Below are 41,522 nucleotides of genomic sequence, written 5' to 3'. Positions count from 1 at the left end.
CCAATTTAAAATTAACGGTAGATAGAAATTTTTGAAAGCGCTTAACAATTTTTAGAATATTCATTATGTTTTCATCGAATCTATTACAAGTAAGCTTGATGGCATTCGGTAAAACGCTCATATGTCGTTTTTTTTTGTGGATTTTTATTTTTTAGATTTTGTAGGTTTTTGTATGATTATGTAGTTCCCAATTTAAAATTAACGGTAGATAGAAATTTTTGAAAGCGCTTAACAATTTTTAGAATATTCATTATGTTTTCATCGGATCTATTACAAGTAAGCTTGATGGCATTCGGTAAAACGCTCATATAGAAAATATAATGATACAACAACTGAAGAGGTGGAAGAATGTGATTGAAGAATTGTCGAAAGAGTATGACATTCACGTTAATAGTCAAAGAAAATCGGACTTAGATGAATGGGTGGCACATTACAGATCCTTTGCTATTGAAGGACAAACCGCTAATTATATACCGGCATTGAGAAATGCACATTTATCGCAATTGGGCATTACTATACTGGAGCCGGGTGGAACAATGATCAAGTCAGGGGATTGGGACGTTCCTTTCACGCTGCAAAGTATTTCAAAAGTGCTTAGCTTTATAGCCGCATGTTTGGGTCGCGGCATTTCTTATGTGTTAGATAGGGTCGATGTGGAACCGACTGGGGATGCTTTCAATTCAATTATTCGTTTAGAAATGCATAAGCCGGGAAAGCCGTTTAATCCTATGATAAATGCTGGGGCGATTACCGTAGCTTCGCTTCTCCCAGGGGATTCTTCACAAAAGAAATTGGAATTTCTCTATGCATTATTTGAAAATTTGTTAGGGAAGCGCCCGACAATCAATGAGGAAGTGTATCAATCCGAGTGGCAAACCTCTCATAGAAATAGAGCTTTAGCTCACTATTTAAAAGAGACGAATTATTTGGAATCGGAAGTAGAGGAAGCTTTAGAGGTTTACCTCATGCAATGTTCCATAGAAGTAACCACAGAAGACATAGCCCTGCTTGGACTGATTCTTGCTCAAGATGGTTACCATCCCGTTCGTAAAGAACAAGTAATCCCTAAAAAAGTGGCTAAGCTGGCCAAAGCACTAATGCTTACTTGTGGTATGTACAATGCTTCGGGGAAATTTGCGGCTTTTATTGGGGTGCCGGCCAAAAGTGGCGTATCTGGCGGGATTATGGCACTAGTTCCTCCAAGTGCCAGAAGCGGAATGCCTTTTCAAGATGGATGTGGCATTGGTATTTATGGACCAGCCATCGATGAATATGGGAATAGCGTAGCAGGTAGTTTGTTATTGAAACAGATGGCACAAGAATGGGATTTAAGCATTTTCTGAAATGCAGAAAAATTTGGTTCCGGTGTAATTAATAGAAGCAATAAGGGGACATCCTTAAGATTCCCTCATCAATTTCCAAACTTTTACAAGAGGTGATGTAAATGCAGCAATTACTTTAAGATGTAATTGGACACACTAGCACAAATCATTAATCCAGTTACTTTTAAACGTAAGGAATAATTTTTGGAAAGCATGGTGAAAAATATATGAATAATATGCAGCGAAAGATGGGAACATTTTCGTTAATGATGGTAGGACTCGGGTCAATTATTGGCTCAGGTTGGTTATTCGGAGCTTGGAGAGCGGCACAGATTGCTGGACCCGCCGCCATTATCTCTTGGATTATCGGGATGGTTGTTATTTTATTTATCGCACTATCTTACAGTGAATTAGGGTCTATGTTTCCTGAAGCTGGGGGAATGGTAAAATACACACAGTACTCTCATGGTTCTTTTTTAGGGTTTATTGCAGGCTGGGCAAACTGGATTGCAATCGTTTCCGTAATTCCAGTTGAAGCGATTGCTTCTGTTCAATATATGAGCTCATGGCCATGGGAATGGGCACAGTGGACACATGGTTTAGTAGAAAATGGAAGTCTTACTGGGGGAGGCTTGGCAATTGCCTCTGCCTTACTGATCGTCTACTTTTTATTGAATTACTGGACAGTCAGTTTGTTTTCGAAAGCTAACTCATTTATTACAGTCTTTAAGGTCATTATTCCTGGACTTACGATTGGGTCAATTTTATTTGCCGGGTTTCATGGATCCAATTTTACCTCTGCAGGAAGTATTGCCCCCAATGGTTGGGCAAGTGTACTTACAGCTGTAGCAACTTCTGGTATCATCTTTGCATTTAACGGTTTTCAAAGTCCGATTAATATGGCAGGTGAGGCAAAGAATCCTGGACGTTCGATTCCAATTGCAGTAATTGGCTCCATTTTAATTGCAACGGTCATCTACGTTTTATTACAGGTTGCGTTTATTGGAGCTGTTGATCCGTCCATGATTGTGAATGGATGGCAACATTTGAATTTCAATTCACCGTTTGCTGACTTAGCAATTGTTTTAGGCATAAACTGGTTGGTTATTTTACTATACGTAGATGCTTTTATTTCTCCTTCCGGGACAGGAATAACATACACGGCGACAACGTCACGAATGCTTTATGGAATGGAAAAGAATAAATATTTACCAAGCGTGTTTGGAAAACTGCATCCTCTTTATGGTATCCCGCGTCAAGCCATGTTTTTTAATCTAGGCGTATCTTTCTTATTTTTATTCATGTTTAGAGGCTGGGGCGTATTGGCAGAGGTTATTTCAGTTGCGACTTTAGTCTCTTATATTACAGGTCCAGTTACTGTTATGACATTAAGACGCACAGGTCAGAACTTGTACAGACCATTACGTTTAAAAGGATTAAGCATCATTGCACCACTGGGCTTTGTTTTTGCTTCTTTGGTTCTATACTGGGCAAGATGGCCGCTGACAGGTCAAGTATTATTTATCATTATGGCTGGTCTTCCCGTTTATTTCTATTATCAATCAAAAATAAAATGGAAGGGATTCCGTCAAAACTTTTCAGCAGGGCTTTGGATGGTTGTTTACTTACTCTGTATGATGACCATTTCATACTTAGGCAGTGAAAAGTTTGGTGGACTAAACATAATCCCATTTGGTTTGGATATGGTCATCATTACATGTTTATCACTAATGTTTTATAGTTGGGCAATAAAGAGTGGTTTCCAAACGGAATATTTGGAACAAGGACAAAAAGTAAATGAAGACTTGAGATCGATGGAGAATAACATTGCATCTCAAACGGATAAAAAGAACGCTGTATAAATGATGAAGCCACTTCATTGATTGGCATGCTCCAATAAGCTATTACATTCATTGAATGACTTCGAAAGTGCTTCTTTCTATTTATATTGATGAGGACACAAAAAAGGGGACGGCAAATTTAATTTGCTGTCCCCCTTTTTGGAATTTAAGAAAAGGCTGTTATTTTTATTTCACACCTGGTTTATCTTCATATCCGGCAGTGAAGATAGCGGCTAAAAATGTAATAGCAACTCCAACGATAATAACTGTGCCCATGTTGTGACCTCCCTTTACCCATATTGTCCCACTTAAGTATAGGCTTAGTATACCCTAATTTTTAGCAGGAGTGCACACAAATTTTATTGTCAGCATATTTATCATCAATTCTCAATGATTAAGCCTTTTTCGATGCATGGAGAGTCAAGGGAGATTCGAAACAATGCCCGGCCACTTTTTAAAGTCTGACATGTTTGTCAGACTTGGAGCATAGATTTAAGTATTCTCTGAAAGTGACAGGGGGAGGTTCCTTAATGGATATTTTAAAGAAAATCGAAAAATTTAGAGAAGATGAACAGAAGCTGAAGTGGGAAGGCACCTTCGCAGAGTACTTAGAAATATTGAAAGAAACGCCTTTAGTTGCTCAATCTGCTCATTCACGTGTATACAACATGATCAGAGATGCAGGGATAGAGGAAGTAAATGGGACAAAGAAATACAATTTTTTCAGCGGTCAATTGTTTGGCCTAGAGGATTCACTGGAAAGGCTCATCGAGGAATATTTCCATCCGGCGGCAAAGCGGCTCGATGTCCGTAAGCGGATATTGCTTCTCATGGGTCCGGTGTCAGGTGGGAAGTCCACACTCGTTTCTTTACTGAAGCGTGGTCTTGAAAATTATTCATTAAAAGACTCTGGTGCGATTTATGCAATAAAAGGATGCCCGATGCATGAAGATCCACTGCATCTCATTCCGCAGTATTTACGGAATGATTTTTTTGAAGAATATGGCATCCGGATTGAAGGAAACCTATCGCCGCTGAATGTAATGAGGTTAGAACAGGAGTATGGAAGCAGGATTGAAGATGTGATGGTCGAGCGTATTTTCCTTTCAGAGGATAAGCGTGTTGGAATTGGAACATTCAGTCCTTCAGACCCTAAGTCACAGGACATTGCTGATTTGACGGGCAGCATCGATTTTTCGACCATTGCCGAATACGGATCGGAATCAGATCCGCGTGCCTATCGCTTTGATGGCGAGCTGAACAAGGCGAACCGCGGGATGATGGAGTTCCAGGAGATGCTGAAATGTGATGAGAAGTTCTTATGGCATTTGCTATCATTGACACAAGAGGGGAATTTTAAAGCAGGCCGTTTTGCATTGATCAGTGCAGATGAACTCATTGTGGCTCATACGAATGAAACGGAGTATAAGGCGTTCATTTCCAACAAGAAAAATGAAGCATTGCATTCCCGTATCATTGTCATGCCTATTCCATATAATCTTAAGGTTACCGAGGAAGAAAAGATTTATGAAAAAATGATCCGTGAAAGTGATGTCTCGGATGTTCATATAGCCCCGCATACATTAAGGGTGGCGGCAATCTTCAGCATCATGACCCGCCTGAAGGATCCCAAAAAGGGCGATATCGATTTAGTGAAAAAGATGAGGCTTTATGATGGGGAAAATGTCGAAGGATTTAATTCCGCAGACATCAATGAATTGAAAAAAGAATACCAGGACGAAGGCATGAGCGGAATCGATCCGCGTTACGTGATTAACCGAATTTCCTCTACGATCATTCGTAAGGAAAATCCGTCCATTAATGCATTGGATGTACTTATGTCATTAAAGGCAGGTCTTGACCAGCATCCGTCCATTACGAACGAACTTCGGGAGAGGTATTTGAATTTCATTTCACTGGCACGTAAAGAATACGATGCCATTGCAAAAAATGAAGTGCAAAAGGCATTTGTTTATTCATATGAAGAGTCGGCGAAGATACTCATGGATAACTATCTTGATAATGTCGAAGCATACTGCAATAAATCAAGGCTGCGCGATCCATTGACTGGGGAGGAAATCAACCCTGATGAAAAATTGATGCGCTCGATAGAAGAGCAAATTGGAATATCCGAGAATGCAAAAAAAGCATTCCGCGAAGAAATATTGATTCGCATTTCTGCATATGCGCGTAAAGGGAAGCGATTCGATTATAATTCCCATGATCGTTTACGGGAAGCGATCCAGAAAAAGCTATTCGCGGATTTGAAGGATGTCGTTAAGATCACTACTTCAACGAAGACACCAGACGAAAGGCAACTGAAGAAAGTGAACGAGGTAATCACGAGACTTATCGACGAGCACGGGTATAATTCGACTTCAGCCAATGATTTGCTGCGCTATGTGGGCAGCTTGTTAAATCGGTAATTCATAATTTTTTGCCCCTGCCCCATATGGGGCAGGGGTTTACCTCCTTTTGCGGAAGGCGGTATGCTTGAAAAGTGGATTAGAGGAAATCCAATCAATTCCTTTCAAATTCTGAATTCCCATTGAAATCATGCACCTTTTGAAGGTGTTAAAGGGTGCTTTGACAAGGAATGAGAAATAATGAACCAAACAAAGCACCGGGCCCTAAGGAATGGAGGGGAGCCCGGTGCTTTTGATTTATTTCTATTTAGTTACATTCAAGCCATACTGCTCAATAAGTGTAATAAGTTGATTCGGTGATAGTTTGTCTTCGCTATGATCGATTTTAATTTCCCCATCATCAACATCGATGATCGCACGTTCCACACCCTCCGTTTTCAAAAGTATGGACTCCAGATTTAAAATCGGGCCTTCTGACGTTGCTTCCTTTACATAAAGGGTAGTTGTTTGCATACTTCTTGCACCTCCTTACATTTGCTCATAATGTTTTATCTATACCCCATATTTCCATTAGATATGTTACGTTTTGGATTTGGAAATATTGGGTATCAATAAGTAGAGGTGATGGCAAATGAGTAAAGAGGAATTGAAAAAAGAACATGTTCCGGAAAATAGTTCAATGGCTAAGGACTATGAAGAGATGAAAGAACTTGGAAAGCAGATGGAAAATCAAAGGACGAATGAAGAATTGAAAGAGTGGGATAAACGCCCAGGTACAGTTCAACATGAAATAGAGGAAGATAAAGATTGACGAAAATCACAACCAGAATCATTCTATCTGTGTAAAAGGGGTGTCCAGAAAAACTACTGGGACACCCTTTTTGTTATATTTCATTGCTTTTTAATGATATCCTTGGAAGTCTCTGTTTTGCAAATCAATTACGTGGCTAAGTTCAAAAAGGTATTATAAATTATCCTATAAACCGACAAATAAAACCTGCTTTAAAAAAGAACAGACCTGATAAACATCAAGTTTGTTCTTTTTCTTGAAATACTTATTTTGCAGTAACAATTAGAATAAAAACCTTAAAGGGCCCATAACGCCCTTGTCAGGACTTGTCTAGTTCGTAGGCAAACATCCATTATTGAATTTTGTTGTAAATTATCCTGCAACGCTGCATAAGATAGAGTAATACTTTTCTTTTAATCCGTTTTTTCGCACTGTATTTTTCATTGGAAAACCGGAATGATGTGGGCATTCCCACACTAACTTATTATATGAAGGAATGATGAAAAGCGTGCAAACATTTTTAAGGGGGGAAGAGAATGTCGGAAGAGAGTAATCAACAGTATGTTATCTCACAGGAAAATTGGTCCCTCCATCGGAAAGGTTATGATGATCAACAACGTCATCAAGAAAAGGTGCAGGAAGCGATCAAGAATAATTTGCCTGATCTAATTTCAGAAGAAAGCATAGTAATGTCCAATGGCCGGGATGTTATCAAGATTCCCATTCGCTCCTTGGACGAATACAAAATTCGTTATAACTATGATAAAAACAAACATGTAGGGCAAGGCGATGGAGACAGTAAAGTGGGGGATGTGGTCGCAAGGGATGGCTCACCGTCCGATGCCGGGGCCGGTAAGGGCCAAGGTGCAGGTGACAAGGCCGGTGAGGATTATTATGAAGCCGAAGTGTCAATGATGGAATTGGAGGAAGCCCTGTTCAGTCAATTGGAACTCCCTAATCTTCAGAAGAAAGAACATGCGGAGCACACGCTTGAACACATCGAATTCAACGATATCCGCAAGACAGGCCTAATGGGAAATATCGATAAAAAGAAAACGATGATATCGGCTTTCAAACGGAACGCCTTAACGGGGAACCCAGGTTTTCATCCTATCTATAAGGAAGACTTTAAATTCAAAACCTGGAATGAGATTCAGAAACCTGATTCCAAAGCAGTTGTACTGGCAATGATGGATACTTCCGGAAGTATGGGGTTATGGGAAAAATATATGGCTCGAAGCTTTTTCTTTTGGATGAACCGTTTCTTGCGGACAAAATATGAAACGGTGGAAATCGAGTTCATTGCCCATCATACAGAAGCGAAAGTTGTTCCGGAAGAGGATTTCTTTTCAAAAGGGGAAAGCGGCGGCACGATTTGTTCGTCCGTATACCGAAAAGCATTAGAACTTATTGATCATAAATATGACCCCGCGAAGTTTAATATCTATCCGTTTCACTTTTCCGATGGTGATAACCTAACATCAGATAACGTCCGATGCGTTAAGCTTGTTGAAGAACTCATGAAGGTTTCCAATATGTTCGGGTATGGGGAAGTCAATCAATACAATCGTCATTCGACATTGATGACAGCTTATAAGAATATCGATAATGAAAAATTCAGGTACTATATTCTTAAGCAAAAGGCTGATGTTTTCCACGCAATGAAGAGCTTTTTTAAAGATGAGGAAAGTAAGAAGTATGCATAAAAAGGGAAATGTAATCTTCAAATAAAATAATTGTAGGTTAAAAAGGCGTGCGTTCACATTGTACGTCTTTTTTTCAAATCTTCTTTTTTGCAGTGTCAGGGTAACGGATAAGATATCGGAATTACCAAAGACCGTTGCTCAACAGAAGCAACGGCCTTTTCATATATTTATATCATACGTTTGAAGTTTTAAATTCACAATATTTATAAAGTTGAACAGAATCAAAGAAAGACAAAAAAACAACCATACCCTTATATAAGTATGGTTGCTTTACAAAATTTCATGACTGGTTTTATTGAGTAGTTACATATTCATTATTTCCTGCACGCATTCCAACAATGAAAATAAGTGCCGATATTGCGGCCAACATCAATAAGGGAACTGTCCAGCTGTGTGTAATGTCATGAAGCAATCCGAATAATACTGGTCCAATGGCAGCTAAGAGGTACCCGAATGATTGAGCCATTCCTGATAATTCCGTCGCCTCATGGGTGCTTTGTGTTCGAAGACTAAAGAACATCATGGATAAACTGAATATGGTTCCGACTCCAATTCCGATTAATATCATGCATACTGGTATGAACAGAGTGCTTCCATATAATATGCCGAATATCCCTGCGATAAGGAAGACGACAGGCGGGACCACTAACAGACGCTGACTTTGTAGGCGTCCAGCTAAAATTGGCACAAGGAATGTTATGGGAATGACGGCAAGCTGCATGATGGATAGCATCCAGCCAGCCTCATCAGCGTTCAGGCCTTTTTGCTCCAGGATTTCCGGCATCCAGGTAATTACTGTATAGAAAATAAACGATTGCAATCCCATGAAGAATGTTATCTGCCAAGCTAAACCAGAACGCCATAAGTTAATCTTTTTATCCTTTTGTCCCGTTTGTACATCCTTACCTGACTTGGATGGCCGTCTTAATTGCGGCATCCATAAGAAAACTGTAATAAGTGATAAGATTCCCCAACATCCTAGGGCACCAGCCCATCCCAATCCCGATGAAGAAGCAAGGGGAATGCTGATCCCGGAACCTATTGCGCCACACAAATTCATGGAAACAGCATAGGTTCCTGTCATCAAACCGATATTCCTGGCAAAGTTATGCTTAATTAGACTGGGTAACAATACATTGCCGATTGCAATGGCTAACCCGATTAAAATGGTCCCTATGAACAATGTTGGCACTCCGCCAACTGAGCGTACCCCAATCCCGATTGTTAATAATATCAAGGATAGGAAAAGTGTAAGCTCCATTCCAAAACGCCGTGCTATCCTAGGTGCAAATGGTGATAATAAAGCGAAAGAAAGCAAAGGCAATGTCGTTAATGAACCTGATAATGTATTGGATATCCCCAAGTTATCACGGATCGAAGTGACAAGGGGGCCAACAGATGTTAAGGGAGCCCTCAGGTTTGCCCCAAGAAGAATGATTCCGATGATGAGTAGTCCAACCTTGGGTTTAATATCAATTTTCGTTTGTTCTAGTTGATTTGCCGCTTGATTAATGCCCATAATCTCCTCCTTACTTACTCTAAAGCTTTTTTGAATTGTGCAATGTATTCATTCACTGTTTCGATTGCCCGGTTCGCATCTTGTTCGATGATGGCATCTACAAGATTACAATGAATGTTCAAATGAAAGTTCACATCAGAACTAATCTCCACTATCTGATGGATGGATTCATGCAGGGAGTGTTCCATATGTTCGTACAAATCAATCAATAAATCATTATGTGATGAAGCCATAATCGATTTATGTAACTGTATATCGGCTTCTTCGTAAGCCTTGATATCCTTTGTCCCGGCAGCTTTACTGCATGCTGATATATGAAACCGCAATCGATCTATATCTTCTTGATTACGTCTTAATGCCGCTAACTGAGCTCCCTCTCTTTCAAGGGCATGACGGACCTCTAACGTTTCTAATATACTTGACTGCTGGATCCTTCTTTCAATTGCAGCCCCCAAAGCACTTGATGACCTTACGAATGTTCCTTTTCCTTGTTTCGTTACTAAAAGCCCTGCATAAACAAGTGATCGTACAGCTTCTCTTAATGTATTTCTGCTTACATCGAACTGTTGGATCAAATCCATTTCAGGGGGGATTTGATTTCCAATTTTCCAGTCACCTGATTCGATTAACGATTCGATTTGGGAAACGACTTGCTCTACAAGTGATAAGCGATTTGTTTTAGATATGGTCAATATACACACCTCGAATTTGTAGGATGATTGGTTCATTGGTTATTTTAACATATGTATATTGAAAATGGAGCAAACGGGGTATTTTTATAACCAAATTTTTTTCCGTTCATTCTTCACGGAAAAAAATCCCTGAAATCAAAATTCAGGGATTTTTATATAATATTTCTATTTTTTTTGTTTGACAATAAAAGAGAGAAGGATAAATATTGCTAACGTGACAAGACACACTGTGGTCCCAATGATGTTTTGCTTATTAAAGATAAATGCCAAAAAGATAATGCTTAAAGCAGTGATGGCTAATATAGTTGTATATGGGTACCATTTTACCCGGAAACCTGGTTTAGCAGTGTATTGATTACGCAGCTTCAATTGCGCGGAACAAATGCTGATCCATAATAATAAAACTGTGAATCCAGGAATGGCCATAAGGTAGCTTAAAATCAGGTCGGGAGTCAAATAGGATAAAAACACACCAGCCAATATACATAATGTAGTTAAAAATATACCATTAAGCGGGATACCCTTTTTGGTTGTTTTTAAAAATGCCTTAGGTGCTTCCCCATTCTGGGAAAGAGTGAACAATGTCCTTGAGGTAGCGTATATACCTGAATTTGCAGCTGATATGACAGCGGTTAAAAGAACGAAATTCATAATATCGGCTGCTCCGGGAAGACCCGATAAGCTGAAAACCTGTACGAAAGGACTTACTTCAGTGCTTACTTGGTTCCAAGGTATTACCCCACAAATAATAAGTATCGGCAAGACATAGAAAAGGATGACCCGCCATACTGTTCCTTTAATTATTTTTGGTATGACCCGCTGACTATCTTTTGTTTCCGTAACGGCTACACCAATTAATTCTGCGCCCCCATATGAAAACATTACCACTAAAAGTGCACCTAACATTCCGTCAATTCCTTGGGGGAAAAAACCACCATGTTCCGTGTAATTAGAAAATGAAGCAGAACTAGGAAAAAGTCCTAGCAGGATCAAAGCTCCTAAAATAATAAAGACAATTAAGGTTATTATTTTAATTCCCGCGAACCAAAATTCGAGTTCTCCATAGTATTTTACTTGAAACAAATTAATTCCTATAATTACTGAAGCGCAAAGTATGCTTAACAGCCATAATGGCACTGTAGGAAACCAATATTGTAGAAAACTGCCGGCTGCGACTATTTCTACAATGATTACGATAATCCAATTAAACCAATAGAGCCATCCGACTATGAAGGAAAGTTGAAACCCGAAAGCTTTATTAATGAGATGTTGTACGTTCAAATTAGGAAAAGCGGTTGCCATCTCTCCTAATGCGGCCATTACAATAAATAACATTAGCCCCCCTATTAAATAGGCTATTACAACACTTGGACCTGCCATATTTAATGTATCGGAGCTCCCCTTAAAAATCCCTGTTCCTATCATTCCTGCTAAAGCAATGAACTGGACATGCCGCGGCAATAGGCCCTTTTTTAAATCTTGATGAGTCTTCTCCATTATATTCATGCCCTTCATTCATTATTTTAATAAAATAGTCTATAAGTAAAACTGAAAAGCTCTTCTATTATTGAACGCTTTTACGTACTAAAGTAATTATATTAATATATCATGAATCGGAAAAATGTCAATTTAGGCAGGTGACTTGGAATAGATTCCTACTCAGAAAAGAAGGAGTAGTCTTTATTATCTAAAAATATTTGGATTTTATGAAATGAATCAAACGAAAAGCAAACTGATAGGTGATTTTTTTGGTATGTAGATGGGTCACACGTTAACCATACTTATTCTACGATGGCACAGTTGTTTATAATTAAGCAGATGATAATAACGGACAAATGGCGTATTGTCAGCGATGATGATATGGTTTTGAAAGCAGCAATTAAGAAGGCTTTTTCAAATGAATTTCAAGAAGAAAAAATACATTACTTCGTAAATGATTTTGACAAAACGGTTAGAGAAGATGCTTATAATTGAATCAAATAAATACTTAAAGGAATGGAAGGAAGATAAGGGGTTAGAGGTACTCACGGTGTACAGAAAGCAAAGAATATCAAAAAGTGGTGACACGGCATATATGGCAAACATATGTGGAAGAAGCAGATCATCTGCTTCATCATCAAGATGTAAAACCTAATATGCGAAACGTATAGAAACGATTGAGCATGTATTTTTAGATGCAAAAGAAAAGCATGGTATGCGTTGGATTACTTTAAGGGGACTTAAAAAATTGTCGATGCAGGCGATGCTTACTTTCGCTGCCATTAATTTAAAGACGATGGCCAATTGGACATGGCAAGGTCCAAAAATGGCCTAACATAGTGGGCTCGTAGAGCATCAATCTCTTAACTTTAGGCGAAAATTCAAAGAGAATTTCAAAAGGGGTTCGGAATTAAAAAATTCCGAACCCCTTTTGTCTACAAACTGGAGCACAGTTTAAATAACTGTGCCTTTTTTATTGAAATATACTAAAATCACCGCAAAACTCGGTGCAAATAGTTGTACATGATAACATACATTTTTTAGAACAAATAAATAGTTTGAGAAAGGTTTCAGAACCGGTCACTTTCAAGGTCGGTTTTCTTCAATATAGGATAATCTAACGAGACTATCCGTTTTCATATAAAAAGAGGAGAGGGGCCAGCTGTAGGTTTTCCGTTTCTTGTATCGGTTCAATTTCGCTTATAAATTCCAAATAACCGGTATATACCTGCGAGGCCATCCCTAAATAGTGCAATTCAGTGTGGATGATTCCCTGCCGTGGTGAATGGAGCATATACATATTTTCATCCCTCCTTTCTAAAAGGATAGGCCAGTCTGAGGTTAATCGAACCAATATGAATGTTATTTTTATAGGAGATCATTCTTAATGCATCAAAAATTGGATGCTCCAGGTTTGAAGGCTTCTGGATTCCTTTCTTCTATCACCATGCGCAGTCCATTCTTTGGTCTGAGTGTAAGGGCCGGAAGGGGGGTTACTTCATGATGGTCAGGTGCAAGCTTTATCCTATATCGTTGGGCAATGCAGGCAAGGACAAGCACAGCTTCCATCATGGCAAAATGATTGCCAATACATACCCGCGGCCCTCCGCCAAATGGAAAGTAAGCGAACGCAGGCAGGCCTTTCAAAAAGTTATTCTCAAATCGCTCTGGAATAAATGATTCAGGTTGATCAAAATAGTCTGGATTATGCTGCATCACATAAGAACTTATTAGAATCATATCGCCTTTTTTGAAGCGATATCCTCCTATTACGATATCCTCCGCAACATCACGGGATAAAATATACAGTGGCGGGTAAACGCGAAGTGTTTCATGAATGATATTTTGAGTGTATGGTAATTTCATGAAATCTTCAGGCTTGGGTGCCCGGTGACCGATTATGCTATTCACTTCACTGAAAAGCTTGGCTTGAATTTCTGGATGTTTCGAAATTTCATACAGTGCCCAGGAAAGAGCAGTTGCTGTCGTTTCATGACCGGCAAGAAAAATAGTCATTAATTCATCACGGACCTGATGGCTTGTCATACCCAATCCGTCTTCGGCATCACGGGCGTCCATCAGGATCCCAAGCATGTCTTCATGTTTTACTGTGTCGTTCTTCCGTTTTTCAATTATGCCGTAAATCACTTTATCAAGCCTTTGTATCGCCTTTTTATATTCACGGTTGATTTTAGTCGGTACCCATACTGGCATACGGAAAATCTTTCTCATCCTTTTGACTGTTATTCTTAATGCAGTGTCCAGCGGTTTCCCAACAATTTCATACCCATCCTTGAATTCCATGCTGAACATGGTCTTGCTGATTATCCCGAGAGTGATGTTCATCATATCCTTCGTTATAATCCGTTCATCATCATGTCGCCAAGTTGATATATAATCCATTGTGGTATCAATCATATCCTTGGCGTATTGGCTAATATGAGTCTTTTTGAAAGAGGGTTGGATAAGCCTTCTCTGTCGCATATGAAAGTCTTTTTCGCTTGTAAGTAGACCTTCACCGACAAGCGGTTTTAAAACATTGAAGTCCTTGGATTTGACGAAGGATTTTTGTTTTGTTACGAGTATTTGTTTAATTAAATCAGGATTTAAAATGTGATAAACATTTTGGAATGGTCCTAAACGGAATTTAGCGACTTCCCCATATTCCTTGGCCAATCGGGTCAGAAAGCCAATGGGATCAGTTTGAAACTCCTTTGTATGTCCGGAAATCAGCCTTCCTTTCGGAACCTTTGGAGAAGTGCGGAAGACATCATCAGCGTGGCTCAATGTAGTTTTTCCCCTTTCTTTAAAATAATTACATGTAATCATTCTATGAGGATAAGCTAAAACGGTTTGGACAAGTCGTTAAAGAAAGGGCAAATAATTCTATGGGGAAAATAAAGTTTCATAAGTTAGCAAAAAAAAACTCTGGATGAATAGAGCCAGAGTCTTTCATGAAAGCTTTGGATTAATGATGTGGGATTCAAGTTCTTTCTTCATCGTCCCCATGCAGGAAACGATCATTTTTTTCATTAATGGGCCCGCCAAATTGTGTATTGATTTCCTTTACCACTTGATCTAAAAAATCATCGGAAATTATTGGATTATTAGTTTTTTTGTGCATGTGTTTTTCAACAACCCTTTCTGGAAATCGTCGTTAGGATCAATAATGAAGGATACGTTATCAACATAACCTCACTGATAATAAATTATTCTTCTATGTCGAACATTTTCACTTGCTTTTACATTTTACGGAAGCGTTTATAATAAACAGTTATATTTTGCTTAGAGATTATGGTAAGGGGATATGTTCAGTGGATCATTTTACAACCAAAGGGGTGAATACGATGTGAAAATAGCCCAATCACCTCTAGGTAATTGGGCGTGGGTTATATTAATTTCATTAAGGGAACAGCTGCCTTAAATATGGTATTAGCTGATCACGAAGTTCAGGTCGTTTCATGGCGAAATCTAATGAAGCTTGGAGGAAGCCGAATTTATCGCCGACGTCATATCGATTTCCTTCGATGATATACGAGTATAATGGTTCCTTTTCTAACAAAAGGTCTAAAGCTTCGGTAAGCTGGATCTCACCCTTCCGATCGGGCTTTACGGTTTCAAGGATTTCAAAAATCGCAGGTGATAAAATATATCGGCCAATAATTGCCTGTGTTGATGGTGCATCCTCCACTTTTGGCTTTTCCACCAAGTTTCTTACCAGAAATAAATCCTCATATCGTTCTTGGAAATTTACGATCCCATACTTGGAAACATCGGCAGGTGACACTTCCTTACATCCTATAATGCTCGTACGAACCTTGTTATACCGTTCCATTAACTGCTTCAAAGCTGGAACCTGGCTATCCACGATATCATCCCCTAACAGGACGGCAAAAGGTTCGTCTCCGATAAAAGTTTTGGCACATAAAACCGCATGCCCCAGACCTAAAGGTTCCTTTTGTCTTACATAGTGGATATCCACCATGTTGGAAATGTTCTCCACGATGTTAAGCAGATCATTTTGACCTTTCATTTGCAGAAGCATTTCAAGTTCAATGGATTTATCGAAATGATCTTCGATGGCACGTTTGTTTTTACCAGTAACGATGATAATATCTGTAATCCCTGATTGTACCGCTTCCTCGATAATATATTGAATGGTCGGCTTATCGACAATGGGCAGCATTTCCTTTGGTTGAGCTTTCGTGGCAGGTAAAAATCGTGTTCCTAAACCGGCTGCTGGAATCACCGCTTTCTTTATCATAGCCCAGCCCCTTTTTAAGGTTCTTTAATATGCTTTTTGTTCTACCCTTCATTTTATGTGGTCATTGGTTGACCTATTTCAAAATAGATTAAAATAAATCCCTGAAACAGAATAGATTTACCTTTGAAGCAAATATTAGGGATATATGAATTTGGTCAAGAGGTGTATATTTTGCCAATTGAAAATCAAGAGAGAAAACAAATCCTTTTTGCCTTACTCGTCATTGTTTTATATCTTTCTCCTTTATTCATCCTTGGGGAAAATGCGCATATTCGCGTACATGATAATTTGGATTCCAACCTTGCCTGGTATAAAGTCCTTTCAGAAAGCGGTGAGTTATTCGGTGCAATAGACGCCAAAATTCCCCAGATTATGAATGGGCTGCCCCGAAATGCTTTTGGCAGTGAGTTCAGTATTATCGTGTGGCTTCATTCACTTTTTCCGACAATGGTTGCATATGCAATAAGCCAGGCATTAACAAGGTTTATTGCATTCTTCGGCATGTATATCCTATTAAGGAAGCATTTGGTTACAGGAAGCCGATCAGGTTGGATTAGGGTTGGAACATCCTTAGCCTTTGCCCTTACCCCATTTTGGCCATCGGGAATGCTCAGTACACTTGGGATGCCGCTTGCACTTTGGGCTTTTTTGAATATTCGCAGCAAGGACCATTCTTGGAAGAATTATTTGGTCCTTACACTTTTACCGCTTTATTCAAGCATCGTGCTTGGCTTTTTCTTTTTCCTTGTTGCAATGGGGTTTCTTTGGCTAACGGATGTGATCAGGAGAAGAGAGTGGAATATAACGTTTCTTCTTTCAATCGTGTATATGACCGTCATTTTTGGAATGGTGGAGTATCGTTTGGTCGCTTCATTCATTTTTGATTCGGAGCCAAACAGCAGAGATGAATATTTTCACGCAAGGCTGCCCCTTGAGTGGGTCATTAAGCTTACATTCAAAAATTTCGTTCTTGGCCATACGCATGTCATGACTGTACATGCGCTTATCATCCTGCCGATTACCATCTTTGCCCTTTATATTATTCTGACCAAAAAACTGTGGAGACAGGAAAAGGTATATGTTTTTTTATTCGTCTTGAATTTTATCCTCTCGGCGTGGTACGCATTTTGGTTTTATAAAGGCTGGCTTCCTTTAACGGAAAGGTTTCATACTCTGGATACCTTTAATTTTGCAAGATTTCACTTTTTAAGGCCGATGGTAATTTACGTGGGGTTTGCCCTCGCGGTAAAAATCATTTGGGAACACAGCGATTATGCTAAGAAAACCCTTTCTATTTTCATCGCCGTTCAAATTATGGTGTTAATGGGTTTCAATGAAGAAATCACTCATAATAAAAAACCTTCTTTTAAAGAGTTCTATTCAGAAAGCCTTTTTCGGGAAATAAAAGATTATATTGACCTTCCGCAGGAAGAATATCGTGTTGCCAGCATTGGGCTGCATCCCGCAATTGCACAATTTAATGGATTTTACACGCTAGATAGCTATAACAATTTCTATCCGCTTACTTACAAACATCAATTTCGTCAAATAATTGAAAACGAATTGGCTAAGAATAAAAACATCAGAATCTACTTTGATGAATGGGGAGGACGTTGTTACCTATTTACCGATGAACTTGGGAAGCATTATATGTTCAAGAAAAGCTCCAAGAAAGAGCTGAAAAATTTAGACCTTAATATGGTTGCGTTTAAAGGATTAGGTGGTAAGTATATATTTTCTGCCATACCAATCAACAACTCGAAGGAAAACGGATTGGTACTAGATAGGATTTTCACGAAAAAAGAAAGCGTATGGAAAATTTATTTATACAGAGTCATGTGAAAAGGGGGGGAATAGAGTGAATTCACCGATACTAACGATTGTTGTACCTTGTTATAACGAAGAAAGCGTCTTGCAGGATACCATTACCCAACTATGTGGATTGGTGAGGGGGTTAGTAGAAGAAAACGTTGTTTCTGGTCAAAGTAAAATTCTATTGGTTGATGATGGAAGTAAAGATCAAACATGGAAGATCATTTATAAGGAAACGATTAATAATGAACTTGTTCGTGGGCTAAAGCTTTCCCGGAATGCAGGACATCAAAATGCACTCCTGGCAGGATTGTTTACAGCCAAAGAAGCCTCGGATTGTGTGATTTCCATTGATGCAGATTTACAGGATGATATTCAAGTCATCCCTGAATTCATTCGGAAATTCAATGAAGGGTGTGAAATTGTATACGGTGTCCGCCAGAAAAGGGACCTTGATTCATTTTTCAAACGAACATCTGCAACTGGTTTTTATAAAATGATGAACAAGATGGGGGTTAACCTTGTCTATAATCATGCCGATTTCCGGCTAATGAGTAAAAGGGCGATCGCGGAGTTGGAACGATTTGATGAAACGAATCTTTTTTTACGGGGGATCGTACCGCTCATTGGGTTTAAGACGGACTCTGTTTATTATGACCGAAAAGAAAGATTGGCTGGGGAAACGAAATATCCATTTAAGAAGATGGTTGCTTTTGCGCTTGATGGCATTACTTCCTTTTCAGTTACACCGATTCGGCTTGTATTATGGCTAGGATGTTTTTCCTTTTTCATTAGCTTACTCTTTGGGTCTTACTTTTTATGGTTAAAGTTTTATGGGCAGACCGAAACTGGATGGACCTCATTAATCACCTCCATATGGTTGATCGGTGGACTACAGTTGATTGCTGTCGGCTTGATTGGGGAATATATCGGTAAGATTTACAATGAATCCAAACGCCGGCCTAAATATATAGTTGATCTGGATCTATTTAATCCGCTCGATTTAAAAAAACGGGAGCAACTAGACAATGAACGGAACAGTATTGAAAAACTATCTAAAACACACTAACTCCTTTATCCGCTTTTTATTGGTTGGGATAGTCAATACAGCGGTTGGACTTTCCATCATGCTTTTTCTCATGAATGTTCTTGAATTCTCTTACTGGGTCTCCACCTTTATCGGTAATGGTACGGGAGCTGTAACGAGTTTTCTTTTGAACAGGACTTATACCTTTAAAAGTGATATAGAATGGCGGAGAGGAGTTGCACGTTTCTTTTGCGTCATCCTGATTTGTTATTCCGCCGCATATTCTTTAGGCCAAGCTATTGCAGAATCAATGGAAGGATCCGTTCATTTACCCATACAACAAAATGTGGCTGTGCTGATAGGAGCAATTTTTTACACAGTTCTTAACTATATCGGCCAGAAATTCTTTGTCTTTAAAAAAAGCAATTTGAGACCAATTCAAGAAGGAAGGAACTAATTAGGTGGATCAGTGGGATAATGCCCCCGGTTGTAAGAATTAAAGGGGAATCGGAAAGCGAAAATCAAGTTTAATGATTCAAGCTGGGGGCAGATCGCTTCACTTCGTTTTTCACGATCTCCATGTGGCGATCATTTTTTCCTTTTCTGACCATCTTTTGTTCATCAATTCCCTGATTTTTTTCTTTTTAGACGTTTACTTACCTCCTTTCCTCCCTTCGAACCATGTGTTTGCATGACTTATGTAATATACGTCAAGAATAAAACCTCGCATACAAAAAATAATTATATTTCTGTGCAAAATTTTCATTTACTTTTCCTTTTCACGGGAGTATGATAATCAACAGTTTCATATTTCTAAATCGCTTAAACCTTATGGTGCGGGGGACCCGGTATTGGGATTGTTACTACAATCCAAGGGGTGAATCCTTTCAAGGTAGGGCTACTCTTAGGTCCGAATCCGACAGCTAACCTCGTAAGCGTTATATGAGAAGGAAAGTGGAGCTTGTTAGACAAAAAAATTGATGTCTACAGGTCTATTTAGCTATGACTTGTAGGCATTTTTCTGTTTGTCTTGTTTTTTGCTACAGCTGGGTAACATAAACTTATAAATTTAATATGGTGGTGAATACTTGATGTTATCTTCTATAAAGAGGTTCTTGATTGGGAGACCTTTAAAATCAAATGCACTTGGTGAACAAAAGCTTAACAAAACAAAGGCTTTGGCGATATTATCTTCTGATGCTTTGTCTTCGGTTGCTTATGGGCCGGAGCAAATATTGATCGTTCTGATCACGGTCGGTGCTGCGGCATTCTGGTATTCCATACCCATCGCCATCGGAGTATTGTTACTATTGGCTGCATTGATCTTGTCCTATAGACAAATCATTTTTGCTTATCCTCATGGCGGGGGGGCATATGTGGTTTCAAAAAACAATTTAGGAGTCAATCCAGGGCTGATAGCTGGAGGATCCTTATTGGTGGATTATATATTAACTGTGGCTGTAAGTGTTTCTGCAGGTACGGATGCCATCACGTCCGCTTTTCCCAGCCTTCATTCATATAATGTAGGCATAGCCATCATTTTCGTCATTCTGCTTACAATCCTGAACCTGCGGGGGGTTACGGAGTCGGCCTCTGTTTTGGCCTATCCGGTGTATCTATTCGTTTTAGCATTGTTCATCTTGATTGGTGTAGGAACTTACAAGATCCTGACGGGAGGAGTTTCACCCGAATTACACGCGCCAATCGGGACTCCAGTAGCGGGCATCAGTTTATTCATACTGCTAAAAGCATTTGCATCAGGAAGCTCCGCATTGACAGGAGTTGAAGCGATTTCCAATGCGATTCCGAACTTTAAAGACCCAGCCCCGAATAATGCTGCAAAAACTTTAATAGCTATGGGTTCCCTACTGGCAGTATTATTTACGGGAATCGTATTCTTAGCCTACTATTTAAGCATTGTTCCTAGCGCAGAGGTAACGGTCGTCTCGCAGATTGCTGAAGAGATCTTTGGCCGGAATTTCATGTATTTCTTCATTCAAGGTACGACTGCATTGATCTTGATACTTGCTGCCAATACTGGCTATTCCGCTTTCCCCTTGCTTGCGGTGAATCTTGCAAAAGATAAATTCATACCAAGGGCGTTTACGATTAGAGGGGACCGATTAGGATATTCCAATGGAATAATCATACTGGGACTTGCATCCATCATCTTAATAGTCTCATTTGAAGGACATACAGAAAATCTCATTCCGCTTTATGCCGTAGGGGTATTCATTCCATTTACTCTGTCCCAGACCGGGATGATTGTTAAATGGATTCGCGAAAAGCCAAAAGGCTGGATGTTGAAATTAACCATTAATTCAATTGGTGCAATTATTAGCTTTATCGTCACGATGATATTCTTCTTGACCAAGTTTACTCAGGTTTGGCCTGTTTTGATTTTTCTACCTATTATCCTGTTAATTTTTCATCGAATCAGAAAGCATTATGAAGCAGTTGGTGACCAACTAAGGATTACAACTTGTGAGCCGATCTTGCCAATTGAAGGAAATATCATTATCGTACCTGTGGCCGGTATAACTCATGTGGTTGAGAACTCCTTAAATTATGCTAAATCTCTTTCAGCACATCAGGTTATTGCCGTTTATGTTTCTTTTGAAAGAGAAGATGAAAAAAAATTCGAAGAAAAATGGAAGAAGTGGCAACCAGATGTTAGACTTGTGACTCTAAACTCTTATTACAGGAGTATCATACAGCCATTAACTAAATTTGTAGATACAGTTGAACATAAAGCGAGGGAATCCAACTATAAAGTTACGGTAATAATCCCGCAATTTATTCCGAAGAAAGGCTGGCACAATATTCTTCATAACCAATCAAGTTTACTGATTAAGGCCTACTTGCTTTATAGAAGAAATGTAGTTGTTGCGACAGTGCCCTATCATTTGAAGAAGTAAGTTCCATTATCTAAGAAAAGAAGCAGACCTACATAAGGTTTGCTTTTTTTCTAATCTTTATAAAAAATTCAGCAGTAACTTACGCTGCCGATATTTGAGTATGAACATTCATTACCAACTCATTAATTTACAGTAACTATGAAGCCCGTACAATAAAAAGGATTTGCAGTAAGATGTGGGGATACTTCCTCTTTTAAAGCTTTAATTAATGTTAATATAAAACTTTCCCCATCATCATTATCCGAACGACAGCTGTTTGGGAAAGTCATTATTTCAAAGTCGCTGGTGATTTGGAAATGGACATGCAACATCATCAACATGGTGGCTAGCATCAATCAGTATCATTAAAAAGGGCTGTGTCTGCAGCCCTTTTTGTGTTGAACACTACTTTAGGGGAAACACTTCATAAAATTACCAAGGGTCAATTCAAATAATGCGAACATATTAAGAAGACAAAATGAAATTTCCTGCTTAATTTTGAACTTACATATATGGGGGTTGTAAATGGATATATTATTAGCTCTCTTGCCGGCATTATTCTGGGGAAGCATCGTTTTATTTAATGTGAAACTCGGGGGTGGACCCTATAGTCAAACACTAGGTACAACGATTGGAGCCTTGATTTTTTCAATTGGTGTTTATATTTTCGCAGATATTAAATTGTCACTCCTGGTGTTTGGAGTCGGAGTCGTATCTGGATTGTTTTGGGCTGTTGGACAAGCTAATCAGCTTAAGAGCATTGATTTAATGGGAGTTTCCAAAACCATGCCAATATCAACAGGATTGCAGCTCATTTCAACCACTTTATTCGGGGTCATAGTTTTTAACGAATGGTCTACAATGAAATCGATTATTTTAGGCGTTTTGGCTTTAGTCTTCATTATTATAGGAATCGTCTTGACCTCCTTGGAAGATAAAGAATCGAAAGAGGGCAAGTCGGGAAACTTGAAGAAAGGAATCGTTATTCTCCTCATCTCGACATTCGGTTATTTGGTTTATGTGGTCGTGGCCCGTCTTTTTGATGTTGACGGGTGGTCAGCGTTGTTCCCTCAAGCGATAGGGATGGTGATAGGAGGTCTGTTATTGACTTTTAAACATAAACCGTTTAACAAATATACGATTCGCAATATCATTCCGGGATTGATATGGGCTGCAGGGAACATGTTTTTATTCATATCCCAGCCCCGTGTGGGAGTGGCTACTAGTTTTTCCCTTTCGCAAATGGGCATAGTCATCTCAACTATTGGCGGGATCATCATTTTACGTGAAAAGAAAACGAAGCGCCAACTAATTGGAATTGTAATTGGAATTATCTTGATCATCATAGCTGGGATTATGCTCGGGCTGGCAAAAAGTTAATTGGAGGGTGATTAAATGTATACAGATTTAGAAGGTAAAGTCGTTGTTATAACGGGTTCATCCACTGGTTTAGGAAAAGCGATGGCCATTCGCTTTGCTAAGGAAAAGGCAAAGGTCGTGGTTAATTATCGTACTGAATTAGAGGAAGCAGATAGTGTAATGGAAGAAATCAAAACAAATGGTGGGGAAGCCATTGCCGTAAAAGGCGATGTCACCAGTGAACAAGATGTCATTAACCTTGTTCAATCAGCGATAAAGAATTTCGGGAAACTCGATATATTCATCAATAATGCTGGAATTGAAAATCCGGTTCCATCTCACGAGATGCCGTTAAGCGACTGGAATAGGGTAATCAATACTAACTTAACCGGAAATTTCCTAGGCTGCCGTGAAGCTATCAAGTATTTTGTCGAGAACGGTATTAAAGGGAATGTTATAAACATGTCCAGTGTACATGAGATGATTCCCTGGCCTTTATTCGTTCACTATGCGGCAAGCAAGGGCGGGGTGAAGCTGCTTACGGAAACCCTGGCTCTTGAATATGCACCAAAAGGGATCCGTGTGAACAGCATTGGTCCTGGAGCCATCGCCACGCCAATAAATGCCGACAAGCTTGAAGATCCCGAAAAGAAAAAAGATCTTGAAAGCATGATTCCGATGGGGTATATCGGAAAGCCTGAAGAAATTGCTGCGGTTGCTGCATGGCTGGCATCTTCAGAATCCAGTTATGTAACGGGCATCACTCTATTCGCTGACGGAGGAATGACAAAATACCCTGCATTCCAAGCGGGAAGAGGATGAAATGAGTTTAATTCCTCTTTTATGATGCAACAAGAATCCCAGCAGGATCATTCCTGCTGGGATTCTTGTTAAAAAAGCATTAACGAGTATGATGATTATACCAGCTAATGAAGTTATCGACGACCGTTTCGATAAACTGGACAGTTGACTCATGTGTAAGCCTGCCTTCGTTATCGATTTTGTCATGCACTGCACCAACATATACTTCATTTCCGGGAAGGAGCGGGGAGGAGATGCCTAATGCGAATAGGATCTCACGCAAATGCAATTGAGCTTTAACCGTTCCTAATTGCCCCATTGACGCACCCATGATCCATGAAGGTTTGCCGATCAAGACTTTATCAACACGCGATAACCAATCGATTGCATTGCCCAATACGCCTGGAATCGTACCATTGTATTCAGGTGTTACCCACAAGACTGCATCTGCTTCGGCCACTTTGCTTTTAAATTCTTTTACAACTAATGGAGGGTCATTTTCAATATCTTGATCATAAAAAGGTAAATCCCGAATGTTCAAGATTTCGAGATCAAATCGATCTTGATATCTAGTTTGAATATATTTTGCTAGCTTAAGGTTGTAAGACTCTTTACGAATACTTCCCACTATTGCAACAACTTTCATCTTCAATACCTCCAATGATTTGTAATGGATAATCATGTAAATGTGTTCCACTTACCTATTATAATTGGAATATAAATGAAAGGGAAAAAGGATGCTTGAGAAATTATCATTCTGCGGATCACCCTTCATTCACACCACGATGAAAATGCTTTTCCATGACATAGCCAAAAAAGGAGGCAAGCATTTGTTGAAACAGCATGCCAAGTACAACGGGAACAGCGACGGCAGCAGGGAAATAGGCGGTTGCAAGAACGGCTCCAGCACTGATGTTTCGCATACCGCCTGTAAATGTCAAGGTGATGATATCCGCCTTTTCCCATCTTAAATATGCACCGACCATCCAAGAAAGGGCATACCCTGAAGCAGCTATGAACAAAACCAGGAAGGCCATGATCATTAATTTCTTATCGAAATGGGTTAAGTAAGGAGCGATTTTTGAACTGTTCAATATGACTACGATTCCAACGCTTATCTTGGAAAATGGAGCTAAGCGGGGGGATAGTGTATATTGTATTTTCCCTTTTGTAGCCTGATTCAAGAACATGGCAAGCATGGAGGGAAGAACGACCATTCCGATTAATCCTTTCACCATCGACCCCAAATCCATTTCGATCGAACCGCCTCCAAAAAGGGAAACACTGTAAGGAACGATGAATGGCGAGAGTAGGGTGTCGATCAAGATGATGGTTAGGGCAAGCACGGCATTCCCATGATAAATGGATACCCAGATCATACTGGTGACACCGGTTGGAATCACTACAGCCAGGACTAGGCCGGTAATCGTGAAAGCATCACCATGAAACACTAAGTGGCCGAGACCAAAAGCCCAAATAGGCATGAGCATATGAAGGATTAGCAATACGATGAAAACAGGTAAAGGGTGGGTGACGGCCTGTTGCAAAGATTTAAAGTTGGAGCCTAAACTTCCGGAAAATGTTATGAAGGCAAATATCCATGGAACAAGAAAGGTGTAATCCGTTAGATGTTCGGCTAATAATACACCAATCACCACGCTTAACGGAGTGATGAGAGGCATGACTTTATCCATTTGTTCATTTATTGTTTTCAGCATCATTCATCCACTTCCTGAGCTATTCTATTAAGTAAGTTTACCATATTCCTAAAGAAATAATTTGTAAGACAAGTATTTTGTCTATTTATTTTTAAAATGGTGAAAAGCATGTATTGGAAGGATAGATTTGGTGAGGGATTCATCGTTCTAAAAAGGGGTTTCCCGATTATGTTCATTAAAAAGGGATTTTGGCAGGTTTGTTCATGCAGCGTTGTATATTCATCGAAAAATAGTTTAAAGTAGAGGGGAGAGGTGAAAGAAATGTCAGAAAAGGTTTCCAGTATAATGTGGTTTAGTCTTGCAGTACAAGCCTTGCTTGTTCTTGCTGATCATGATGGATTATGCAATAGTAATAAATTGGCTGATAAGCTTGATTCGGAGTCCGGTTTTCTTAGAAAAATATTAAGTAATTTAGTGAAGGCAGGGCTGATTCAAGCAAAGGAAGGCAGGGATGGGGGATATTCACTTGCCAAAAATCCCGAACAAATCATTCTTGCAGATATATACGCTGCAATTAAATCCGAACCTTTTTCAAAGGGCTTTCTTGATGTGAATGATAAGAAATGCTTTCAACCATCTTCACGCGAAGCTTTATGCGGTTTAAAAAACGAGATGGAGAGCTGGATTATACAAGGCTTGGAGCAGAAGACGATTGCTGATTTACTTTCAAAATCTTAATGTGAAAAACGAAACTGACATGGTTTCGTTTTTCTTAAACTGTATTTGACAAAAGAACAGTATGCGTTATATACTGTTCCTGTATTAATTACAGTTAAATGGAGGTCATTATAAATGACAAAAAATATAATGAGTAAAGAAGAGTACCTAAATAAATCGAAAGAATTGAATATACCGCTTGAAAAGCCCAAAGTCCTTAATGATACGGACTTCATTACGGTGGCAAAAGAACGGAGATCTGTTCGCCAGTACGATGCTGAATACGTGATGACTGAAGAAGAAATTCGCGAAATCCTGGATATTGCGATTCAAGCACCGTCTTCTTCCAACTTACAGCCATGGAGATTCCTTGTGATTCAAGATAAGCAAACCCAACAAGAATTGCTCCCCATCGCCAATAACCAACAACAAATCGTCGATGCGTCTGCTGTCATTGCCGTTTTAGCTGATATAGAAGGTTACAAAAGTGCAGAGCGGATTTATGGTGAATTAGTCAATAAAGGAATCATGAAGAATGAAATCAAAGAGCCATATGTAGCCTCTATTATGCATAATTACGGCAACTTTTCGGCTGAAAAGGCTTTAAGTGTAGCCATGATTGACGGTGGCTTGGTTTCCATGCAGATCATGTTAGCTGCTAAAGCAAAAGGATACGATACAGTCCCAATGGGTGGGTACGATGAAGCCAAATTTGTGGATGCATTCAATGTACCGGAAAACTTCAAACCCGTCATGTTAATTTCCATTGGAAAAGGAACTAAAGCAGGCTTTGAAAAAGTCCGTTTGCCACTTGATACTGTATTGACTTGGAATAAATACTAAGGTTTTGGAACAATATTTGTACTATGTTAAAAGGATAGCTAAACTCGCTATCCTTTTTTTCATGATTTGAGATTTGCTCTCTACTCCTTTTATTAAAAATGATTATTCTCGCAAGCGATAAAAGGATATGTTACAATTTTTCCAGATATTTCTTTTGGAATATCTCTTCTAAAAATCACCGATGGCAAACTTAAGCATAAGAGATAAACAGTGCTAAAGAATTGTTTTTGGCGCGCAAGCCAAAAATACAGCAATTATCGTTGATTTAGCCGTTCACAATGGATGGGAGGGAGTCCTTATGAAGAATATGAAAAGTGAAGTGTTCTCGTGGTTGAAGTCTATCTTATTCGCTTTAATGATCGTGTTCATTTGCCAACAGTTTTTATTTACACCAGTTACAGTAAAAGGTGAATCAATGGAGCCGACTTATGAAAATGATGACCGGATAGTGATAGCTAAAATCGGAAAGCCGGAGCGCTTCGATATGGTCGTATTTTATGCTCCGGACGCGGAAGAGAATTATATAAAAAGGGTGATCGGTTTACCAGGTGACAGCGTTGAAATGAAAGATGATGTCTTATATATCAATGGGAAAAAGTATAAAGAACCATATTTGAAAGCAAAAAAAGGGGAAATTCCACCTGAAGAAAATCTGACGGAGAATTTCACCCTGAGTGATTTACTTGGGAAATCCAGGGTACCTGCCGGTCATTTATTTGTCATGGGGGATAATCGAAGGAATAGTTGGGATGGAAGAAGATTTGGTTTTATTTCTGAAAAATCACTAATGGGCAAAGTGAAATTTCGTATCTACCCATTAAATGAAATGGGAGTGCCGAAGTAAATGGAAAGCCAAGAGAATAATTAATGGACTAAGTTGTATTTATAGCAGATGATGGATAAGAACCTTTTCCTGTGGTTAAGGTTTTTCATTTTGGATTGTGGGGGGTATACATATGACGAATGGGTTTGCTGCCATCTCCATCCCGATGCTGGATGAAGAAATGGGACGGCAGGTTAAAGGACATGTCGATTCACTGACTGTTCCTCTGGGAAGCTTAGGAAGGCTTGAAGAATGGATAATTGAACTGGCCAAGATGACAGGAGAGGCATTTCCGGACATTTCGAAACCGGGGGTGATCGTGTTTGCGGCCGATCATGGAATTACGGAAGAAGGGATTTCGGCTTATCCAAAAGAAGTGACGGAACAAATGGCACTTAATTTCCTGAATGACGGTGCTGCCATCAATGTATTAAGCCGCGCGATAGATGCTTACTTGGACATTGTCGATATAGGAATCGATGCAGATATCGAAGCACCGGGGTTAACTTCGAGAAAAGTCCGCAATGGAACTAGAAACTTTTATAAGGAAGAGGCGATGACAAAGGAAGAAGTAATTCAAGCGCTTGAAATTGGATATGACCGTGCGCAGAAAATGATTGCCCGTGGTGCGAACTGCCTGATTCTTGGTGAAATGGGAATCGGAAATACGACTTCCAGTACCGCGATCATCTCCATCATAAGCGGGAAAAGCGTCGAATCACTAGTGGGACAGGGAACAGGATTGAAGTCAGAAGGCATTATACATAAGCAAAGAATAATTGAAGAAGCGATTTCATTAAGAAATCCTAATCCGGAAGATCCAATCAATATTTTGATGAAAATCGGCGGGTTCGAAATCGCAGGTATGGCAGGGGCCATGCTTGCTGCAGCGAATAACCGTATACCCATTCTTGTTGATGGTTTCATTACAACCACGGCTGCTGTATTGGCAAACCTGATTTCCGGACGTGCAGCCGATTATATGTTTGTTGGACATCGATCTGCAGAACCTGGTCATAGAACGGCCATAGAACTGCTTGGCAAGGAGCCGATCCTCGACGTGGGAATGAGAATCGGGGAAGGAACAGGGGCTGCCCTGTCATACCCCATCCTTAAGGCAGCGACATTGGTCATTAAAGAAATGGCAACATTTGAATCTGCAGGCGTGTCAAATAAGTAAGAAATAGGAGACCTTCATTGCGATGGTCTCCTATTTTTATGGTTCCTTTCAATTCACTTTTACTTAATGGGCAGATGACCCTTATATTTCTTCATTTTCCTGACGACGGAAGGCTGGCTGATCCCTAGGAATTTAGCCATTTCATATGTAGACTTACATTGTTTACTCGCTTTCATCATCATCCATTTTTCCACTTGTTCGAGGGCGGTATGGAGATCACTATCATCAACCATTATATCGTCGATCATTAGGGTATCATCTTTTTTCTCAAAAGATTCTTGTCCATGGAAATGGGAGGGGAGAAATCCAGGGAAAATGATGGAGTCTTCCGAGGTCAAAATGAGACGTTCAATCAGGTTTTCCAATTCACGCACGTTTCCTGACCATTTATGCTGAATCAGTATTTCGTAAGTGGAAGGGTGCAATTTCTTATCTGACTTGTATTTCTTGTTGATGATTTCGAGATTGTGATTGATTAAGATGGCGATATCTTCTTTTCTTTCTCGTAATGGCGGTATTTGGATGGGAATCACATTTAAGCGGTAATACAAATCGAGCCTGAATGTTCCCTTTTCCACCATTTCCTCAAGGTTTTGATTGGTTGCCGTTACAAGCCGAAAATCTATCTTATGCTCTTTTTTTCCGCCCACCCTTTTAAAAGTCTTCTCTTGCAGGACATTTAATAATTTCACTTGCATATCCAGCGGAAGCTCACCGATTTCATCGAGAAATAAGGTTCCGTTATCTGCTTGTTCCACCAGGCCTTGTTTCCCCTGCTTCTGCGCTCCGGTGAAGGATCCCGCTTCATATCCAAACATTTCAGATTCAAAGAGACTTTCTGGGATGGTACTGCAGTTGACTTCGATGAATGGCTCTTTGCTGCGGTAACTCTGATTGTGCAGCCGGCGGGCGAATACGCTCTTTCCCACACCGGATTCACCGAGAAGCATGACGGTCGCATCCGTTTTGGAAACACGGTGTACCGTTTTGGCGATTTGCCGCATTTCCTTGCTGCGATATATCAGCTCCTCCTGTTCTCTAAGTTCCTCGACCTCCGATTGGTATTCTTGAATCTTTTTCTCCAATTGACCGTACTGATCCTGGAGGTTCCTGATTTCAGTTTGATCTTGGGCATAGCTGACGACACGAATTAATTCACCATCATCATCAAAGATGGGATAGGCAGTCGACATGACGATTTTTCCCGTCTTCGTATGCTGCATGATCTGTACAGGTGTTTTCTCTTTCAATACCATGGCGGAAATCGAAGGTGAAAGGATTCCTTCCGTTTCGAGCTGGTAAACGGATTTTCCAAGATAATGTTCCGGTTCGATTCCATATATCCACCAATGGTTAGGATTCGTGAATAAAATGAACCCTTTTTCATCGGTCACGGTAATATTATTATTGGATGTGTTGATGATGCATTCCAAAACTCTTTTGACATTGTTATCACTCATCATTTTCCCCCTTATCCACTGTTTCGGTGATTCAAATATAAATCAAAAATAGAGGTGAAATCAAGAATTTTCAGATACTTTGATTTGAAATCAAATCATTTTTTATGAGAGCCATGCCTGAGATTACCTCACTCACATCATTTTTCAAAGCTAAAACTAGAGTAATAGAGTAGCTAACCCACCTTAAGTATGTGGATAATTACGGTTAACCTACTTATGTTTGGGTATAAATAAAGTAGAGAGTAATCGATTGAAGGAGTGATTGACTTGGCTGAAAACAGAACCTTGGGACAATATTTATACGACTGCTTAAAAGCAGAAGGCATTACAGAGATTTTTGGTGTGCCCGGAGACTATAATTTCTCATTGCTAGATACTTTGGAAGATTACGATGGGATTGAGTTTATTAATGGACGAAATGAACTCAATGCAGGATACGCTGCGGACGCTTATGCCCGTGTGAAGGGCATGTCGGCACTCATCACCACTTTTGGTGTCGGTGAAATGAGCGCATGTAATGCAATCGCTGGAGCGTACAGTGAAAATGTGCCGCTCATACATATTGTCGGCTCGCCAAAGTCCATGATGCAACAGGAAAAGGAGCTTGCCCATCATACGTTAATGGATGGAGATTTTGATGTTTTCCGTAAGGTTTATGAGCATATTACCAGTTATACGGCAATTCTTACACCAGAAAACGCAGCTAGGGAGATACCGGCTGCAATCAGAATCGCGAAAGAAAAGAAAAAGCCCGTTTATTTGGTAGTGGCTATCGATCTTGTTGAAAAACCGTTACTTTCTCACGGTGAGACTTCTGAAAATATGGCCAAAACGAATGTTGATGCGCTGCAGTCAGCAGTGAAGCATATAAAAGGGATGTTAGAACATGTAAACAAAGCGGTTCTGCTTGTCGATATGAAAACACTTCGTTATAACTTGCAGAAACCCGTACTGCAGCTCGCTGAGAGGTTAAATGTTCCAGTTGCTTCGTTAATGCAGGGAAAAAGCGGGTTTGATGAGAGCCATCCCCAGTATATTGGTGTATATGGCGGAGCTTTCGGAAGTAAGGATGTTACTCAGACTGTTGAAGAAGCAGATTTCATCATAGCCGTTGGTGCTGTTTGGTCAGACGTCAATACTTCCAAAGGTACAGCAAAGCTTAACCCGTTGAAAATGGTGGAAATTCAACCTGACACATTAAAAGTGGGGAAAGCCAGTTATATGAATGTCAGGGCGGAGGAAATTCTACATGCGCTCCAGGACATTGGTTACCGGCAGAACGAATCTGTTGGAAACATCTCGTTTCCGTATGACACAATGGTGGAAGACCCCTCAGCACCACTGAAAGCAGCTTCCTATTATCCTCGAATTCAGCAAATGTTAAAAGAAAATGACATTGTGGTCACGGAAACAGGAACATTCTCTTATGGCATGTCACAGGTCAGGTTGCCGAAAGGGGCGACCTACATAGCTCAGGGAGGCTGGCAAAGCATCGGATATGCCACGCCCGCAGCTTTCGGTGCTTGTATAGCGGATAGAAACCGGCGTGTTCTTTTGTTTACCGGGGACGGCTCGATACAGCTGACAGCACAGGAAATAAGCTCGATGCTGGAGAACGGCTGCAAGCCCATCGTGTTTATTCTCAACAATAACGGTTACACGATAGAAAAATTCTTGAACGTAAAAGTCGATATAGAAAAACAGAAATACAACGAGATACCAGAGTGGGATTATACAAAACTGGCTGAAGCGTTTGGTCAAGAGGCATTTACTGCAAAAGTCGAGACGAATGGTGAACTGGATGAAGCCATTACAAATGCTCAGGACATGAACGCCGATAAGCTTTGCCTTATAGAATTGGTTGTGAAAGATCAAATGGATGCACCGGATTATTTGCAAAAAATGAGGCAATATCTTGAAACGCAAGAAAAACTAAAGTAATACCAAAAGGAGGTTCGGAATCTCACCCCGGACCATGAATTTAAAACAAGACTAGATTATCCTTAATGGTTTTTTACTGTAATCCTTATTGGATTGAAGAAATATGCGACACTCCTGCCGAATAACTGGCTAGCCGAGAACCTACAGGCGCTTGCTTTGATGAGGCTTGGCAGGCAGCCGGCGGAAAGGGAGCGGATTTCTGAGATCAAGCTGGAATGTTTTTTAATGAAAGGCCTTCTGTGGATGAAGGCCTTTTTTTGTTGGCAATCTAGATACTGTACTTACTATATATACACGGCCCGATCAAGGACAAGAAGGGCAGGTTGAAAAAGTAAACAGGACATATCCAGAATGACAATACCAGTATGGGTCACTGTCATTTCAAAATTGAAACCAGGAATTTTTAAATTAAGAGTATTATGAAAATGTCACGAAGTAATAGGGAATATATTTTTCCTAAGTGGAGAAAGCCATTCTTTTTATGCCTGGCAATTTCTATAGATAAAGGGGCATACAAATGCGTAGGAATGTATCATTGGCACGGTTAATAGAGTCGAATAAAGAAAATCTCAACAATAATCAGCTGTTCATAGATCTTATTGAAGAAAAAGTCCATAAAAAGCAAGTCGAAATGCAGGAAAGACCTCTAACAAAACAGGCAGGTGATGACAAGCCTGGAAGGAGTCCGTATCAGTTAACAACTCAATTATGCGATTATGGAGATGCAAAGGTTAATGCGCGAGTGAGGATGGATTCAAAAGGATAATGAGAATGGTTATAAGCCATTTCACCAGTTGATGGTATTTGACAGTATAATACGCAAAAAAGCGTGCATGATAGTTTATCAATACACGCTTTTTTGCTCTTTTAATGCCATATCATTATTTAGTTAAGAACTCGGACTGCCTTTACAAAGCTAGGTCCCCAGTAAGAATTGTTAATGTTAGCGTAGGATACACCTTTAGATGTAGAAGCATTCAGCATTTGACCGTTACCGGCATAAATTCCCACATGATTGATTACACCATCATTATTGGTATCAAAAAATACTAAATCCCCTTTTTGGAGGGATTTTGAAGATACAGCTGTACCAACGTGTGATTGTGCCACTGAATTTCGAGGCAAGGAAACACCAGCACTTTGGAATGCCCTTAATGTGAATGAAGAGCAATCAAATACGTCAGTGCGTGAAGTGCTCGCACCATAAACATACTTGGCTCCCATGTATTTAGCGCCAGCCGCCAAAACTTGATCCGCATTGGTCGATTTGGACGGTTTATTAATTGCAGATGCCGAGGCTTTCCCAGAAACACGGATGGATTGGCCTATACGAATACGATTTGTATTAGAAATATTAGGGTTCAATTTAAGTAATGCACTAAGGGAAAGGTTATATCTTTTAGCGATTGTTGATAAGGAATCCCCTAATTTAACCACATAAACTGCTGTTGTATTTTTACTATTATCCGGATTGCTGGTGAGGGTATTAACCTTCAAGACTTGGCCGGGAAAAATAAGGTTACTAGTCAAATGGTTTTTAGACTTTAATTGTTGGACAGTCATATTATTGACTCTGGCAATTTTGTCCAGGGTGTCCCCGGATTTGACCCTATATGTAGCATTAGATTGACTGTTTTTAGCCGTAGAGCTGGATGCAGGGGCTTGTCCGGAAACCCGGATGGATTGGCCAATATAAATGCGATCCGAATTAGAAATATTAGTGTTTAATTTAAGCAGGGCACTAAGGGAAAGGTTATATTTTTTAGCAATTTTTGATAAATTATCCCCCAGTTTAACCACATATTTTTCGGTTTTATCTATATTTTTATCTGTATGGTTGTTAAGGTTATTAACCTTCAAGACTTGGCCGGGAAAAATAAGGTTACTAGTCAAATGGTTTTGAGATTTTAATGCTTGGACAGTTGTATGATTAGCTTTAGAGATTTCATCAAGGGTGTCCCCTGATTTAACTTGATAAGAACCAGCATAAGCAGAAGTGCCAGCCACTAGGGTACCTATAATAGTTCCTGCAAGAATGAAAGAGTTTTTCGAATTGTTCATTTAGGAAAGTTCCTCCTGAAGTGGTAAAAAAATATGTAGCATTTATATTATAAAGGTAAGACATATAAAAAACATGACCCATATAAATAAAATTCAACTTTTTTCGTCATTTTTCAGGTTATTTTGTAGATCTGTCATATCGAGTGGATTCAAGTGGGGAGTTAGAGGCCATATCTTTAATTTCGTATAAAGAGATAACTAGACTTAAAGAGCATTTCATAAAATGGAAGTTTGAGGTCATTAAAAAGAAAGGTAAGTATAGCATACCCTTACCTTTCCATGATTCATTTTTTAATATTGTCTATAAACGTAGGGATCATCCGGTTCAGCGATTTTACTATGTGATGATACTTTGAGCAAGGGAATGGTTTTCTTGAATGGCTGATAATAAATGGATTCCAATTCACCTGTCACGGAATACCACTCATCATTTTTAGGATGCATTCCTTCAGGAAATTCGATTAGCATACCGAAAACCCCAGAGTCCGCGACACAGTGAATGACCCCAAAACGAAATAGGAATACCTGGTTTTTGGCTAGCTCATTTGAATTGTACGAAAATCCGGTTAACGTTATTTGCTTGCCAGTGAACTTTCCAGGAGAGTAATAGATGGCTTCTAAATCGTTTAGATAGTTTTCATCTGTTAATTGAAGACTATCACGATCAACCAAGCCTTTGAGAGAGTTATCCATTAAAGTTAAGTAGTCATCCTTGCCATAATAAAGACTCGTATCCGGCTGCAGGAATTGATGCTGGCTATATTCATCTGAGTCTTCATATACTGGGAAATGAAATCCTTTTTTTTCTACAATATTGGAGTCCATAGTGGCAACAGGCAAAAAGAGACCGGTTAAAATGGGAATGAAGTATAGGAAGTAAGTAAGGTTCCTTTTCCATTTCTTATTTTCCTGGGAGTGATCATGTCCGCACTGACAATCAACACCTTCCTCTTGATTATCTTCCTTAAAATATAAGTAAGATCCCATTAACGTGAATATTGCCAGTATATAGATGGCAATCTGTGATACATATGAATATTCCATATTAATGTATTTCGATATATTCCCTGAGGCGTGTAAATGCATGAATAAAAAAGTAAGTCCAAGTAATATGATTAATCTTCCCATATAAAACACCCTCTTTAAGAAATAAACAATAAAGTTAGGCCTAAGACGGAAATAAATATATAGGCCATCAAACATAAAACGAATTTTGTTTTGAAGGTACCTAAAAGCATGATCGTATTTTTAATATCAAACATGGCCCCAAATACAAGAAATGCAACTAGTGAAGAGGGCGAGAAGGTACTTCTAAAAGAACTTGCAACAAAGGCGTCCGCTTGGGAACACAAGGACATGACATAGGACAAAGCCATCATGACTGCATTCCCGGATAGTTTTCCTTGCCCGATTTCAAGCAATAGGGATGTTTTCAAAAAGGTTTGAATGGCAGCTGCCAGCAGTGCACCAATGATTAAGTATTTTCCAACAGAAAAGAACTCTTCAATCGAGTGTTTGAACATCCCCGTTATTTTGTCTTTAAATGTAAGTTTATGGTGATGAATATGTTCGATATGTTCCTGTTTAAGCTGATTTGTCTTAAATTGAAAAGACAGTATGCATGCAATGATCAGGACGACCGCGAATGCAATTCCGCCACGATAGAAAACCATGCTCCAGCTATTACCAAAAGCTATATAGGTGGAAAACAGGACGATCGGATTGAGAATGGGTGCAGAAAGCATAAAGGCAATGGCCGCTGAAAGAGGAACCCCTTTAGCAATCAAACGGCGGGTAATCGGGACGATTCCGCACTCGCAGGCAAGAAAAAAGACTCCTGCACCAATTGCGGATAGAACAGATAAGATCGGATTTTTCGGAATGATTTTTGCAATCATCTCTTCTGACACAAACATTTGGATGATTCCAGATATAAGGACTCCCAATAAAATGAAGGGAAGGGATTCAATTAGGATACTAATAAAAATTGTATTCATTTGCAAAAGGGACTGAACGTTCATCATAAACCACCTTCCATATTACTGACTTAACTATATTAGGTTCGTAATAGAAAGAAGTCAATTTATTATTACTGGGTAATAGGCTGGAAGTTGAATGGGTAAGGAAATTATGGGATATTGAGGGGACTTGAATAATCTAATGTATAAGTTTGGCAGAAATTAAGTATTACTTCAATTTAAGCCTTGTTCCTTTTGAGGCTATGGCTGTCATTAGCTATATTCATAATACTTTCATACACGACTCTTGATATGGATTTCGGGATACGAAGTCCATTTTTTCTTCCCCATTAATCAGGCCGACTAGGATCTCTCCGCTAATATAATTTCCTTTTTTAGAATTCCGATTTCCTTGTATTTTGCTGTTCTTTCGGACAAAGTAAAATCCCCTCAAAGTTGTGTAACATCCATAGAATTTACACAGTTCACTTAGAGGGGATATAATCATGGTTTATTTTTTGGCACAGCTTTATTAATTAGGTTTTTACGGGATATAAACGGATTGTCGGTAACCCAGAAACGCCAAGGATAATCTTTTGCTGCCCCGGAGTTGTCGATTCCGACACGGGGGCCGCTGGATATGTGTTCAGGCATTTTTCCGGCAGCAAGATATAGCGGGGGATCCGTAAAAGATCGACCATAATCATCCATGGTGATGCCTAGTGCCTTTGTTAGCTTCCCAGGTCCATCGGTCCATTTACGAATATCGGAAATTCCGCGTCTTTCATGCATTAACTCAAGCCCGGAATAGGGTTCAACCGCCCGGATTAAAATGGCCTCCGGATTTTCAGGCCCGCCGCTTACGACATTGACCAGTGTATGTGTGTGCATGACGTATGTATATATCAATCCGGAATTACCGAACATCACTTCCGTCCGTTTTGTCCTTCTATTTCCAAAACTATGTGCTGCCCTGTCCCCAGGTCCAATATAGGCCTCTGTTTCAACAATGAATCCAGAAGCGGTTCCATCCGCTGTTTCTTTTACAATGAGGCAGCCAAGAAGGGATTTTGCCAGTTCCAGCGTGGGCCGCTGATAAAAATCCGCAGGTAAAATTGAATGGTTTATCATAGTATCACTCCATTTAGTCTCATACAGGTAAAATTCCCTTATCATTGAAAAAGAAACATGAAGGGATTAAAAAGGCCGGCTGAATATATCAGCCGGTCCCGAGCATATTATTAGCTTAATTCTTTTTCCGTTTCTTGATCTCTTTTGATTCTTCCTGAACCCACGGAAAGTGCCACTAATATCCCCGCGGAAACAAAAAAGATACCGGTGATGAAAACACTGGAGAATGCATCGATCCAAGCATTTTCAATCGTTTTTACAAGGACATTGCTGACTTCTGCCGGCATTTTAAGGTTTTCCGGATAAAGCATGATGTTGAATAACGCATCCGTTTTATCGGCTAATGCTTTCAGTGCCTCATGCAATATAGGGTCCTTTTGGCTTACGACCGCATCATCCATATTTTGCTGGAGATTGTGATTCATGACAGCGTTCAAAATCGTGATGCCCATCGTTCCTCCTATAGACCGGAAGAATGTGGAAGCCGCTGTAACCGACCCTAGCTGGGATTTTGGAAACTCGTTTTGGACGGCAATCATCAATGTCGGCATGACAAGACCCATACCTATTCCAAGAATGGCCATGAATGAGTACGCAGTGAATATAGTCGTACTGCCGTCCATCATGCTCATTAGGAAGAAACCAAGCGTTGCAAAGGCCATTCCAAAGGTAAGCACGGTACGAAAACGGAATTTCAATAGTAACCGCCCGCCAATGATGCTGGAAAGAATCATACCGATCATCATCGGAGTCATGGTCGACCCCGCTTTTGTTGGTGAAACTCCCAGTACGCCTTGCATGAACAGCGGGACGAACATGATTGCCCCGAACATGCCAAGGCCAAGCAAGAATCCCAAAATATTCGTGGTTGAAAAAACTCTATTTTTAAAGAGGGATAAATCAAGGATCGGTTCGACTGCTCTTCTTTCAAAAATGATGAATAGGGCAATGAAGACAATGGTGCTGCCGAAAATCAAGAGAGATTCCAGTGATAACCATTCGAATTTATCTCCACCGAAGGTCAAGCCCAGCAGTAACAGCACAATACCAGGAATCAAGGTGAAAATCCCCAGATAATCGATATTCACTTTCTCTGCTTTCCTAATGGCTTCATGTTTCAATCCTACATAAATCAAAATGGCAGATAGTAAGCCCGTCGGTACATTGATCAAAAAGATCCAGTGCCAGCTGATATGGTCAACGATCAGGCCGCCCAGAAAAGGACCAATGACGGAACTTAAACCAAAAAGGGCTCCAAATACACCCTGCCATTTGGCTCTTTGTTCGGCAGAGAATATATCGCCGATTATCGTTTGGGATAAAGGCATGATCATCCCGCCGCCGATTCCCTGCAGCCCTCTGTAAATGATCAATTGCTCCATCGAAGTGGCTGTGGCACATAAAAACGAACCAATCGTAAAAATGATCGTACCAAGCAGATAAAGGGAACGTCTGCCATATAAATCAGATAGCTTTCCAACAATGGGTACAACAGTCGTTGAGGCTATTAAATAGGCAGTCGTCACCCATGCAAAGATGGTAAAACCATTCAATTCCCCGATAATTGTCGGCATGGCCGTACCGACGATTGTCTGTTCCAATGAACTGAAAAACATTCCAATGATCAATCCTGTTAAGACTAGCTTGGTATTGACCGCTTTTTTTTCCATTTGCATACGATTTCTCCATTCCTGGAACTGTATTCCTTATTCGCTTGTGACTGATAGGTCAAAATTATAAATCTGAAATGACCATTTAGTCAACGGTTTTTTCGCTGGAAATTTCAATTGCATGAAGGTGATATCAAGATTCATCCAATAACACTTAAGTAATTCGACCAGAAACCACCAATTCCTTCCTAATTAATATCTCCAACGTGTTTCCATTTATCAAATCCGATATAATAAATCAGAAGGAATATAGATGAACTTATGATTGGAAGTGTAAGATATGAATAAAAAAATCGGGTTTATTGGATGCGGCAAAATGGGTGAGTCAATGCTTGAGGGGATGTTGCTTGCAGAGGTCATTTCACCTGAAGGGATCATGGTCAGTACTGCGAGTGTGGAAACCAAAAATAAAATCACCACGAAATATAACGTTAAAGGTACTTTGGATAATAAAGAGGTTGCCGGTTTTGCCGACTTTCTCTTTCTAGGGATCCAACCTGCCATGCATAAGCAAGTGCTTGAAGAAGTGAAGAATCATGTGAAAGAAGAGGCTGTGATCATTACCATGGCAGCTGGGATCACTATATCTTTAGTTGAGAGCAGCTTCGGAAAAAAAGTGAAGGTTGTCCGGACGATGCCAAACACTCCTTCGCTTGTCGGTGAAGGCATGACGGCCATGAGCATCAATGATCAAATTACCGATGCTGATATAGAGGATGTGACTGCACTGCTGAATAGTTTCGGTAAAACGGAAATCCTCCATGAAGATTTGATGGACGCAGTACCGGCCATCAGCGGTTCGTCGCCTGCTTATGTATACATGTTCATCGAGGCGTTGGCTGATGGAGGGGTCCGTGATGGCATTCCAAGAAAACAAGCATACCGAATGGCAGCACAAGCCGTAATGGGAGCTGCTAAAATGGTGCTCGAAACAGAAAGACATCCTGCTGCTTTAAAGGATGATGTCTGCACGCCGGGCGGTTCAACGATATCTGCGGTAGCGTCTTTAGAAGAGAATCAGCTCAGATCCAGCATTCTGCAAGCAATGAAGGCCTGCACGGATAAAACGAAAGGTTTCAGTAAGTGAAGAAAGATGGATTGCCTATTAGCGGGCAATCTCATTTTGTGTGATATTTTCAGAATGTTTGGTGAAAAAAAGAGGAGGCTGCATAATGAATGGGTATATAGAAGAACTAAGAAAGATACTGACGGAAGAACAAGTAACGGTGAATGAAACATTATTGGAACAGCACAGCCATGATGAATCATATCACACTCCGCATTTACCGGATATGGTCATTTACCCAAGGGATACTGCGGAAGTCAGCGCAGTCATGAGTTATGCGAATGAGCATGAAATACCGGTCATTCCTTTTGGATTAGGATCAAGTTTGGAGGGGCATGTCGTTCCAGTTAAAGGGGGAATTTCCCTGGATTTATCCTTGATGAATCAAATATTGGAAATTAGGGAAAATGATTTCCTTGTGAAGGTCCAACCAGGTGTGACAAGGACGCAACTCAATAAAGAATTAAAAAAATACGGTTTGTTCTTTTCCGTCGATCCTGGCGCCGATGCTACATTAGGAGGGATGGCAGCCACGAATGCAAGTGGGACGACCTCGGTCAAATATGGGATCATGCGCGATCAAGTCAGGGATTTGGAAGTGGTTTTAGCAAACGGTGAAGTGATTCATTCCGGAAGTTTAGCGACAAAATCATCTTCAGGCATTCATTTGAATGGTTTGTTTGTGGGCTCTGAAGGTACGCTAGGTGTATTTACTGAACTGACATTAAAGGTATATGGCATTCCTGAAGTCACAATGGCTGGGAGAGCCTCATTTCCAACCGTCGAACAGGCAGTATCTGCGGTTAATGGGATCATGCTTGCTGGAATCCCGATTGCACGAATTGAATTGGTTGATGCCGAGTCCATAAAAAAAGTTAATCAATTCATGGACAAATCCTATGATGTCCAACCAACTTTATTCCTCGAGTTTCATGGGAATTTTGCCGGACTGGAACAGGACGTCAAATTTGCCAAGGAAATCGTAAGTGATTTTGGCTGTGGCGATATCCAGTTTGAAACCGATTCAAAAGCACGGAATGCCTTATGGGAAGCGCGCCATAACCTCGCATACGCATTCATTCACAGCGCACCTGGAAAAAAGCTGATGGTGACCGACGTAAGTGTGCCCCTTCATGAAT

34 protein-coding genes, 2 pseudogenes and 1 riboswitch (1 of these 37 only partly in view) are annotated in these 41,522 nt (G+C 40.0%); of the genes and pseudogenes, 20 read left to right on the top strand and 16 right to left on the bottom strand.

What is annotated here, in order from left to right:
* The first annotated feature begins 353 nt into the window (after window positions 1–353).
* The 3 genes from ACFX4I_RS15365 (at window position 354) to ACFX4I_RS15355 (ending at window position 5,589) form a co-directional block, all read left to right on the top strand.
* On the top strand, window positions 354–1,343 hold the full coding sequence (locus ACFX4I_RS15365) for a glutaminase (protein WP_230302946.1): 990 nt from the start codon (window positions 354–356) through the stop codon (window positions 1,341–1,343).
* 206 nt (window positions 1,344–1,549) lie between these two features.
* Window positions 1,550–3,184 (top strand): glutamate/serine transporter AimA, encoded by a 1,635-nt coding sequence (locus ACFX4I_RS15360; protein ID WP_230302939.1) that lies wholly within the window; start codon window positions 1,550–1,552, stop codon window positions 3,182–3,184.
* A gap of 509 nt (window positions 3,185–3,693) precedes the next feature.
* Window positions 3,694–5,589, top strand: coding sequence for a PrkA family serine protein kinase (locus tag ACFX4I_RS15355; protein ID WP_192203436.1), 1,896 nt, complete (start codon window positions 3,694–3,696; stop codon window positions 5,587–5,589).
* A gap of 243 nt (window positions 5,590–5,832) precedes the next feature.
* Here the strand turns inward: ACFX4I_RS15355 and ACFX4I_RS15350 are convergent, their stop codons facing one another.
* The gene (locus ACFX4I_RS15350; protein ID WP_063235974.1) at window positions 5,833–6,042 is read right to left on the bottom strand and encodes a hypothetical protein; all 210 of its coding nucleotides are present in this window, start codon (window positions 6,040–6,042) and stop codon (window positions 5,833–5,835) included.
* Between the two features lie 118 nt (window positions 6,043–6,160).
* Here ACFX4I_RS15350 and ACFX4I_RS15345 point away from each other — a divergent pair, with 118 nt between their 5' ends.
* Together ACFX4I_RS15345 and yhbH are read left to right on the top strand one after the other, a co-directional pair.
* The gene (locus tag ACFX4I_RS15345) at window positions 6,161–6,340 is read left to right on the top strand and encodes a hypothetical protein (RefSeq protein ID WP_063235975.1); all 180 of its coding nucleotides are present in this window, start codon (window positions 6,161–6,163) and stop codon (window positions 6,338–6,340) included.
* A gap of 515 nt (window positions 6,341–6,855) precedes the next feature.
* Window positions 6,856–8,025 (top strand): sporulation protein YhbH, encoded by a 1,170-nt coding sequence (gene yhbH, locus ACFX4I_RS15340; RefSeq protein ID WP_076367698.1) that lies wholly within the window; start codon window positions 6,856–6,858, stop codon window positions 8,023–8,025.
* Window positions 8,026–8,317: 292 nt separating this feature from the next.
* On the opposite strand, the gene ACFX4I_RS15335 is transcribed toward yhbH, so the two are convergent.
* The 3 genes from ACFX4I_RS15335 to ACFX4I_RS15325 form a co-directional block, all read right to left on the bottom strand.
* The gene (locus ACFX4I_RS15335; RefSeq protein ID WP_377421612.1) at window positions 8,318–9,544 is read right to left on the bottom strand and encodes a CynX/NimT family MFS transporter; all 1,227 of its coding nucleotides are present in this window, start codon (window positions 9,542–9,544) and stop codon (window positions 8,318–8,320) included.
* A gap of 14 nt (window positions 9,545–9,558) precedes the next feature.
* A complete protein-coding gene (locus tag ACFX4I_RS15330; protein WP_377421610.1) occupies window positions 9,559–10,236 on the bottom strand; it encodes a FadR/GntR family transcriptional regulator in 678 nt (225 codons plus the stop codon).
* A 165-nt stretch (window positions 10,237–10,401) separates the two neighbouring features.
* Window positions 10,402–11,733 carry an amino acid permease gene (locus tag ACFX4I_RS15325; protein ID WP_377421608.1) on the bottom strand — a complete coding sequence of 444 codons (1,332 nt, stop codon included), beginning with the start codon at window positions 11,731–11,733 and terminating at the stop codon, window positions 10,402–10,404.
* Window positions 11,734–12,263: 530 nt separating this feature from the next.
* Between ACFX4I_RS15325 and ACFX4I_RS15320 the strand changes: the two are divergent.
* Window positions 12,264–12,550: pseudogene (locus ACFX4I_RS15320) on the top strand (transposase); the annotation flags it as partial.
* A gap of 291 nt (window positions 12,551–12,841) precedes the next feature.
* Here ACFX4I_RS15320 and ACFX4I_RS15315 read toward each other — a convergent pair.
* From ACFX4I_RS15315 to galU, 4 genes are all read right to left on the bottom strand, one after another.
* The gene (locus ACFX4I_RS15315; RefSeq protein WP_230302944.1) at window positions 12,842–13,015 is read right to left on the bottom strand and encodes a hypothetical protein; all 174 of its coding nucleotides are present in this window, start codon (window positions 13,013–13,015) and stop codon (window positions 12,842–12,844) included.
* Between the two features lie 92 nt (window positions 13,016–13,107).
* Window positions 13,108–14,502 (bottom strand): cytochrome P450, encoded by a 1,395-nt coding sequence (locus ACFX4I_RS15310; protein ID WP_377421606.1) that lies wholly within the window; start codon window positions 14,500–14,502, stop codon window positions 13,108–13,110.
* Window positions 14,503–14,698: 196 nt separating this feature from the next.
* Window positions 14,699–14,839 carry a hypothetical protein gene (locus ACFX4I_RS15305; RefSeq protein ID WP_230301687.1) on the bottom strand — a complete coding sequence of 47 codons (141 nt, stop codon included), beginning with the start codon at window positions 14,837–14,839 and terminating at the stop codon, window positions 14,699–14,701.
* A 279-nt stretch (window positions 14,840–15,118) separates the two neighbouring features.
* Entirely contained in the window at window positions 15,119–15,979 is an 861-nt protein-coding gene (galU, locus tag ACFX4I_RS15300) for a UTP--glucose-1-phosphate uridylyltransferase GalU (protein ID WP_377421604.1), read from the bottom strand.
* A 171-nt stretch (window positions 15,980–16,150) separates the two neighbouring features.
* Here galU and ACFX4I_RS15295 point away from each other — a divergent pair, with 171 nt between their 5' ends.
* The 6 genes from ACFX4I_RS15295 to ACFX4I_RS15270 all read left to right on the top strand — a co-directional run bounded on the left by ACFX4I_RS15295 (window position 16,151) and on the right by ACFX4I_RS15270 (window position 23,896).
* Window positions 16,151–17,821, top strand: a complete 1,671-nt coding sequence (locus ACFX4I_RS15295; RefSeq protein ID WP_377421602.1) for a DUF6044 family protein — start codon at window positions 16,151–16,153, stop codon at window positions 17,819–17,821.
* Window positions 17,822–17,837: 16 nt separating this feature from the next.
* Window positions 17,838–18,860, top strand: a complete 1,023-nt coding sequence (locus tag ACFX4I_RS15290) for a glycosyltransferase family 2 protein (RefSeq protein ID WP_230301685.1) — start codon at window positions 17,838–17,840, stop codon at window positions 18,858–18,860.
* Window positions 18,820–19,275 (top strand): GtrA family protein, encoded by a 456-nt coding sequence (locus tag ACFX4I_RS15285; RefSeq protein WP_230301684.1) that lies wholly within the window; start codon window positions 18,820–18,822, stop codon window positions 19,273–19,275. Before ACFX4I_RS15290 ends, ACFX4I_RS15285 begins: the two co-directional genes overlap by 41 nt.
* A 352-nt stretch (window positions 19,276–19,627) precedes the next feature.
* Window positions 19,628–19,772: riboswitch (cyclic di-AMP (ydaO/yuaA leader) on the top strand.
* 137 nt (window positions 19,773–19,909) lie between these two features.
* Window positions 19,910–21,736: an APC family permease gene (locus ACFX4I_RS15280; protein WP_377421599.1), complete on the top strand. Its 1,827-nt coding sequence runs from the start codon at window positions 19,910–19,912 to the stop codon at window positions 21,734–21,736.
* Window positions 21,737–22,240: 504 nt separating this feature from the next.
* Window positions 22,241–23,095 (top strand): RhaT/GlcU family sugar-proton symporter, encoded by an 855-nt coding sequence (locus ACFX4I_RS15275; protein WP_230301682.1) that lies wholly within the window; start codon window positions 22,241–22,243, stop codon window positions 23,093–23,095.
* A 15-nt stretch (window positions 23,096–23,110) separates the two neighbouring features.
* Window positions 23,111–23,896 (top strand): glucose 1-dehydrogenase, encoded by a 786-nt coding sequence (locus ACFX4I_RS15270; protein ID WP_309519492.1) that lies wholly within the window; start codon window positions 23,111–23,113, stop codon window positions 23,894–23,896.
* 79 nt (window positions 23,897–23,975) lie between these two features.
* Here ACFX4I_RS15270 and ACFX4I_RS15265 read toward each other — a convergent pair whose 3' ends face one another.
* Entirely contained in the window at window positions 23,976–24,521 is a 546-nt protein-coding gene (locus tag ACFX4I_RS15265) for an NADPH-dependent FMN reductase (RefSeq protein ID WP_377421597.1), read from the bottom strand.
* Between the two features lie 118 nt (window positions 24,522–24,639).
* Window positions 24,640–25,593, bottom strand: a complete 954-nt coding sequence (locus tag ACFX4I_RS15260) for a bile acid:sodium symporter family protein (RefSeq protein ID WP_230301692.1) — start codon at window positions 25,591–25,593, stop codon at window positions 24,640–24,642.
* Window positions 25,594–25,854: 261 nt separating this feature from the next.
* Between ACFX4I_RS15260 and ACFX4I_RS15255 the strand changes: the two genes are divergently transcribed.
* From ACFX4I_RS15255 to cobT, 4 genes are all read left to right on the top strand, one after another.
* Window positions 25,855–26,271 carry an RrF2 family transcriptional regulator gene (locus tag ACFX4I_RS15255; RefSeq protein ID WP_076367661.1) on the top strand — a complete coding sequence of 139 codons (417 nt, stop codon included), beginning with the start codon at window positions 25,855–25,857 and terminating at the stop codon, window positions 26,269–26,271.
* Window positions 26,272–26,385: 114 nt separating this feature from the next.
* A complete protein-coding gene (locus ACFX4I_RS15250) occupies window positions 26,386–27,093 on the top strand; it encodes a nitroreductase family protein (protein ID WP_230301680.1) in 708 nt (235 codons plus the stop codon).
* 298 nt (window positions 27,094–27,391) lie between these two features.
* Window positions 27,392–27,937 (top strand): signal peptidase I, encoded by a 546-nt coding sequence (gene lepB, locus ACFX4I_RS15245; RefSeq protein WP_377421595.1) that lies wholly within the window; start codon window positions 27,392–27,394, stop codon window positions 27,935–27,937.
* A 112-nt stretch (window positions 27,938–28,049) separates the two neighbouring features.
* Window positions 28,050–29,096: a nicotinate-nucleotide--dimethylbenzimidazole phosphoribosyltransferase gene (gene cobT, locus ACFX4I_RS15240; protein WP_377421593.1), complete on the top strand. Its 1,047-nt coding sequence runs from the start codon at window positions 28,050–28,052 to the stop codon at window positions 29,094–29,096.
* A 59-nt stretch (window positions 29,097–29,155) separates the two neighbouring features.
* Here the strand turns inward: cobT and ACFX4I_RS15235 are convergent, their stop codons facing one another.
* The gene (locus tag ACFX4I_RS15235) at window positions 29,156–30,559 is read right to left on the bottom strand and encodes a sigma-54 interaction domain-containing protein (protein ID WP_377421591.1); all 1,404 of its coding nucleotides are present in this window, start codon (window positions 30,557–30,559) and stop codon (window positions 29,156–29,158) included.
* A gap of 264 nt (window positions 30,560–30,823) precedes the next feature.
* On the opposite strand from ACFX4I_RS15235, the gene ACFX4I_RS15230 reads away from it, so the two are divergent.
* Together ACFX4I_RS15230 and ACFX4I_RS15225 are read left to right on the top strand one after the other, a co-directional pair.
* Complete coding sequence (locus ACFX4I_RS15230; RefSeq protein WP_377421589.1) at window positions 30,824–32,497, top strand: alpha-keto acid decarboxylase family protein; 1,674 nt, start codon at window positions 30,824–30,826, stop codon at window positions 32,495–32,497.
* A gap of 517 nt (window positions 32,498–33,014) precedes the next feature.
* The gene (locus ACFX4I_RS15225; RefSeq protein WP_309519496.1) at window positions 33,015–33,263 is read left to right on the top strand and encodes a hypothetical protein; all 249 of its coding nucleotides are present in this window, start codon (window positions 33,015–33,017) and stop codon (window positions 33,261–33,263) included.
* A 119-nt stretch (window positions 33,264–33,382) separates the two neighbouring features.
* On the opposite strand, the gene ACFX4I_RS15220 is transcribed toward ACFX4I_RS15225, so the two are convergent.
* The 5 genes from ACFX4I_RS15220 to ACFX4I_RS15200 all read right to left on the bottom strand — a co-directional run bounded on the left by ACFX4I_RS15220 (window position 33,383) and on the right by ACFX4I_RS15200 (window position 39,323).
* Window positions 33,383–34,558 (bottom strand): C40 family peptidase, encoded by a 1,176-nt coding sequence (locus ACFX4I_RS15220; protein ID WP_377421587.1) that lies wholly within the window; start codon window positions 34,556–34,558, stop codon window positions 33,383–33,385.
* Window positions 34,559–34,849: 291 nt separating this feature from the next.
* On the bottom strand, window positions 34,850–35,686 hold the full coding sequence (locus ACFX4I_RS15215) for a TIGR03943 family putative permease subunit (RefSeq protein WP_230301673.1): 837 nt from the start codon (window positions 35,684–35,686) through the stop codon (window positions 34,850–34,852).
* Between the two features lie 14 nt (window positions 35,687–35,700).
* Window positions 35,701–36,579 carry a permease gene (locus ACFX4I_RS15210; protein WP_377421585.1) on the bottom strand — a complete coding sequence of 293 codons (879 nt, stop codon included), beginning with the start codon at window positions 36,577–36,579 and terminating at the stop codon, window positions 35,701–35,703.
* Window positions 36,580–37,020: 441 nt separating this feature from the next.
* Window positions 37,021–37,647 (bottom strand): DNA-3-methyladenine glycosylase, encoded by a 627-nt coding sequence (locus ACFX4I_RS15205; protein ID WP_377421583.1) that lies wholly within the window; start codon window positions 37,645–37,647, stop codon window positions 37,021–37,023.
* Between the two features lie 110 nt (window positions 37,648–37,757).
* On the bottom strand, window positions 37,758–39,323 hold the full coding sequence (locus tag ACFX4I_RS15200; protein ID WP_377421581.1) for an MDR family MFS transporter: 1,566 nt from the start codon (window positions 39,321–39,323) through the stop codon (window positions 37,758–37,760).
* Window positions 39,324–39,597: 274 nt separating this feature from the next.
* On the opposite strand from ACFX4I_RS15200, the gene proC reads away from it, so the two are divergent.
* Entirely contained in the window at window positions 39,598–40,404 is an 807-nt protein-coding gene (proC, locus tag ACFX4I_RS15195; protein ID WP_230301670.1) for a pyrroline-5-carboxylate reductase, read from the top strand.
* Window positions 40,405–40,489: 85 nt separating this feature from the next.
* Window positions 40,490–41,522: pseudogene (locus ACFX4I_RS15190) on the top strand (FAD-binding oxidoreductase); it runs 339 nt beyond the window's last position.

It is taken from the genome of Peribacillus sp. YIM B13472 (assembly GCF_042788005.1).
GTDB lineage: Bacteria > Bacillota > Bacilli > Bacillales > DSM-1321 > Peribacillus > Peribacillus simplex_E.
Note: the sequence above shows the minus strand (reverse complement) of the source record. Positions and strands in the feature narration are given on the sequence as shown.

Coding starts and splice junctions, on each gene's coding strand:
- cobT (WP_377421593.1), top strand. CDS start 28,050: ATGACGAATGGGTTTGCTGCCATCTCCATCCCGATGCTGGATGAAGAA.
- ACFX4I_RS15355 (WP_192203436.1), top strand. CDS start 3,694: ATGGATATTTTAAAGAAAATCGAAAAATTTAGAGAAGATGAACAGAAG.
- ACFX4I_RS15285 (WP_230301684.1), top strand. CDS start 18,820: ATGAACGGAACAGTATTGAAAAACTATCTAAAACACACTAACTCCTTT.
- ACFX4I_RS15315 (WP_230302944.1), bottom strand. CDS start 13,015: ATGTATATGCTCCATTCACCACGGCAGGGAATCATCCACACTGAATTG.
- ACFX4I_RS15215 (WP_230301673.1), bottom strand. CDS start 35,686: ATGGGAAGATTAATCATATTACTTGGACTTACTTTTTTATTCATGCAT.
- ACFX4I_RS15225 (WP_309519496.1), top strand. CDS start 33,015: ATGCGTAGGAATGTATCATTGGCACGGTTAATAGAGTCGAATAAAGAA.
- ACFX4I_RS15325 (WP_377421608.1), bottom strand. CDS start 11,733: ATGGAGAAGACTCATCAAGATTTAAAAAAGGGCCTATTGCCGCGGCAT.
- ACFX4I_RS15350 (WP_063235974.1), bottom strand. CDS start 6,042: ATGCAAACAACTACCCTTTATGTAAAGGAAGCAACGTCAGAAGGCCCG.
- ACFX4I_RS15265 (WP_377421597.1), bottom strand. CDS start 24,521: ATGAAAGTTGTTGCAATAGTGGGAAGTATTCGTAAAGAGTCTTACAAC.
- ACFX4I_RS15250 (WP_230301680.1), top strand. CDS start 26,386: ATGACAAAAAATATAATGAGTAAAGAAGAGTACCTAAATAAATCGAAA.
- ACFX4I_RS15280 (WP_377421599.1), top strand. CDS start 19,910: ATGTTATCTTCTATAAAGAGGTTCTTGATTGGGAGACCTTTAAAATCA.
- ACFX4I_RS15235 (WP_377421591.1), bottom strand. CDS start 30,559: ATGATGAGTGATAACAATGTCAAAAGAGTTTTGGAATGCATCATCAAC.
- ACFX4I_RS15275 (WP_230301682.1), top strand. CDS start 22,241: ATGGATATATTATTAGCTCTCTTGCCGGCATTATTCTGGGGAAGCATC.
- ACFX4I_RS15210 (WP_377421585.1), bottom strand. CDS start 36,579: ATGAACGTTCAGTCCCTTTTGCAAATGAATACAATTTTTATTAGTATC.
- ACFX4I_RS15205 (WP_377421583.1), bottom strand. CDS start 37,647: ATGATAAACCATTCAATTTTACCTGCGGATTTTTATCAGCGGCCCACG.
- ACFX4I_RS15335 (WP_377421612.1), bottom strand. CDS start 9,544: ATGGGCATTAATCAAGCGGCAAATCAACTAGAACAAACGAAAATTGAT.
- ACFX4I_RS15345 (WP_063235975.1), top strand. CDS start 6,161: ATGAGTAAAGAGGAATTGAAAAAAGAACATGTTCCGGAAAATAGTTCA.
- yhbH (WP_076367698.1), top strand. CDS start 6,856: ATGTCGGAAGAGAGTAATCAACAGTATGTTATCTCACAGGAAAATTGG.
- ACFX4I_RS15200 (WP_377421581.1), bottom strand. CDS start 39,323: ATGCAAATGGAAAAAAAAGCGGTCAATACCAAGCTAGTCTTAACAGGA.
- ACFX4I_RS15270 (WP_309519492.1), top strand. CDS start 23,111: ATGTATACAGATTTAGAAGGTAAAGTCGTTGTTATAACGGGTTCATCC.
- lepB (WP_377421595.1), top strand. CDS start 27,392: ATGAAGAATATGAAAAGTGAAGTGTTCTCGTGGTTGAAGTCTATCTTA.
- ACFX4I_RS15305 (WP_230301687.1), bottom strand. CDS start 14,839: ATGCACAAAAAAACTAATAATCCAATAATTTCCGATGATTTTTTAGAT.
- ACFX4I_RS15360 (WP_230302939.1), top strand. CDS start 1,550: ATGAATAATATGCAGCGAAAGATGGGAACATTTTCGTTAATGATGGTA.
- galU (WP_377421604.1), bottom strand. CDS start 15,979: ATGATAAAGAAAGCGGTGATTCCAGCAGCCGGTTTAGGAACACGATTT.
- ACFX4I_RS15260 (WP_230301692.1), bottom strand. CDS start 25,593: ATGCTGAAAACAATAAATGAACAAATGGATAAAGTCATGCCTCTCATC.
- ACFX4I_RS15220 (WP_377421587.1), bottom strand. CDS start 34,558: ATGAACAATTCGAAAAACTCTTTCATTCTTGCAGGAACTATTATAGGT.
- ACFX4I_RS15255 (WP_076367661.1), top strand. CDS start 25,855: ATGTCAGAAAAGGTTTCCAGTATAATGTGGTTTAGTCTTGCAGTACAA.
- proC (WP_230301670.1), top strand. CDS start 39,598: ATGAATAAAAAAATCGGGTTTATTGGATGCGGCAAAATGGGTGAGTCA.